This window comes from Bilophila sp. T19-St14 (assembly GCF_059728385.1).
In genome coordinates this window covers 865,074-922,390 of the sequence record NZ_BAAGFT010000001.1, presented here as the reverse complement: position 1 = coordinate 922,390, position 57,317 = coordinate 865,074, and the positions used below count along the sequence as shown (strand labels likewise).

48 protein-coding genes, 1 tRNA gene and 3 pseudogenes (2 of these 52 cut by a window edge) are annotated in these 57,317 nt (G+C 57.5%); 13 read left to right on the top strand and 39 right to left on the bottom strand.

Annotated features, from left to right (window positions below; all coding sequences use genetic code 11):
• The 8 genes and pseudogenes from AC6I1V_RS04045 to AC6I1V_RS04010 all read right to left on the bottom strand — a co-directional run.
• A protein-coding gene (locus AC6I1V_RS04045) for a hypothetical protein (protein ID WP_497736862.1) crosses the window boundary here: on the bottom strand, nt 1–1,335 show its 5' portion. 1,719 nt of this gene lie to the left of the window's left edge; the window shows 1,335 of its 3,054 coding nt (coding positions 1–1,335); the start codon lies at nt 1,333–1,335; its stop codon lies off the left edge, out of view.
• 312 nt (nt 1,336–1,647) lie between these two features.
• Nucleotides 1,648–2,418, bottom strand: coding sequence for a tryptophan synthase subunit alpha (trpA, locus tag AC6I1V_RS04040; protein WP_482333623.1), 771 nt, complete (start codon nt 2,416–2,418; stop codon nt 1,648–1,650).
• 680 nt (nt 2,419–3,098) lie between these two features.
• Nucleotides 3,099–4,271, bottom strand: a complete 1,173-nt coding sequence (gene trpB, locus AC6I1V_RS04035) for a tryptophan synthase subunit beta (protein ID WP_482333625.1) — start codon at nt 4,269–4,271, stop codon at nt 3,099–3,101.
• A gap of 2 nt (nt 4,272–4,273) precedes the next feature.
• Nucleotides 4,274–4,906 (bottom strand): phosphoribosylanthranilate isomerase, encoded by a 633-nt coding sequence (locus AC6I1V_RS04030; protein ID WP_479858450.1) that lies wholly within the window; start codon nt 4,904–4,906, stop codon nt 4,274–4,276.
• 214 nt (nt 4,907–5,120) lie between these two features.
• Nucleotides 5,121–5,906, bottom strand: a complete 786-nt coding sequence (locus AC6I1V_RS04025) for an indole-3-glycerol-phosphate synthase (protein WP_486854720.1) — start codon at nt 5,904–5,906, stop codon at nt 5,121–5,123.
• Nucleotides 5,896–6,867, bottom strand: a pseudogene (gene trpD, locus AC6I1V_RS04020) (anthranilate phosphoribosyltransferase); the annotation flags it as partial. The pseudogene trpD and the gene AC6I1V_RS04025, both read right to left, overlap by 11 nt.
• A gap of 45 nt (nt 6,868–6,912) precedes the next feature.
• Nucleotides 6,913–7,488, bottom strand: a pseudogene (locus AC6I1V_RS04015) (anthranilate synthase component II); the annotation flags it as partial.
• On the bottom strand, nt 7,469–8,911 hold the full coding sequence (locus AC6I1V_RS04010; protein WP_486854719.1) for an anthranilate synthase component I family protein: 1,443 nt from the start codon (nt 8,909–8,911) through the stop codon (nt 7,469–7,471). The gene AC6I1V_RS04010 and the pseudogene AC6I1V_RS04015, both read right to left, overlap by 20 nt.
• 562 nt (nt 8,912–9,473) lie before the next feature.
• Between AC6I1V_RS04010 and AC6I1V_RS04005 the strand changes: the two genes are divergently transcribed.
• From AC6I1V_RS04005 to AC6I1V_RS03975, 7 genes are all read left to right on the top strand, one after another.
• Entirely contained in the window at nt 9,474–10,835 is a 1,362-nt protein-coding gene (locus AC6I1V_RS04005) for an ethanolamine ammonia-lyase subunit EutB (RefSeq protein ID WP_486854718.1), read from the top strand.
• Between the two features lie 9 nt (nt 10,836–10,844).
• A complete protein-coding gene (eutC, locus tag AC6I1V_RS04000; protein WP_486854717.1) occupies nt 10,845–11,819 on the top strand; it encodes an ethanolamine ammonia-lyase subunit EutC in 975 nt (324 codons plus the stop codon).
• 296 nt (nt 11,820–12,115) lie between these two features.
• Nucleotides 12,116–12,775 (top strand): ethanolamine utilization microcompartment protein EutL, encoded by a 660-nt coding sequence (eutL, locus tag AC6I1V_RS03995; RefSeq protein ID WP_308772068.1) that lies wholly within the window; start codon nt 12,116–12,118, stop codon nt 12,773–12,775.
• A gap of 689 nt (nt 12,776–13,464) precedes the next feature.
• Complete coding sequence (locus tag AC6I1V_RS03990; protein ID WP_486854972.1) at nt 13,465–14,223, top strand: cobalamin adenosyltransferase family protein; 759 nt, start codon at nt 13,465–13,467, stop codon at nt 14,221–14,223.
• Nucleotides 14,224–14,226: 3 nt separating this feature from the next.
• Entirely contained in the window at nt 14,227–15,642 is a 1,416-nt protein-coding gene (locus AC6I1V_RS03985; protein WP_486854973.1) for an ethanolamine ammonia-lyase reactivating factor EutA, read from the top strand.
• A gap of 128 nt (nt 15,643–15,770) precedes the next feature.
• Nucleotides 15,771–15,884, top strand: coding sequence for an ethanolamine ammonia-lyase reactivating factor EutA (locus tag AC6I1V_RS03980; protein WP_486851087.1), 114 nt, complete (start codon nt 15,771–15,773; stop codon nt 15,882–15,884).
• Between the two features lie 18 nt (nt 15,885–15,902).
• The gene (locus AC6I1V_RS03975) at nt 15,903–16,250 is read left to right on the top strand and encodes a hypothetical protein (protein ID WP_308771180.1); all 348 of its coding nucleotides are present in this window, start codon (nt 15,903–15,905) and stop codon (nt 16,248–16,250) included.
• Between the two features lie 275 nt (nt 16,251–16,525).
• Here AC6I1V_RS03975 and AC6I1V_RS03970 read toward each other — a convergent pair whose 3' ends face one another.
• The 9 genes from AC6I1V_RS03970 to AC6I1V_RS03930 all read right to left on the bottom strand — a co-directional run bounded on the left by AC6I1V_RS03970 (nt 16,526) and on the right by AC6I1V_RS03930 (nt 26,331).
• Complete coding sequence (locus tag AC6I1V_RS03970; protein WP_302553443.1) at nt 16,526–16,942, bottom strand: MmcQ/YjbR family DNA-binding protein; 417 nt, start codon at nt 16,940–16,942, stop codon at nt 16,526–16,528.
• 200 nt (nt 16,943–17,142) lie between these two features.
• The gene (locus AC6I1V_RS03965; protein ID WP_308771179.1) at nt 17,143–17,388 is read right to left on the bottom strand and encodes a hypothetical protein; all 246 of its coding nucleotides are present in this window, start codon (nt 17,386–17,388) and stop codon (nt 17,143–17,145) included.
• Nucleotides 17,351–18,799 (bottom strand): TolC family protein, encoded by a 1,449-nt coding sequence (locus AC6I1V_RS03960; RefSeq protein WP_497736861.1) that lies wholly within the window; start codon nt 18,797–18,799, stop codon nt 17,351–17,353. The genes AC6I1V_RS03965 and AC6I1V_RS03960 overlap by 38 nt, the downstream gene beginning before the upstream one ends.
• Nucleotides 18,799–20,739 carry a MacB family efflux pump subunit gene (locus tag AC6I1V_RS03955; RefSeq protein WP_302553439.1) on the bottom strand — a complete coding sequence of 647 codons (1,941 nt, stop codon included), beginning with the start codon at nt 20,737–20,739 and terminating at the stop codon, nt 18,799–18,801. The genes AC6I1V_RS03960 and AC6I1V_RS03955 overlap by 1 nt, the downstream gene beginning before the upstream one ends.
• Nucleotides 20,736–21,941, bottom strand: a complete 1,206-nt coding sequence (locus AC6I1V_RS03950; protein WP_302553438.1) for an efflux RND transporter periplasmic adaptor subunit — start codon at nt 21,939–21,941, stop codon at nt 20,736–20,738. Before AC6I1V_RS03950 ends, AC6I1V_RS03955 begins: the two co-directional genes overlap by 4 nt.
• A 105-nt stretch (nt 21,942–22,046) precedes the next feature.
• Nucleotides 22,047–22,439: a type 2 periplasmic-binding domain-containing protein gene (locus AC6I1V_RS03945; RefSeq protein ID WP_302553437.1), complete on the bottom strand. Its 393-nt coding sequence runs from the start codon at nt 22,437–22,439 to the stop codon at nt 22,047–22,049.
• On the bottom strand, nt 22,439–22,792 hold the full coding sequence (locus AC6I1V_RS03940) for a 5'-nucleotidase (RefSeq protein ID WP_486854902.1): 354 nt from the start codon (nt 22,790–22,792) through the stop codon (nt 22,439–22,441). The genes AC6I1V_RS03945 and AC6I1V_RS03940 overlap by 1 nt, the downstream gene beginning before the upstream one ends.
• Complete coding sequence (locus AC6I1V_RS03935; RefSeq protein ID WP_486854903.1) at nt 22,789–23,379, bottom strand: RNA polymerase sigma factor; 591 nt, start codon at nt 23,377–23,379, stop codon at nt 22,789–22,791. Before AC6I1V_RS03935 ends, AC6I1V_RS03940 begins: the two co-directional genes overlap by 4 nt.
• A gap of 1,611 nt (nt 23,380–24,990) precedes the next feature.
• A complete protein-coding gene (locus tag AC6I1V_RS03930; protein WP_479860122.1) occupies nt 24,991–26,331 on the bottom strand; it encodes an alanine/glycine:cation symporter family protein in 1,341 nt (446 codons plus the stop codon).
• A 241-nt stretch (nt 26,332–26,572) separates the two neighbouring features.
• On the opposite strand from AC6I1V_RS03930, the gene AC6I1V_RS03925 reads away from it, so the two are divergent.
• Nucleotides 26,573–27,796 carry an MltA domain-containing protein gene (locus AC6I1V_RS03925; protein ID WP_486854879.1) on the top strand — a complete coding sequence of 408 codons (1,224 nt, stop codon included), beginning with the start codon at nt 26,573–26,575 and terminating at the stop codon, nt 27,794–27,796.
• Nucleotides 27,797–28,114: 318 nt separating this feature from the next.
• On the opposite strand, the gene AC6I1V_RS03920 is transcribed toward AC6I1V_RS03925, so the two are convergent.
• The 3 genes from AC6I1V_RS03920 to AC6I1V_RS03910 form a co-directional block, all read right to left on the bottom strand.
• Nucleotides 28,115–28,573, bottom strand: coding sequence for a periplasmic heavy metal sensor (locus AC6I1V_RS03920; protein ID WP_486854878.1), 459 nt, complete (start codon nt 28,571–28,573; stop codon nt 28,115–28,117).
• A 362-nt stretch (nt 28,574–28,935) separates the two neighbouring features.
• Nucleotides 28,936–29,406: a periplasmic heavy metal sensor gene (locus tag AC6I1V_RS03915; RefSeq protein ID WP_486850993.1), complete on the bottom strand. Its 471-nt coding sequence runs from the start codon at nt 29,404–29,406 to the stop codon at nt 28,936–28,938.
• Nucleotides 29,407–29,614: 208 nt separating this feature from the next.
• A complete protein-coding gene (locus tag AC6I1V_RS03910; RefSeq protein ID WP_486854877.1) occupies nt 29,615–29,863 on the bottom strand; it encodes a hypothetical protein in 249 nt (82 codons plus the stop codon).
• On the opposite strand from AC6I1V_RS03910, the gene AC6I1V_RS03905 reads away from it, so the two are divergent.
• Together AC6I1V_RS03905 and AC6I1V_RS03900 are read left to right on the top strand one after the other, a co-directional pair.
• The gene (locus tag AC6I1V_RS03905; protein WP_486854876.1) at nt 29,854–31,602 is read left to right on the top strand and encodes an ATP-binding protein; all 1,749 of its coding nucleotides are present in this window, start codon (nt 29,854–29,856) and stop codon (nt 31,600–31,602) included. The two genes, AC6I1V_RS03910 and AC6I1V_RS03905, sit on opposite strands and share 10 nt — an antisense overlap.
• A 202-nt stretch (nt 31,603–31,804) precedes the next feature.
• Nucleotides 31,805–33,172 (top strand): sigma 54-interacting transcriptional regulator, encoded by a 1,368-nt coding sequence (locus AC6I1V_RS03900; RefSeq protein ID WP_302554675.1) that lies wholly within the window; start codon nt 31,805–31,807, stop codon nt 33,170–33,172.
• 61 nt (nt 33,173–33,233) lie between these two features.
• Here the strand turns inward: AC6I1V_RS03900 and AC6I1V_RS03895 are convergent, their stop codons facing one another.
• Both AC6I1V_RS03895 and AC6I1V_RS03890 read right to left on the bottom strand, forming a co-directional pair.
• Nucleotides 33,234–33,833, bottom strand: a complete 600-nt coding sequence (locus AC6I1V_RS03895; RefSeq protein WP_302554676.1) for a cytochrome b/b6 domain-containing protein — start codon at nt 33,831–33,833, stop codon at nt 33,234–33,236.
• A gap of 857 nt (nt 33,834–34,690) precedes the next feature.
• Entirely contained in the window at nt 34,691–37,111 is a 2,421-nt protein-coding gene (locus AC6I1V_RS03890) for an acetate--CoA ligase family protein (RefSeq protein ID WP_486854921.1), read from the bottom strand.
• Between the two features lie 1,114 nt (nt 37,112–38,225).
• On the opposite strand from AC6I1V_RS03890, the gene AC6I1V_RS03885 reads away from it, so the two are divergent.
• The 3 genes from AC6I1V_RS03885 to AC6I1V_RS03875 are packed head-to-tail and all read left to right on the top strand — an operon-like array spanning nt 38,226 to nt 40,060.
• Complete coding sequence (locus AC6I1V_RS03885; protein ID WP_497736860.1) at nt 38,226–39,407, top strand: tyrosine-type recombinase/integrase; 1,182 nt, start codon at nt 38,226–38,228, stop codon at nt 39,405–39,407.
• 6 nt (nt 39,408–39,413) lie between these two features.
• Entirely contained in the window at nt 39,414–39,767 is a 354-nt protein-coding gene (locus tag AC6I1V_RS03880) for a type II toxin-antitoxin system RelE/ParE family toxin (protein WP_486854146.1), read from the top strand.
• Nucleotides 39,764–40,060, top strand: coding sequence for an XRE family transcriptional regulator (locus AC6I1V_RS03875; protein ID WP_486854147.1), 297 nt, complete (start codon nt 39,764–39,766; stop codon nt 40,058–40,060). Before AC6I1V_RS03880 ends, AC6I1V_RS03875 begins: the two co-directional genes overlap by 4 nt.
• A gap of 97 nt (nt 40,061–40,157) precedes the next feature.
• On the opposite strand, the gene AC6I1V_RS03870 is transcribed toward AC6I1V_RS03875, so the two are convergent.
• From AC6I1V_RS03870 to AC6I1V_RS03790, 17 genes and pseudogenes are all read right to left on the bottom strand, one after another.
• Nucleotides 40,158–42,944: a site-specific DNA-methyltransferase gene (locus AC6I1V_RS03870; protein ID WP_497736859.1), complete on the bottom strand. Its 2,787-nt coding sequence runs from the start codon at nt 42,942–42,944 to the stop codon at nt 40,158–40,160.
• Nucleotides 42,937–46,041, bottom strand: coding sequence for a BPTD_3080 family restriction endonuclease (locus AC6I1V_RS03865; RefSeq protein ID WP_482333686.1), 3,105 nt, complete (start codon nt 46,039–46,041; stop codon nt 42,937–42,939). Before AC6I1V_RS03865 ends, AC6I1V_RS03870 begins: the two co-directional genes overlap by 8 nt.
• A 228-nt stretch (nt 46,042–46,269) precedes the next feature.
• Complete coding sequence (locus tag AC6I1V_RS03860) at nt 46,270–46,515, bottom strand: hypothetical protein (RefSeq protein WP_482333695.1); 246 nt, start codon at nt 46,513–46,515, stop codon at nt 46,270–46,272.
• Nucleotides 46,516–46,518: 3 nt separating this feature from the next.
• Nucleotides 46,519–47,055, bottom strand: coding sequence for a hypothetical protein (locus AC6I1V_RS03855; protein ID WP_497737107.1), 537 nt, complete (start codon nt 47,053–47,055; stop codon nt 46,519–46,521).
• Between the two features lie 415 nt (nt 47,056–47,470).
• Nucleotides 47,471–47,728, bottom strand: a pseudogene (locus AC6I1V_RS03850) (relaxase/mobilization nuclease domain-containing protein); the annotation flags it as partial.
• A gap of 56 nt (nt 47,729–47,784) precedes the next feature.
• Nucleotides 47,785–48,093, bottom strand: a complete 309-nt coding sequence (locus AC6I1V_RS03845; protein ID WP_456061178.1) for a plasmid mobilization protein — start codon at nt 48,091–48,093, stop codon at nt 47,785–47,787.
• A gap of 252 nt (nt 48,094–48,345) precedes the next feature.
• The gene (locus tag AC6I1V_RS03840; RefSeq protein WP_486854150.1) at nt 48,346–49,830 is read right to left on the bottom strand and encodes a YfjI family protein; all 1,485 of its coding nucleotides are present in this window, start codon (nt 49,828–49,830) and stop codon (nt 48,346–48,348) included.
• Nucleotides 49,823–50,047 carry a helix-turn-helix transcriptional regulator gene (locus AC6I1V_RS03835; protein WP_482333682.1) on the bottom strand — a complete coding sequence of 75 codons (225 nt, stop codon included), beginning with the start codon at nt 50,045–50,047 and terminating at the stop codon, nt 49,823–49,825. The genes AC6I1V_RS03840 and AC6I1V_RS03835 overlap by 8 nt, the downstream gene beginning before the upstream one ends.
• A gap of 53 nt (nt 50,048–50,100) precedes the next feature.
• The gene (locus tag AC6I1V_RS03830) at nt 50,101–50,940 is read right to left on the bottom strand and encodes a hypothetical protein (RefSeq protein ID WP_497736858.1); all 840 of its coding nucleotides are present in this window, start codon (nt 50,938–50,940) and stop codon (nt 50,101–50,103) included.
• 139 nt (nt 50,941–51,079) lie between these two features.
• Nucleotides 51,080–51,155 (bottom strand) — tRNA-Lys (locus AC6I1V_RS03825).
• A gap of 163 nt (nt 51,156–51,318) precedes the next feature.
• Nucleotides 51,319–52,053, bottom strand: coding sequence for an ABC transporter ATP-binding protein (locus tag AC6I1V_RS03820; protein WP_302551643.1), 735 nt, complete (start codon nt 52,051–52,053; stop codon nt 51,319–51,321).
• Nucleotides 52,046–52,843, bottom strand: coding sequence for an ABC transporter ATP-binding protein (locus AC6I1V_RS03815; RefSeq protein ID WP_308771829.1), 798 nt, complete (start codon nt 52,841–52,843; stop codon nt 52,046–52,048). The genes AC6I1V_RS03820 and AC6I1V_RS03815 overlap by 8 nt, the downstream gene beginning before the upstream one ends.
• Nucleotides 52,840–53,883, bottom strand: a complete 1,044-nt coding sequence (locus AC6I1V_RS03810; protein ID WP_486850592.1) for a branched-chain amino acid ABC transporter permease — start codon at nt 53,881–53,883, stop codon at nt 52,840–52,842. The genes AC6I1V_RS03815 and AC6I1V_RS03810 overlap by 4 nt, the downstream gene beginning before the upstream one ends.
• The gene (locus AC6I1V_RS03805) at nt 53,880–54,773 is read right to left on the bottom strand and encodes a branched-chain amino acid ABC transporter permease (RefSeq protein WP_302551640.1); all 894 of its coding nucleotides are present in this window, start codon (nt 54,771–54,773) and stop codon (nt 53,880–53,882) included. Before AC6I1V_RS03805 ends, AC6I1V_RS03810 begins: the two co-directional genes overlap by 4 nt.
• A 132-nt stretch (nt 54,774–54,905) precedes the next feature.
• Nucleotides 54,906–56,045 (bottom strand): ABC transporter substrate-binding protein, encoded by a 1,140-nt coding sequence (locus AC6I1V_RS03800; RefSeq protein ID WP_302551639.1) that lies wholly within the window; start codon nt 56,043–56,045, stop codon nt 54,906–54,908.
• A 254-nt stretch (nt 56,046–56,299) separates the two neighbouring features.
• Nucleotides 56,300–57,100, bottom strand: a complete 801-nt coding sequence (locus tag AC6I1V_RS03795) for an META domain-containing protein (protein WP_486854152.1) — start codon at nt 57,098–57,100, stop codon at nt 56,300–56,302.
• A 95-nt stretch (nt 57,101–57,195) separates the two neighbouring features.
• Nucleotides 57,196–57,317: the final stretch of a symporter gene (locus AC6I1V_RS03790; protein ID WP_482334377.1), read on the bottom strand. It continues 829 nt past the right edge of the window; 122 of the gene's 951 nt are visible here — the last part of the coding sequence; its start codon lies beyond the right edge, outside the window; its stop codon occupies nt 57,196–57,198.

Below are 57,317 nucleotides of genomic sequence, written 5' to 3'. Positions count from 1 at the left end.
GAGGTTGAACAGCTCCAGATGGGTGATCATGCCTTGGCAGTCCCAGAGCAGTTCGAGCACGTCCTCGGCGGCAAGTTCCGCAAGCTGGAGCGTGATGCGGTAGCCGCTGCGCAGGCAAGAAAGCCAGTCAAGCAGCACATGGGGAGGCATCCTGAGCAGCTCCGGCGTGTCCGGCGCGTTGTCCGGCACGTCGGGGGAAGGGAGCTCCGGATTGCGTTCGGGCTTGAGCCACGTTTCCATGATCACTTCGATCGTCAGCATGTCCATGCGCCGGATAAGCTGCGCGATCTGGCTCTGGCGTTCGCTGGTGGCGGTGAGTGCCTCCTCCCGCAATGCCTTGACCCGCTGGGCAAGGTGCTTGAGGAGCGTCTTGTGCACGTATTCGGCAAGGTGGAGGAATGAGGTTTGCCCCGTTCCCACATAGGCGAGGAACGCCTCCGGCTCAAGAAGCGGGACGGGGATTTCGAGCTCAGCGGCCAGCGCCGGGGCGTGCTTGGCGTTCCACAGGTGGAGCGTATCCATGACGTGGCGCTGCATCCAGAGGGATGCCTTGCGCCCTTCGTTCATGAGGGCGACCATAGGCCGCTCGGCGAGGAAGGACAAAAACGCTTCAGGATCGGAGAACCCGCGCGGGGCCCAGACGAAGGAGACGAAGCGATCCCGGAAGGGCGTGCGGAATTCGAGGCCGATGCGGACGTCGACGCCCATGATCTCGGCGGCTTGCAGCAGCTCGCGCGCGGCGGCGGGCTCCACGTAGTTGTAATAGACGACGGTGAGGTAGCGGATGCCCTTGATCCATGCGTCCATGATCAGGTGCGTCGCATTCTTGCGGCCCTTGGTATTGGCATCGTGGACATGGTGATCCAAGGTAAGCTGGTTCCATTCCTCAGGCATTTCCAACAAATGGTATGTATTCAGGAATTGGCGCACGAGGCGGGGGTTCCCGGACGTGACTTTCCTGAAATCATGCACGAGCTCAAGTTGCGTCAGTTCATCCTGCCGAGACCGGACGATCTCCTTCATGATCTGGATGAGGACGCGGCCCGTATTGTACCGGAAGGGCGTACGGGCGCTGTGCAGCACTTCGTCGCGGAGGATGCGCAGGGCCATGAGCCGATCCGGAGCGCCCCCGGCCTCAAGGTTGCCGAGCAGGTTGATGACCGCATGGGCCATCCTGTACTCGTGGGTCGTCGTCAGTTCCAGGATGCCATGCGGATGGAGATTGGCGTCAAAGACCTTGTGTTCAAGATCCTGCGAGGGGCCGTGATCGATCGTTTCGTTGATCATACGCAGGAGTTCTCGATCCTGCTTGTCGAAAAAAAGTGTTCCGAGCATGGGCAATCCTGAAGGCAATAAAGGGAAATAACAAGAGAAATAATGCAAAAGGTGAAACGTCCTTTCTAGTCAAAAAAAGAACAAGCGTCAACGGCCCGCCGTGGGAGACATCCGCGCTTCCAATGAAATTGTATTCAAGTATATGAAATTAAAAATGATTTTTTAGAAAATCATCGAAAAGGTGAATGCCCTCCGTGAAGAGGGCGGGGCTTGCGCCTGATTAGGGGCGGATAGGGAAAAGTGCGGCAGCAAAAATCCCTGCCGGTGGAAGTCCATCCGGCAGGGATTCGGCGGCGGCCTTTTTGTTTGCGGCTAGCGGGCCCATACCTCAAGGAAGGCTTTGGCGGCGTTGCCCTTGTCGAGATGCTTCAACAGGGCGCTGCCGAACACGGCGGCGTCGGGCCGGATGTCCGCGGGGATGGCGGCAAGCTGATCGGGGTGCTGCAAGCCGAAGCCCAGGGCCAGCGGCAGGTTGAAGGCTTTCCGCGCCCGGCGCAGCGTCTCTTCCACTTGCGGAGGCAGCCCCGCGCGCGCCCCGGTAGTGCCGAGGACGGAGACGACGTACACATAGCCCTCTGAAACGGCGGCGTATTCGCGCATCCTTTCTTCCGGCGTGTTCTGGCCGACCAGCGCGATCAGAGCGATGCCGTGCGCTTTCAGCGTGGCCCGGATGGGGGCGCTTTCGTCAAGCGGCAGATCCGGCACGATGCAGCCGGAGACGCCCGCTTGTGCGGCATCGGCGGCGAAGCGTTCCAGCCCGTACTGGAGGAACGGATTGAGGTAGCCCATGAGCACGATGCCCGCCTTGAAGTTTCCGGCGCGCTGCCTGAGGCCGTCCATGATCCAGTTCAGGCTGACGCCCTGTTCCAGCGCGCGGCGGGAAGCGTCCTCAACGACCGGGCCGTCGGCCACGGGATCGGAGAACGGCACGCCGATTTCGATCACGTCCGCGCCGTTGGCGTCCAGTTCTTCAATGATGCCCCAGAACGTGTCGAGCGTGGGGAAGCCTGCGGTGACGAAGGGAATGAGCGCCGTGCGTCCGGCTGTGTGCGCATCCCGTATTTTCTGTTCAAGAAAACTCATGATGGTGCTCCTCGTTATGCCTCCGGCGGCAAGGGTGGCTACCGCCCCCCTTGACCCCCTGTCCGGGGGGAATAATTCCCCCCGGGCCCCCTTGGTTTGGGGGGAGGGTAGGTATTTTGGATGTTTTATTTTTGGCTGTGCCATAGAAAATGGTTGATGCCTTTTTCCTTGAAGTCCCAAGGGAATAACCGATAAAATGCCTCAGCCATGAAGCCCGCCAAGGGGAAAACTGGAGAAAAGGCTGTATTTTCACCGTGCTGTGAAGATGCATGACACAGCTTATTTCTTAGTTATCTGTTTTTAACTTGTTGTAGCATGTTAAGAAGGGCAGTGAACAGGTTCCTGCATAGGATACGGTTGTTTTATCTCCACGGTATGGTGAAAATGCAGCCTTTTTCTCAAGCCGTTCCATTGGCGGACTCCACAGTTGGGGCATTTTATCGGTTATTCCTTTGGAACATCAAGAAAGCATCAACCATTTCCTATGGCACAGCCGTGAACAAGAATTGAATGGGAACGCAAAAGTCTTTGGAACACTTTCTACGTTCTTTTCTGGGCCGTGTCGTCGTTTGACATATAACTGTTTGAAATTATTGAAAACAATATTTTGCAACTTGATAAATAATTCAATAATTTCAATAGATTATATCTGATTGACGACATAATCTAACGCTTTTCCTTTATTCAAAGTTCAGATGCTGTTCTACGATGTCCATGTCCTTGTCGCCGCGCCCGGAGAGGTTGACGACGACATGCCCCCTTGCGGGGAGTTCTTCGTGGTGCTGGAGTACCCATGCCAGCGCGTGCGAGGATTCCAGCGCGGGAAGGATGCCTTCGGTGCGGCAGAGGGTCTGGAAGGCGTCAAGCGCCTCGGCGTCGTTGGCGAGCCCGTAGTGGACGCGCCCGATGGCGTTCAAATAGGCGTGCTCCGGGCCGACGCCGGGATAGTCGAGCCCGGCGGAAACGGAATGCGAAGGCTCGATCTGCCCGTCCTTGGTCTGGAGGAGCATGGTCATCTGCCCGTGCAGGACGCCGGGCGTGCCGAGGTTGATCGGCGCGGAATTGTAGCATCCCGGCTCTCCGGTGCCGGCCGCCTCAACGCCGATGATGCGTACGGATGCGTCACCCACGAACGGATGGAACATGCCGATGGCATTGGAGCCGCCGCCCACGGCCGCAACGACCGCATCGGGAAGCCGCCCGGTTTTCTCCAGCATCTGGGCACGGGTTTCGCGCCCGATGACGCTTTGAAGATCCCGAACCAGCGTGGGGAAGGGGTGCGGGCCCGCCGCCGTACCGAAACAGTAGTGCGTGGTTTCCTGCGCGGCGATCCAGTAACGTAGCGCCTCGTTGATGGCGTCCTTGAGCGTCCGGGTGCCGCTCCGGACGGGCCGGACTTCAGCGCCGAGCAGCTTCATGCGCCGCACGTTGGAGGACTGGCGCTCCACATCCTCGGCACCCATGAAAACGATGCACTCAAGCCCCAGACGGGCGGCGGCAGCGGCCGTCGCCACGCCGTGCTGGCCCGCGCCGGTTTCCGCGACCAGCGCCGTTTTGCCCATGTGCTTGGCGAGCAGCGCCTGACCGAGCGTGTTGTTGACCTTGTGCGCGCCGGTGTGCAGCAGATCTTCGCGTTTCAGCCACAAGGAGAAGCCGAGCCGTTTGGACAGGGTGGGGCAGTAGGTCAGGGGCGTTTCCCGTCCCGCGAAGTTGCGGAGCAGGTCATCCAGCTCCTCCTTGAAGGTGGGGGAAGGCATGATGTCCCGCATGGCCTGTTCCAGTTCCTGAAGCGGAGGCATGAGCAGTTCGGGAACGAAACACCCGCCGAATTCTCCAAAATAACCTTTTTTCATGACTATCCTCTCAGAGCCGCTAGTGCGGCCCGCATACGTGAAGGGTCCTTGCGTCCGGGTTCGGATTCGAGACCGGAATTGAAATCCACCCCGTCAGGGGCACAGGCCGCGACGGTTTCATTGACGTTTTCAGGCGTGAGCCCTCCGGCCAGCAGCCAAGGGAGGGGTGCGTTCAGGCCGCGCAGCCGTCCGGGGCCGATCCGTTTCCCGCTGCCGCCCCCGGACATCCCCGCGTCAAGCAGGAACATTCCGGCTGTTGCCGCGTGCCGGTTCATGGTTTCCTCCAGTGCCGCCAGATCGGGATAACGCTCTGGCCACAGTACCCTGATGAGACGTTCGGCCCCAAACGTGCGGCTCAGGCGATTCGCGCAGGCCATCGACTGATCCCCATGCAGTTGGATGCGATCCAGACGGGTGGCGCGGGCGGTTTCCTCGATAAAACGCATGTCGTCGGTCACGAACACGCCTACGCGGAGCATATCCCCGCTGTCCAACGCGGCGGCCTGTTCCGGCGTCACTGCGCGGGGGCTTTGCGGGGCGAAGATGAACCCGCAGAGGTCAACTCCGAGCGCGGCGGCGCAGTCCAGATCCGCCTGTTCGCGCATCCCGCAGATTTTGATGATCAAGTCGTTCACTGTGGCTCCACTGGAAAATATTGGTGAAAAGGGGCGGCAGGACCACACACTCTCTCTTCTGGCCGCCAATCCCTTTTGAAAATTCAGATAATCCGCACTCCCTCAAACAAGGATTCGATAAACACAAAAGTCTTTGGAAGAGGAGGGATGGGGGTCTGGGGGAAGGGAGGAGAAAGCTTTTCTCCAGAAAAGTTTCTCCTCCCTTCCCCCAGCCTTACCTCTCCAACAGCCCCTTCAACGCCGTGCCGGGCGCGCCGCCGTCCATGAGGCTGGTCCCGACAAGCACGGCCTGATAGCCGACGTCGGCGGCCTGACGGAGATGATCCGAAACGGAGATGCCGCTCGCCGCAATCCATGCTTCGTTGTCCCCGGCCTGATGGAACCGTTCCGCAAGACGGAGGCAGGCGGAACGATCCACTTGCAGCGTATCCAGATCCCGGGCGTTCACCTGAATGATCCGTGCCCCGGACTCGCGGGCAAGGGCGAGGTCGGCCTCATCGAAGATTTCAACCACGGCGTCGATGCCGTGCGCTTCCGCCTGCTCGCGCAGGGAGCGAAGCAGGGCCGCGTCGGGCGTCAGGCGGACGATGAGCAGCAGGGCCGAGGCCGGGGTCGCCGCCGTAGCCGCCACCTGCAATGGATCAAAGATGAAATCCTTCCGCAGCAGGGGCAGTCCGGGCGCGGACATGCGCTTGAGATACCCGAGCGTGCCCTTGAAATAGGTTTCCTCGGTCAGCACGGAGAGGCAGGAAGCTCCGGCTTCGGCGTACTGCTTGGCCGCCTCTTCCGGTGGGAAATCCATCAGGATGTCCCCCCGTGAAGGGGACGCCCGCTTGAACTCCGCGATGACGTGGGGTCGGTTTCCGTTTGGCGCGCGCAGGGCGTCCAGAAAGGACGGACGCTCGATCCGAAGCGGAAGCGGCAGCATATTGATGTATTCGAGCTGGCGGAGTGCCTGTATTTCAGGCTGTTTCGCCGTTTTGAATTTCTCAAGCAGCATGGAGCACCCTCCCCCCCACGCCGGAAGCGAGGGCTTCGCGGGCTTTCGCTATGCAGGTCGCCAGCGGCAGTTTGCCTTCCAGCAGATAGATGCTCATGCCGACGTTGAGGGCGAGCATGTTGCGCATGGCTTCGGGGCCGCGTCCGGCGAGGAGTTCCTTGAGGACGGCCACGGCCTCGTCGCGGCTGGACACGGCGAGGTCTTCGGGCGTGCACGCGGGGATGCCGTAGTCCGCCGGATCGAGGGTGAGCGGTTCAAGCTCGCCGTTGTCGAGGATGATCATTTCGTTCGGGCCGATGGGGGTTATTTCGTCATAGCCGCCCGCCCCGCAAACCACGGCGGCCCGGTGTACGGAAGACTGGGCCAGCGTTTCGGCCATGAGCTTCACGAGGTTGGGCCGGGCCACGCCCAGCAGGATGTGCGTGGGGCGGGACGGGTTGATCAGGGGGCCGAGCAGGTTGAACAGGGTGCGGATGCCGAGCTCGTTGCGGATGGGCGCGATGTTGCGGAAGCAGGGATGGAACCGCTGCGCGAACAGGAACACGAAGTTCCGGTCATGCAGGATTTTGCCCACTTCGGCCGGGTTGACGTCCAGATTGACGCCGAGCCCTTCCAGCGCGTCGGCGCTGCCGCATTTGGAGGATACGGCGCGGTTGCCGTGCTTGACCACCTGATAGCCCATGCCCGCCAGCGTGAGCGCCGTGCCGGTGGAGCAGTTGAAGGACGAGCGCCCGTCGCCTCCGGTGCCCACGACTTCAATATAGGAGCCTTCGATGCCGTCCACGCGCACGGCCCGGGCCAGCGCTGCACGGGTGGCGTGGGCCATTTCGAGCGGGCTTTCGCCCTTCATGCGCAGGCCCATGAGGAAGCTGCCCGCCTGGGAGGGGGTCATGGTGCCGTCCATGAGCGCCGAGAATCCGGCGGAAGCCATGTCGGCGGTCAGATCCTGCCCGTTGGCGAGGGTATCCAGAATGGCGTTGATGGCGTTGGCGTCATTGCCCGCGGGCAGGATCGCCTTGGGGAAATTGCCGAGCAGGCGCAGCCCGTCCGGGGTCAGGATCGATTCCGGGTGGAACTGGACGCCCACCCACGGGCGATCCTTATAGCGCAGGGCCATGATTTCACCTTCGGGGCCGTGCGCCGCGACCGTGAATTTGGCGTGCGCCTCGTCCACGTCGGAACGGACGACCAGCGAATGGTAGCGCCCCACGCGCATGGGGTTCGGGACGCCTGAGAAAAGCCCTGAGCCGTCATGCACGATTTCGGACGCCTTGCCGTGCATGATGCAGGGCCCGACCACGACTTCGGCTCCGGCGGCAAGGCCGAGGGCCTGATGGCCGAGGCAGACGCCGAGCACCGGGATTTTGGGATCGAGGATGCGGAGGACTTCCATGCAGTATCCGGCGTCCTTGGGATGGCCGGGGCCGGGGGAGAGGCACACCATGTTCAGGGAAGGGTCCTGCGCCAGTTCGAGCAGCCGGGGATCGTCGTTCTTGACGACCACGGGATCTTGCCCAAGCGCGTAGAAAGCCTGCACGAGGTTGTAGGTGAACGAGTCGTAGTTATCGATGAGCAGGAACATGGTCTTCTCCGGTGGTGTTGAGCACGGTACGCATGATGGCTGACTTGTTGCAGACTTCATTCCATTCGGCGGCGGGGTCGGAATCAAAGACGATGCCGCCGCCCGCCTGCCAATGGAGTTTCCCATCCTTTACCCACATGCTGCGGATGGTGATGCCGGTATCGAGGCTGACGTTGTCGTCATCGAGCCCAAGCCAGCCGATGCAGCCCGCGTAGGGGCCGCGCGGAAGCTGTTCCGTTTCCGCGATGATTTCCATAGCCCGGACCTTGGGCGCTCCGCTGACCGTGCCCGCCGGGAAGGTCGCCGCCAGCACGTCCAGCGCGTCGAGATCCGGCTGGAGCCGGGCCGTGATCCGCGAGGTCAGGTGCATGACGTGGGAGAAGCGTTCCACTTCCATGAGCCGCTCCACGCTGACCGTGCCGGGGCGGGCAATGCGCCCGAGGTCGTTGCGGCCCAGATCCACCAGCATGACGTGCTCGGCGCGTTCCTTGGGATCTTCCTGCAGCTCGGCGGCGAGGCGGGCGTCTTCGAGATCGTCGGCTCCGCGTTTGCGGGTTCCGGCGATGGGGGAGAGCTGGAGCTTGCCTTCGTCGCACCGGATCATGACTTCGGGGGAAGAGCCGAACAGGGTGATGCCCGGCAGATCCATGAAAAACATATAAGGCGAGGCGTTGCAGCGGCGCATCCGGCGGTACAGGGTGAAGGCGTCTCCCGCGAACGGCGTGCTGAACCGGCAGGAGGGAACGACCTGAATGGCCTCGCCCTGACGAAGCATCTGTTTGATTTTGTTCACGGCATCCATGTAGCCTTCCCGTCCCGGCGTGGCGGTCACGGCATCTTCGCCGATGAAGGGCAGGGCCGCGCCGCATTCCCGCGTCCGTGCGCCGTTCACGTCCCTGTGTTCGCCGAGGCTGATCTGGCACAGCCGGTTGTACAGGTGGTCGAACACGAGCACGGTTCCCGGCAGGACAAGGCTGGCGTCGGCGTCCTTTTGGGGCAGGCAGTTTTCCAGCTTCTTGTTGAAGAAGCTCGCCATGCCGTAGCCGAAATAGCCGTACAGGGCGCGGGTGATGGGCGGCAGCGTGATGCCTTCGGGCTTTTCGAGGTGCAGGCCGCGCATGAGCGCGCGCAGGCCTTCCGTGAAGGGCATCCCGTTGAGCGCGGCAAAGGGGCGCAGGCGGTCGTCGCTGGTGTCGAGTGCCAGCAGCCCGTCCCGGCAGGCGGCCTGAAGCAGGAAGTCGCAGGCCAGAATGCTGTAGCGTCCCCACCGCCCGTCGACCTCCGCGCTTTCCAGCAGAATGCCGTGATGTTCGTGGCACATACCGAGGAAGAGGCTGATGGGGGTGTCCATATCCGCCGGGAGCCACCGCGCGCTCTGGCGCAGGGTGACGTCGGGGGCGGCGGGCGTTTTGGAAGCTGTCATGTCGGTGATCCTTTTGGGGTTGGGGTACAAAAAAAGGCGCCATCCTTGGGAGGATGGCGCCTGTATGAACGGATACAGCAATGCCGGATCGGGCCTTACACAGGCCGCACTCCCCCCCTCACGTCGATGACGCGCCACCACCAGCGATAAGCGGTAAAGGAAAGGGAAGAAGCGTTGGACATGGTTTGATCCTTCAAAAAGGCATTGTTTAATGTGAAAAAGAATACGTGGCTGAAAACTACTGCGAACCCGGCGAGTTGTCAATCCCTCACGGACATACTTTCTTTTTCCCGGAAAGGGCGTTTCCGATCCGGGAAAATGGGATGCGGCATCCTTGCGCGGATACGGCTGGGGCGTCCTTTTGCCGCAGCGCGAAACATGCGGGCTTAAGCCCATGAAGCATCTTCTACCCCGAATTTGTGACGGTTTCGTGTCCTGAAAAGGAAAAAACGGTATGGAATCCGGTCAGGCGGAATGTTTGACATGCCGTAGCCTTGACGCCGATTCCTCCTGCGGCTAGGCTTCTTTTTTCGTATGAGAGATTGTCTGTCTGAGGGGCACCGTGAAACTGAAAACGACTCTTTTTGGCGAAACCTACCGCTTCGATTCGGTTCGGGACGTGCTGAACAAGGCGGGGGAGCTGCGCTCCGGCGATGTGCTGGCGGGCGTCGCCGCCTCCTCCATGCGGGAACGCGTCGCCGCCAAGCAGGTGCTCAGCGAGCTGACGCTTGGCGACCTGCGTGAACATCCCGTAGTCCCTTATGAAGACGACGCCGTGACGCGCATCATTCAGGATGCCGTGCACACGCCGGTCTATGAGAGCATCAAAAATTGGTCGGTCGGGGAATTCCGGGAATTTCTGCTGGACGGGCGTACCTCTTCCGCCGCCATTGAGCGCGTCCGCAAGGGCCTTACTTCGGAAATGGCCGCCGCCGTATCCAAGATCATGTCCAACGCCGATCTCATTTTCGCGGCGAAGAAAATGCCCGTGGTCGTGCGTTCCAACAATACCGTAGGGCTGCCGGGGCATTTCTCCTCACGGCTTCAGCCCAACGACACGCGGGATGAGATCCCGTCCATCGTGGCGCAGGTGTATGAGGGGCTGTCTTACGGCGCGGGGGATGCGGTCATCGGCATCAATCCGGTGACGGATACGGTGGAGAACACCAAGGCCATGCTCAATGCCCTGTGGGAGATCATCGAACGCCACCAGATCCCCACCCAGAACTGCGTGCTGGCCCACGTCACCACGCAGATGGAAGCCATCCGGCAGGGGGCCAACGCGGGCATGATCTTCCAGAGCATCGCGGGCAGCGAAAAGGGGCTGCGCGAATTCGGCGTGACCACCGGCCTGCTTGATGAGGCGTATGATCTCGCGCAGCATTACTGTCAGGCCACCGGCCCCAACGTCATGTATTTCGAGACGGGGCAGGGATCCGCGCTGTCGGCGGACGCGCACTACGGCTGTGATCAGGTGACGATGGAAGCCCGCTGTTACGGGCTGGCCCGCCGCTACCGGCCGTTCATGGTCAATACGGTGGTCGGCTTCATCGGCCCGGAATATCTGTATAACCATCAGCAGATCATCCGGGCCGGGCTTGAAGACCATTTCATGGGCAAGCTGCACGGCCTGCCGATGGGCTGCGACTGCTGCTATACGAACCATGCCGACACCGACCAGAACTCCAACGAGAACCTCATGATCCTGCTGGCGGCCGCGGGCGTGAACTTCATCATCTCCCTGCCGATGGGCGACGACATCATGTTGAATTACCAGACCAACTCCTTCCATGACATCGCCACCGTGCGCCAGTTGCTCAACCTGCGGCCCGCGCCGGAGTTCGAGCAGTGGCTGGAACGGCACGGGATCATGGAAAACGGTTGCCTCACCTCCCGCGCCGGGGATGCCTCCATTTTCTTTTAGGGGAACGCCATGCAGGAACAGGAAATTCGCGCGCTGGTGGCGTCCGTGCTGGATGCCCTGAAAACGAAACAGGCATCCCCTGCGCCTTCCGCTGCTGATGACGGAATGGCTCCCGCAACCCCGGCGGGGGATGGCTCCGCGGGCGGTTCGGGGGCAGCGCCGGAACTTTTGGCGGCAACCGGTGATGCCGACACGGACGCATCGCTGGAGGATTTGGGCGGCCCCGCCTTCCGCAAGCCTTGCGGGGTGAAAGAGCCGCACAATCCCGAAGTGTTGCAGGAGTTCATGCAAAGTACCGGGGCCCGGATTGGGGGCGGCGCGTATGGAACACGGCCTTCGACCACGGCCTACCTGCGTTTCCTCGCGGATCATGCCCGGTCCAAGGGAACGGTTTTCCGTGAAGTCCCGGAGGAATGGCTGCTCCGGCGCGGGATGCTGGCGGTTCAGACGTTGGTGGAAGACAAGGATACCTATCTGACGCGCCCGGATTTGGGGCGCGTACTCTCGGAGGCGTCCCTGCAAACGGTGCGGGAGCATTACCGGCCCGCTCCGCAGGTGCTGATCGTGCTGTCCGACGGCTTGAGCACGGACGCCGTGCTCGCCAATGCGGATGAAATCGTGCCCCCGCTGACCAATGGCCTGAGGCAGGCCGGGTTCACGGTGGGCGATCCGCTGTTCCTGCGTTACGGGCGGGTCAAGGCCGAGGATCGGCTTGGTGAGGCGGTAGGATGCGACGTGGTGCTGATGCTCGTGGGCGAGCGGCCCGGTTTGGGGCAGTCGGAAAGCATGAGCTGTTACGCCGTGTACCGCCCCACGGCGGCGACGCTGGAGTCGGATCGCTCGGTCATTTCCAACATCCACCGCGAAGGCACGCCGCCTGTGGAGGCCGCCGCGGTTATCGTTGACCTTGTACGCCAGATGATGCGGCACAAGGCCAGCGGCATAGCGCTGAATAGGGCTCTTAACCCCGGTTTTTCCGGTTAAATGTCACGCCGGAAGCCTGCATGGGAAAGCTGCGGCGAGGATTCGTGCCTCGGCGGATTCCGCAAGAACCGGTGATATGCTGATAAAATAGGTTTTTTGATGGCTCTGTTGTATTTATGGTTGTTTCATCTCCACAGTGCATTGAAAATACAGCCTTTTTCTCCAGTTTTCCTCTTGGCGGGAGCTACGGATAAGGCACTTTGCCGGTTATCCCTTTGGAGCTTCAAGGAAAAAAGCATCAACCATTTTCTATGACACAGCCTTTTTGATACACAAGACGTGAGAAGAGAACGCCGATGAAAGTGTTGCAACCCGTTCCAGTCCGAGTGCTCGCCAGCCGGATCATCCCTTCGGTCGATCCGGGGTTGGCCGCGGCCCTCAAGCTTGAGCCGCGCCACCGTGCGCTCGCCCTGTTCACCGCCGACAGCGATGATGTAAGTTACATAGCCATCGACGAAGCGACCAAAAAGGCCGCCGTGGATGTCGTCTACGCCAGTTCCTTTTATGGCGGGGCGGCCCATGCCTCCGGGCCTTATTCCGGTGAATTCATAGGGATCCTTGCTGCGGAGACGCCCGGTGATGCCGAAGAGGGGCTGCGCATCGCCGTGGATTACGCTCAGAACCGCGTTTCGTTCCTGACGGCCGATCCGGAAGGGAAGCTGATCTTTTTGTCGCATCTGGTTTCCTCTTGCGGCACGTATGTTGCGGGGCAGGCCGGGATTCCGGTCGGCACGGCGCTGGCATGGCTCATTGCGCCGCCGCTGGAGGCTACCTTTGGCTTGGATGCGGCTCTGAAGGCTGCGGATGTCCGTCTGGTGAAGCATTTCCCGCCGCCGTCTGAGACCAACTTTTCCGGCGGCTGGCTTGCCGGGGATCAGGCGGCGTGTCAGGCGGCGTGTCAGGCGTTCACCGAAGCCGTGCTCGGCGTTGCCGCCAGTCCATTGGAAAGAATTTGATTTTTGAGATTGGGGAGGGGAAGGGAACCCTTTGGGGAAGGCTGTGTCATAGAAAATGGTTGATGCTTTTTTCCTTGAAGTTCCAAAGGGATAACCGACAAAATGCCTTAGCCGTGGATCCCGCCAAGGGGAAAACCGGAGAAAAAGGCTCTATTTTTCACCGCACTGTGGAGATGAAACAACCACAAACTCTAACAGAGCCTTTGGAAAAGGGTTCCCTTCCCCTCCCCAAAACCCACCCCTTCCCTCCCAAAACTTTCGGCTGGTGGGGAGGCTGCGCGGCGGGAGTTCCGCCGTTTCGTTGAGCCGTAGGCGTGGCTGGCGTCCGTGGGGAAGGTGGTTTTGTAGTACATGCGTATTATTGAGAAAAAACGCCTGGCTGGATGAGCTTGCAGGCGGCTTTAGAGTTTTTTCACGTTGAAAAGGCTCTTCCGGCTGCGTGAAGCAGGCGGCCGCTGTGAAGGCATAAGTGCAATGTATTTGTGCTGTTCAATGCCGGAGCGGGCGTGCCTTACACTTTACGATTATGCAATGTTAAAGTGGAGTTGCTCTAAAGTGCGGGCAGGGTATCCGAAGGATGCGGCAACTGGATTGCCGCGCAGGGTGTTTCTGGGGGATTGGAAAAAGGCAATGATCGTATCCCGCTTTGGGGGAAAGAGCGGGATTCGTCTGTAACACATGGAAACGACATGCGGTATTTGACGGAACAGGATTTGGTGGCCCGTTGCGGCCTGGGGCAGGGCGTGGAACTGCATCTTTCCCCGGAGGAGCGTCTGACGCCTTCCGCGCAGGAGCTGGTGAACAACAGGAAGATACGGATTCTCATCGTATCCGGCGACGGCCGCGTCGCCCGTGACGACGGGAAGGCCGTGCATCCCTTGGCGACCGAGGAGCGTCCCTTCGCCAAGGTCGAAAAGACGGAAGCGCAGACCCATCTGAACGGCACGGAAATGGTGACCAAGGATCATCCCCGGATTTGGTTCCGGGGCAAGGTGGATTCCGCCATTGCCGCCGCCATCCTTGTCCAGACGCAGTTGCAGCCCGTGCTGGCGCCGGAGTTGCAGGGCTTACTGGCGGATCTGCGCTCGTGGCTCGGATGGGCCATGCGCTGCGAAGTGTTGGACGAAGCCGTACCCGAATTGAGCATGGGGCCGTTTTCGCGGGAAGCTGCGCGGCGGTTGGCTTGCCGCCCTGAAGAGCTCGGACTGGCGCCTTTGTGCCCCGATGCGGCGGAAGGTTCCGTTTTTACCCTACTCAACTGGCTGCGGGCGATCATCCGTGAAACGGAAGTGGCGGCTGCGTTTGCTTTCCGCAAGCAGGACGGCACGTTGGAACGCCCGGACATTTTGGAGCTTTTGGACGGGCTGAGCAGCGCGGTTTACGCGTTCATGCTGCTGGTGAAGGCGGGCGACGGGGGCTTGAGGGCCATACGAGCCGCGCGGGGATAGGCAATGGACGGCAAGCAAATCCTCAGCGTCGGCATTGATATTGGGACGAGCACGTCGCAGCTTGTGTTTTCCCGTCTGGAACTGCGCAACCGGGCGGCGGCCTGTCAGGTTCCGCGTTTTGAAATTACGGATCGCCGGATCATCTGGCAGAGCCCGGTGGCCTTCACGCCGCTCACGGACGTGGAGACGCTCGATGAGGCGGCGCTCGACGTCCTTATCCGGGGCTGGTATGCGGAGGCGGGGGTACGCCCGGAAGAGGTGGAGACGGGCGCGGTCATTGTGACGGGCGAGAGCCTCAAGACCGTGAACGCCCGGCGCACGGTCATGCGTCTGGCGGACAGCCTCGGAGATTTTGTCGTGGCCTCGGCGGGCCCGCATCTGGAATCCGTCATTGCGGGGCGGGGCGCGGGTGCGGCGGCGCTTTCCGAGGCGCGGCGCGGTACGGTCTTGAACATCGACATCGGCGGCGGGACTTCCAACTATGCGGTATTCCGTGCCGGCCGGGTCGTTGATACGGCTTGCCTCAACATGGGCGGGCGTCTGGCGGAAACCGACGGGCACGGCTGGATCACCCGCGTCCGCAAGCCGCTTCTTCCCGTTCTGGAAGGGTTGTATGGTTCCCGTGCGCCCGAAACCCTTGGCCCTGACGATATTCCCGCTATAGCGGATCGCATGGCCGGGTTGATCTGGCAGGTTCTGGCTGATGAGCGTTCCCCGCTGGCGGATCGGCTGCTCCAGACGCCGCCTCTGAAGCCGTGGCGCTATGATGCGGTGACGCTGTCGGGCGGGGTCGGGGCCTGTTGCGCCGAACCGGACGCCGATCCGTTCCGGTTCCGGGATTTGGGGCCGTCGCTGGCCCGCGCCATCGTGCGCCACCCCGGTTTTGCGGCGTTGCCCCTCCTGCCGCCATCCCAGACGGTGAGGGCTACGGTGATCGGTGCAGGATCATGGATGCTCTCGCTTTCCGGCGCGACGGTCTGGGCCGACGAGTCCCTGTTGCCGATGCGCAACCTTCCCGTGGTGTCCCCGTGGCTGGACTGGCACGCCGGGTTGACCCCCGCCGCAGTGGAAACGGCAATCGGGGATGCCATGCGGCGTATGGATCTTGACGATGCGGATCGTTTTGTCGTGGGGCTTCCCGCTGGGATGCCCGTGACCTATGCGACGGTTTGCCTGTTGGTCGAGGCGTTCGCTGGTTTTTGGAGCCGCCGCCCGGAAGGTCAGCCCGCATTGGTGGCGCTCGCGGAGGATATGGGCAAGGTGCTCGGCATGGAGCTGCGCCCCCGCCTGAACGGGCGGCCTTTGGTGGTGCTTGATGAATTGAAGCTGGCCGACGGGGACTATCTGGACATGGGCAAGCCGCTGTATGAGGGCGGCGTCGTGCCCGTCACCATCAAATCATTGGCCTTTTCCGGCTGATCCGCAAATCCCTATGCCATGAACGACAACGGGTTTTTGTTTAATCTCGAACGGGCGCAGGCAGGCCCGGTGGATGAGGAGGCGCTTGCCCGCAAGATGGCTGCCCGTGCCTGAACGGGCGGCCTTTGGTGGTGCTTGATGAATTGAAGCTGGCCGACGGGGACTATCTGGACATGGGCAAGCCGCTGTATGAGGGCGGCGTCGTGCCTGTCACCATCAAATCATTGGCTTTTTCCGGCTGATCCGCAAATCTTTATGCCATGAACGACAACGGGTTTTTGTTTAATCTCGAACGGGCGCAGGCAGGCCCGGTGGATGAGGAGGCGCTTGCCCGCAAGATGGCTGCCCGTGCCGTCCGTGTGGCCCGCGCGCACGAATCCGTATTCACCGAGGCGAACGGCTGGGCCGGGCAATTTCCGGGGATGCCGGGATATTACTACTTTGTGGACAGCGACGAAGACCAGTATGTCATTGTTGAGGCGATCGGCGTGGACGATGGCTTCGAGCTTTATTACAGCGGCAGTGAAATAGCCTTTCCGCCTGAGGGGATGGACGGCAAATGGAAGCCCGTTCCCGTGCCGTGCGAGTGTTTGCGGGAGAGGGGCTGATATGGCTCTGTCAGAGCCTGTGTTCGTTTTATCTCTATAATATGGTGAAAATACAGCCTTTTTATCAAGTTTTTCATCGGCGGAATCCATGGCTGGGGCATTTCGCCGATTATTCTTTTGGAACTTCAAAGAAAAAAGCATCAACCATTTCCTGTGGCACAGCCAAAAATATTGGAAGGGGAGCACGCTGCCGCTGCGGGCCCGGAATGCCCGCAATTGGCGTTTGGCGATGAAGGGGGTTCCGCCCGTTAGGGGCTCTTCCTCCCCTTTTCCCCTCATTTTTCCAACGGTGCTGTGCGGTTGGGAAGCTGTCCGCTGGGAACCCGCTTCCTGCGGCTTTGTGTCAGGCGATAGCTTTCCATGAGCAGGGCCCGGAGTTCCTTTTCGGCAAAGCCGCTTTCCAGAAGGATTGTGATCCAGTGCTTCTTGTTCATATGGTACGCGGGCAGGATCCCCGGATCGCCGTACAGCAGCATGTCCAGCACTTGGGTACTCTTCACATTGATGATTTCGGCGTTGCCTTTCCCCGGCAGCCCCAGCTTGGACTGGGGCACGCTCATCACGATGCCGTACCATTTCCCATTATCCGCATGTCTCAATACGGCGTATTCCGGCTCTTGCGGCCACGGGTAGTCCGGTTCCGTGCCGAATGTGGCCTTTACGTACGCGAACAGTTCATTTCGGGTAGGCATAGACGCTCCCATGTGCGGGTTCGTGTTTTGGGTTTGCGCATGTTGGTTACGGGGAAAACCGTCAACGAGGATTCGACAGGCGCGGACGTTTTTGGAGAGGGAGAGATGGACGCAAGCCGACTCTATAAATGGGGGAAGGGGAATTTCTTTCAGAAAAATTCCCTTTCCCCCGTTTTTATGCCCGGTTAACAGTATGGGCTTTATTCTCCCACCGACGCCTCGGCCTTTTCGATTTCCTGTTGGATGAATGCCGCGAGATCGGCGGGCTTCCCGCCCTCGAACCAGGCGACCCAGAGGGAGGCGTTTTCGTTATAGTCCTTCAGCGACTCGTAAAAGCCCACGGCCCGTTGCGAAGCCACGGCATAGCGCAGTTCGGGGTGGCTGGTCTCGAAGACCCGTTCGGCATCCTCAAACGGTGCCTTGTTGATTTCTTTGACTTGGAACATGCTTTTCTCCATTGGTGGACGTGTGCCCCTGTGTAGCCTTTCCGTCAGACGGCGGCAAGATGCGTTCGTAACGTCCGCCCATCGCCTTGTAGATCTGGTTCTCGTACCGGATGACCCGGTATTTCGCTTCCAGCGCCGAAAGCATGGAGTTGTCCGCCGTATTCAGGGCATCCAGATAATCCTTGAGCTCGGCGGCGCCGAGATCGTAGCGGGTCTGGTAGTATTCCCCGATGCGCACGTCCTTCTGGTGTTTCGACAGGGTGTTTTCCAACGAGCGCCGTGCGTTGGCGTAACTGAAATAGGCGGCGTCCACCTCATTGAGCGCCGACGTCACGGCCTGCGTGAAGTCCAGTTTCGCCGACTCAAAGTCCGCTTCGGAAATCTTGATGTTCCAGCGGATGGTGTTCCATTGCAGGAACGGGAAGCTGACGCGCACCGTGCCCGCGAGCAGGGGCAGGTCAAAGACCTTGCTTGAGGTCGAGGACGAGGTGCCGAGCGTCGAGCCGATGGAGATCGCCGGGTACCAGCTTGCGCGATCCGACTCCAGCGTCTTGAAGGCGCTTTGCAGGCGGGCTTCCGAGGCCCGGATGTCCGGGCGCGCGGCGAGGGCCGCCACGGGAACGTCGAGATCGACCCCGACCGTGGGGTAGGACATCAGGTCGGCATTGCCGATGGCCGGGTTCTCACCGGGGCGGATATTGAGCAGATCCCGGAGCGTCTGGCGGGCCACGTTCTGCCGATCATGCAGATCAAGCAGGCTGTTGCGGGCAGAAAGCAGGGATTGCTGCGCCTGAAGGGGCTCCACGGAAGCCACCTTGCCCAATTCGTACTTGGTTTCGATGAGGCGGAGCAGCTCCTGATAGCGCTTGACGCCGGCTTCCATGACCTTGATGGATTCATCAAGGTATTTCAGCTCGAAATAGGTGTCCGCCACGCTGTTGACGAGGGCCAGCCGCGCGGTTTCCCGGTCTTCCATCGTGGCCTTGTATTCCCATTCCTGCGCGTTGGCGGCGTTGCGGAGCTTCTGCCACAGGTCTACCTCGTAGCTCACCCCGAACTCGGTCTGGTACGATCGCGCGGCGTTGCCGTTGTCGATGTTGTGGGATGCGGAGGCGGAAGCGTCCGCCGAAAAGGAGGGCACGAGATCCGCGGAGAGCAGGCGTGCCTGATACAGCGCCCGGTTCACCTTGATGGCGCTCAGGGCAAGATCCACGTTCCGCTCCAGCGCCAAGGCCACGATCCGGTTCAGATCCGCGTCGTGGTAGCCTTTCCACCATGCGGTGTTCAGGCTGTAGCTGGCGGCGACGTCCTCCGCCGGGAGCAGATCCGTTTTCAGGCTGCCCATCGGGTAGTTGGCGCAGCCGCCGAGCCCAAGGACGAGCAGGGCGGCGATCAGTCGTATGGCGTTCATCATTCCCTCGAAAGCGCGTCGATAGGGTTGAGGCGGGAGGCGTTCCGCGCGGGCATGAATCCGAAGACGATGCCGATGGCCGACGAGCAGGCCAGCGCCAGCAGCATGGAACCGGCGGAATAGGACATGGTGAAGTTGGAGACGAGCAGATCGAAGACCACGCCGATGAGGTAGGACGCCACGATGCCGAGCACGCCGCCGATGACGCAGATAAGCACGGCCTCGATGAGGAACTGCTCCATGATGTTGCCCTGTTTCGCGCCGATGGCCATGCGGAGCCCGATTTCCCGCGTGCGTTCCGTGACCGACACCAGCATGATGTTCATGACCCCGATGCCGCCCACGACCAGCGAGATGAGCGCGATGCCCGAAATGAGCAGGGCCATGGTCCCGGTGGTGCTCTCAATGGTCTTTTTGATGCTGTCCGTGTTCACGGTGAAGAAGTCCGTCTTGCCGTGGCGGGCCGTGAGCAGGGCGGTCAGGTTCTTTTCCGCCATGAGCGGCATGACGTTGTCCTTCACCTTAACGATGACCGAGGAAATGTGCCGCTGCCCGGTGATCTTGTTCATGACCGTAGTGTAGGGGGCCCACAGGTTGAGGGCGTCGGTGGGGCCGAATACGGAATCCTGCTTTTCGGCCACGGCGATGATCTCCAGCGGCTGGCGGTTGAACAGGATGACCTGCCCCACCGGCTCGCCCCCGTTCGGGAACAGCTTTTTCCGGGTATTGTCGTCGATGACCACGTAGGAATGGTTCGCCCGCACGTCGTCCTTGTTGAAGAACCGGCCTTCGGCGGGCTTGAGCCCCTTGACGTCGAAATACTGCTCGCCTACGCCGCTGAGCTGGGCGTTCACCGTGATGTTGCGGTAGACGAGCGTGCCCGTCGCCGTGGTGTTGGGCGTGGCGCTGTCGATGTAGCTCTGCTTGCCGAGGACGTCGGAGTCCGCGACGGTGAGCGTCTTGACTTTGTCCGATTTCCGGTCGCCGAAGCCGTGTCCGGGATAGACGTTGATGGTGTTCGTGCCCATCGAACTGATGTTGGCGATGATCTTTTCCTGCGACCCGCGCCCCAGCGCGACTACGGACACCACCGAGGCGATGCCGATGATGATGCCGAGCATGGTCAGCACGGATCGCATCTTGTGGGCGAGGATGGCCTGCACCGACATTTTGAACGCCTCGACGAACTGATCCTTGCGGAACATGAGGGAGGCGCGGGGCGAACGGGGGAGTTCGCGTTCCGGTGCGGGGACGAGTTCCCGGCTCCGGGTGTCGGAAATGATCGAGCCGTCCTTGATTTCGATGACCCGGCTGGCGAAGCCCGCAATGTGGTGGTCATGGGTCACGACGATGATGGTGTGCCCCCGCCGGTTCAGTTCGGTGAGGATGTCCATGACGTTCTCGCCGCTTTTGGAGTCGAGGGCGCCGGTGGGCTCGTCGGCAAGGATGATGCTGCCGCCGTTCATGAGCGCCCGGGCGATGGAAACGCGCTGCTGTTGGCCGCCGGAAAGCTCATTGGGCTTGTTTTCCAGCTTGTTCGGCAGGCCCAGATCCGCAAGCAGGGACTTGGCCCGATCAAGGCGCGTCTTTTTGTCCACCCCGGAGTAAACGGCGGGCAGGGCCACGTTTTCCGTGGCGGACAGCGTGGAGAGCAGGTTATAGCGCTGGAAGATGAATCCGATGCGCCTCCCGCGCAGCTCCGCGAGCTCGTCGCTGCCGAGCGTGCCGATGTCCACGCCGCCGATGCGGCAGACGCCGGAGGATTGGGTGTCGAGGCAGCCCAGGATGTTCATGAGCGTCGACTTGCCTGAGCCGGACTGTCCGATGATGGCGACGAAGTCGCCTTCTTCGATGGCAAAGGACATGTCCTTCAGCACATGGACGCGGTTTTGCCCGGCCCCGAAGAATTTGTTGATGCCTTCGGCTTCGATGATGTTCATAGCCGCGGTCCCCGGTGGCGCTGCTGGCCTTGGGCGTCCTGTTCCTGCTGGGTGACTTGGGCGGTGATCACGGCGTCGCCTTCCTTGAGCCCGGAAAGGATCTGGATATGGATGCCGTCGGCGATGCCGGTGGTCACTTCCCGGCGCTCAGGCTTGTCGCCGGGGCCGAGCACGCGCACGAACTTTTTGCCGTTGCCGGACTGGACGGCGATCACAGGGACGAGCAGGGCATCCTTGACGTCCGCCACGGTGATCACGTTCTGGGTGGTCATGCCGATGCGCAGCGGGCCCTGCTTGTTGTCGATAAGCGCCTTGCCGTAATAGTACACGGCGTTGTTCGAGGATGTGGAGGATGAGGAAGAGGAACTGCCCGTCGATGAGGTGGTCTTGTAGCTCCCGTCCGTGAGCGTGGTCAGGCCGGGGTCGATGGAGGTCAGGACGGCCTTGTATTCCGTTTCGGGGTTGGAAAGGATGGTGTAGGTGATGGGCATGCCCGGCTTGACCGCCGTAATGTCGCCCTCGGAGATTTCGATTTTGATTTCCATCTTGTCCAGATCCGCGATCTGGACGATGGTGGGCGTGGTCTGGTTGGCGTTGACGGTCTGGCCTTCGTCCACGGGCACGGAAACGATGGTTCCGTCGAGCGGCGCGGTGATGCGGGTGTAGCCGAGGTTGACCTCGTCCGTGTTTACGGCGATCTGGGTCTGCCGGATCTGCGATTCGAGCTCGGTCACTTCGGCCTTGGCGAGGGCATAGGCGTTCTCGGCGTCCTCAAGGCTTTCCTTGGAGGCTGCGTCGCGTTTCTTGAGCTGCCTTTCGCGGTCATACTTCGTTTTGGCGATTTTCAGGGCCACTTTTTTGGCGGCAAGCTGCGATTCGTAGGACTGGAGCCGGGCCTTGTCCGTCTCAAGCTGGTTAAGCTGCGGCACGGAGTCGATTTCGGCAATCAGATCGCCTTTCTTCACATCCTGCCCAAGGACGACATGCAGCCTTTTGATCTGCCCGCCGACCTGTGCGCCCACGCTGACGAGCTGGACTGCGCCGACTTCGCCGGTGGCGTTGACGGTTTTAGTAATGTCTCCGATCGTCACGGGTTCCGTCAGATAGGCCATCCCGTCGCCTTGATCCATACGGAACACATACCACGCGGCGACCGCTGCGGCGATGACAAGCGCCGCGATGAGGAACGGTTTCTTTTTCATCAATACAAATCCACTGTACGGCATTCCCGAAAGGGAAAGCCCGTTTTGTCGCCCGGCGGAGCCGATGCGGTGAGCGTTTTGGGGAATCGCCCCACAAGGGGCGCGCTAGTCCGCCTTGCCCTCTTTGGGCGGATGCTGCATTTTCCTCGACAGTTGCTTTTCCAGAAACTCTTGGGCCACGGCCTTCTGGCGTTCATCAAGCAGCGGGGCCATTTCGTTGAAATGCTTGATGATGAATGCCCTGCGGAAAGCTTTTGCCCGTTCCGATTCTTGAAGGAACTCAGGGTGGAGACGGATAAAGATTTCCCGAACCTGTTCCTGCTGTTTCGGGGTGAGATCCAGCACTTCCGCCAGATGTTCGACCGCCCGGTCGGGGCCCGGAGGCTGCCGGAACAGCTTGAACATGCGCGGGTTGCTGCTGCCGATGGCGATACCGATGAGGCACCCTGCCGCAAAGGTCAGGCCGAGTGCCAGCAAACTTTTGAAGCGGGTTCGCATCAGAAAAACACCTCATATCCGGCAAGGGCCGCCTGCGCGTATTCGGCGAGGGCGGTGCCGGGATCGCCCGCGTGCCAGAAGAGCATCAACGCGCAGAGGATAATGGCGGCATTCGCCAACGCAAGGGGCCGGAAGCGCTGCGCCAGCCAGTCAGGGACATCGGGATCGTCCATCGGGCTGAGCCGGACGGCGAACATCACGCGCTCCTCCCATGTCTCGTCGAGCAGGGAAGCCCGGCCCGTACGCCCTTCGTTCCAGCGGCGCCGTGCCTCTTCCAGCAACCCGTCATCGGGGGATTGAAAGCCGATAAGGGCGGACAGCACGCCGCGCAATGACTGCAAAAGGTTGTTCATGATTGCCTCCCGAGGTTTTCCAAAGGGGGGGTGAGCGCTTCGCGCAGCTTTGCCTTGCTGCGGTGAACCCTGACCCGGACGTTGATCGGCGTCATGTCCATCATGGCCGCCGTCTCCGCAATGGAATAGCCTTCCAGAAAGGTGAGCGTCAGGAGCATGCGATCGCGGGGCTCCAACCGCTGCAGGGCCGATTCGAGCTCTTCCCGTAAGCCGCGGCGTTCGTTTTCTTCCTCATAGAGCCGAAACGAGGCCTGCTCGGTCAAGCCTTCCGTTTCATCTTCTTCGCCTTGGGCCAGAGAGCTGAATGGCGCTTCGGGCCTGTAGCGTTCACGCAGCCGCTCGTAGCAGCAGCGCAGGGCAATGGTCGCCAGCCAGCGCTCGAAGGAACCTTGGCCTTGGTAGGAGCGCAGGCTCCTGTACGCCCTGACGAAGGTTTCCTGTGCCACTTCGGGCACCTCGTGCGGCAGGACATGCGCGGAAACGAGGCGCTCCACGCGCGGCCCATAGGTTCGCAGGATGGAGCGGAATGCTTCCGCGTCGCCGTTCAGCACGGCCTGAAGGGTTTCTTCTCCCGCCTCCGGGATCATGGTCTGTTCCTTTTCTGTCGTTCAACCCTGCGCCTTTCGGACGGAGAGAGCACGGGAAAGATGCCCTGTACAAGAAGAGTGTGCCGTTCCGTGTGGAATTGTTACACCGGGCGGGAAAATTTTTTGGGAGGAAATTGGGGGAGGGGAGAAGGGCCCCTTTCCAAAGGGGCCCTTCTCCCCTCCCCCAAACCCCCGCCCCTCATCCCCCTAAACGTTTCGACTGATGGGGAGGCCGCGCGCCAGGAGTTCCGCTGGGTGAACATATTATGGAAGGTGAAAAATGTTGGGAAGAGGTAAGGGGCCCATAAAAGAAGGGGAATCCTTTTTACGTTTTTTGTAAGGCTGGCGGCTTTGGTGCAGTATATGTGAAAGAATCCTGTTCGCGTATTGTTTTTTGTCATATTTTTAAAAAAGGCTGTGTCATAGAAAATGGTTGATGCTTTTTTCCTTGAAGTTCCACAGGGATAACCGACAAAATGCCTTAGCCCTGTATTCCGCCAAGAGAAAAACCGAAGAGAAAAGGCTGTATTTTTCACCGCACTATTGAGATGAAGCAACCACATCCTATGACAGAGCCTTAAAAAACTCAGGGAGCTGGGGAAACAAACAGCCCTTTCAGTATATGAAGGAGCGGCATTATAACAAACTGTAAGGTTGTGTACTAGGACGTGTCGTTATTTTACATGTGATTATTTGAGATTATTAAAATAATTTTTTGCGACTTTAAAATAATTAAATAATTTCAATATATTATATATAATTAATGTCATAATCTAGGGTAAGCAGTTGATACTTTTATATTTAGCTGTGCCATAGGAACTGGTTGATGTTTTTTTGAAGTTCCAAAGAAATAACCAGTAAAAGGTTTCGGTCATAAAGTCCGCCAACGGAAAAATTGGAGAGAAAGGATATTTTTTACCATACTGTGAAGAGCAAACAACCACATTCTGCGGCAGGCCTATAGTAATTGATGTCATCACATTCGGTTAAGGTATCTGCTGGCGGGCCCAACGATGCAAGATGCTTTCTCCAGCATCTATCTTGAATGGCCCCGTCATAGTATAAAATTGGGCTCTGGCATAGTATAGTTGCTTTATCTCCATAGTGCGGTGAAAATACAGTCTTTTTCTCCAAATTTCCCCTTGGGGGAGTCTACGATTAAGGTATTTGGCTGACTATTCCTTTGGAATTTCAAGAAAGCATTAACCGTTTTTTATGGCACAGCCTCTTGAATAACATGAAGCAAAAGGCTGTGTCATAGAAAATGGTTGACGCTTTTTTCCTTGAAGTTCCAAAGGGATAACCGGAAAAATGTCTTAGCCGTAATCCCGCCAAAGGGAAACCGGAAAAAGGCTGTATTTTCCACCGTACTGTGGAGATGAAACAACCACATACTATAACAGAGCCAAGCAAAAAATAACCTATTGTTACAATAAACTAAACCGCTAAACCATCCACAGATCCACTCACACAGGGAATGCCGTGAACAGGGATTCGATAAACGCGAAAATCTTTGAAGAGGGAGGGGTGGGGTTCGGGGAGGGGAGGGAGAAACTTTCTTAGAAAGTTTCTCCCTCCCCTCCCCGAATAAACCAACACTGATACACCCTTTCAAGGGCGATTGTTTTCACGTACGGTTTTGAATACCACAGGGCTCAGCAGAAGCACGCCGATGAGGTTGGGAAAGGCCATCAGCGCGTTGAAGGTGTCGGCAAGAATCCAGACCAGATCAAGCTGGGCTAGGGCGCCGATGGGCACGACGATGGTATAGAGGACGCGGAAGGGCTTCAGCGCCCGATCCCCAAACAGGAATATCGCGGAGCGCTCCCCGTACACGCACCAGCCGAGGATGGTGGTAAAGGCGAACATGACCAGCGAAATAGCTACGATGGACGAGCCTGCGCCCGGCAGGGCGGTTTCAAAAGCCCGCGCGGTCAGCGAAGCGCCCTGAGCGCCGAGGGCTGTCCATTCCCCGGTGACGAGGATGGCGAAGCCGGTCATGCTGCACACGATCATAGTCGTGATGAACACGTCGAGCATCCCAATGGTGGCCTGCCTGATCGGGGTGGAGGTCGCGGTGGCGTGGGCGATGGGCCCGCTGCCGAGCCCGGCTTCGTTGGCGAAGATGCCCCGTGCCATGCCGAACCTGACGGCCATCATGACCGTGGCCCCGGCAAAGCCCCCTTGCGCCGCCGTGGGCGTGAAGGCTTCCTCAATGACGTGCAGGAACATCGCGGGCACTTCCTTGATGTGCAAAATGATGATGAGCAGCGAGGCGAGCGTGTACAGGGCCGCCATGAAAGGCACTATTTTCCCGGCGACGCTGCCGATGCGCCGCAGTCCGCCCAGCAGGACGGAAGCGATCAGCAGGAACAGGATCAGTGCCGTGATCCATGTCGGGATGCCGAAGGTTCCCCAGAGCACGCCGGAAATGGCGTTGGTCTGCACGGCATTGCCGGTTCCGAAGCAGGTTATCGCCGCAAAAATGGCGAACAGCCCGCCGAGCCATTTCCATTTTTCACCGAGGCCGTTCTTGATGAAGTACATGGCCCCGCCCACGAAATTCCCCGCCGGGGTCACTTCCCGGTAGTGGACGGCAAGCAGGATTTCGGAAAACTTGGTCGCCATGCCCACCATGGCGGTACACCACATCCAGAACAGCGCGCCCGGGCCGCCCGAAAGGATGGCCGTGGCCACGCCGACGATGCTCCCCGTGCCGATAGTCCCCGCGAGGGCCGTCATCAGGGCATTGAACGGCGTCAGCTCGCCCTTGTCGCCCGCCGAGGAGCTCCTGCCCTTCCAGAGCATGGAAAACGCTGAAAAAATGTTGCGGAACGTATAGAAACGCAACCCTACGGTAAGGTAGAGGCCCGTTCCGATCAGCAAGATCAGCATGCCCGGTCCCCAGATCACGTCGTTGATCGCCTTCAAAGCCTGCATCAGCGTTTCCATCGTTGTCTTCCTGCGTTGCGTATTCGGGAGCTTGGTTCTATGGTGGCCGCGCACCGTTCAGCGGCGGTGCGGGACGTCCCTTTTTCAAGGGGACCCTCTGGCATGTACCGTATTGCAGGGGAAAATTTCATTATTATCACACCCGGTGAATCCGGTTCCGGACGTATGCGTACCGGTGCGCCGCCGTTCCCTTTGAGGGGAATAGGCCAGAGGGCGCGCCCCTTCACGCAATGAGGAATCCATGTTGAAAACATTCGTGTTGTGCCTTGCCGTCCTGTTGGCCGCATGCGGGGCCAAACCCGCCCCCAAGCCTTTCCCCGCCCCTGCCCCAACCGCCTCTTCCGAGATCCGGCGGCTGCCCCATCCCGCCGTCGAAGCGCTGGATGCCCCGGCCCCGCTGTTCCGGCAGGCCTCGGCGGAACAGGCGCGTGCGCAGATCGCCCGTATGGATAAGGCGTCTATGGGGCTGCGTTCGTGGATGGAATTGGCCCCCGCGCTGGAGCGGAGCCTTGCGTATGCCCGGAGTTGGGAACCGGACGAGCGGGCCGCCGAGCACAGCGGAATCAGGATCACATGGGGAGAGGTGGTTGCGTCGCTGGAAAAGCTGAAGGCGATACTGCCGCGGCTCGACGCCCAGCCCGAACTGCTGGAAAAGGGGTTCCGGTGGCTGGGAGTCACCCCTGAAGTCAAATTTACGGGATACTATTCGCCGGTGCTGCAGGCCAGCCGGACGCGCAAGCCGGGATACGAATATCCGATCTACCGCCTTCCGGAAGAGCTCGCCCCGGATTTGGCGTGGTGCCTGCCTACGCACAGTTGCCCTGAGGAAGCCTTTTTGCAGGTGATCAAACCGGAAGATCCGTATTACAGCCGGGCGGCCATCGATCTGGACGGAGCACTCAAAAACCGGAATCTGGAAATGGCATGGCTGGGGCATCCGGTGGAGACGTATGATCTGATGTTGGAAGGTTCCGGCATTTTGGCTTTTGACGACGGGACGCAGCAGGCCGCCCTGTTTGCGGGGCTGAATGGGCATTCGGGCCAGAGCATGGCGGGCTACCTGATCCGTTCGGGGGAACTTCCGCGCAGCAAGGCCTCGATGAAGGGGATCCGCCGGTGGTGGGACAGCCATCCCCAAAAGCGCAGGGCCTTTTTGAACGCTTCCAGCGGCTACGTCTTTTTCCGGTTCGGTGCCGAGCATCCGAAAGGGACGGCTGGCTGCGAACTGACGCCGTGGGTCAGCATGGCGGTCGATCCGCGCGTCCTGCCGCTTGGCGGCATCGTTTCCTACGCGCTTCCGGGGCGGCAGGGCATCAGGAGAGGGCTCGGCTTCGCGCATGATACCGGCGGAGCGATCCGTTTGCGGCGCATCGACATGTACACCGGGGAGGGTGAAGAAGCCCGCCGCCAGGCCATGGCTATTTACAATCAGGGGCAGGTCTGGCTGTTGTTGGCGAAACGGTGAGCTTTGCCGAAAAAGTGAGTCTTCCCCTCCGGGGGATAAAAGCCGTTGCCGTGGCGTTTCGCGCCCGGCTCCATGCGTTCATGCCTTTTCCTTACCGCAACGAACCGTGCGTAAAACGCCAAGGCCGAGGGAGGCAGTCCCCCTTGGCCTTGGTGCGGAAGTGAGGTTGTTGAAGAAATATTCGGGACGATGATGAACGGCCTGCCGCATACATCCTTGGTTGGGGCGGGAGGCGGAAACCGCCCTCATGCGGCCCCCGCGCCTGATGGCGTATCAGACGCGCCGTTCCGGGGGGAAGGTTCCCCGGAACCCGGAGGTCTAGTAGTTGCAGTTGGAACCGTAGCCGCCGTGTCCGCCATGACCGCCATGACGCCCGCCGTGGTGGTAGCTCCTGCCGTTGCCCATCATGCCGTAGCCCGCCATGCCGCGGTCGTTTTCCATCCTGTCGCCGAGGGCCATGCGTTCGGCACGGAGTTGGGAACGGAGTTCCGCCACTTCGTTGGCGAGCTTGGAGATGGCTTCCGGCTTAGCGTTGGGGTTGCGGGACAAGGCTTCCAGCTCAATGTCCTTGGCGTCCAGCTTGTCCTGAATCGGGGATACGCGGCTGTAATACTCCTTCATCATGGCATCATAGGCGCTTTGGTTTTCGGGAGAGGACGCGGGCATCCCGGCGTGGCTGCCATAGCTGTGATATCCGTTGTAGGCGAAAGCGGACACGCCGGAGCCAAGGACAATGGCGGAAAGGGCGAAAGCGGCAATAAGGGCGCGGGTCTTCATAATATATGCTCCTGTGCTGGTGTTTGAGAGGTTGTGTGGGAAAACATAAGGCTCTGTTATAGTTTGTGGTTGTTTCATCTCCGCAGTACATTGAAAATACAGGTTTTTTCTCCGGGTTTCCTCTTGGCGGGAGCTACAGATAAGGCATTTTGCCGGTTATCCCTTTGGAGCTTCAAGGAAAAAAGCATCAACCATTTTTTATAACACAGCCAAACATAAATTCGTTGCGATGATGCCGAATATATGGTGAAGCGGTTGGCCGCAAATGTTCCGGTTGGGGTGGAAGGCGGAAACCGACCCCTGCGCCTGTAAGGTATCGGGGGAGCCGCTCCGGGGAGGAAGCCTCCCCGGGAGCTTGGAGGCTAGTAGCTGTAGCTGGAACCGTAACCGCAGCCGTGTCCGCCATGACCACCGCCGTGATGTCCGCCGTGGCGGTAGCCCATCATGCCGCAACCCATCATGCCGCGGCTGGGCTGGACCCCGAGTTCCTTTTCCATCTTGTCGCCGAGGGCCATGCGTTCGGCACGGAGCTGGGAGTGGAGTTCCGCCACTTCATTGGCGAGCTTGGAGATGGCTTCGGGCTTGGCGTTGGGGTTGCGGGACAGGGCGTCAAGCTCAATGCCCTTGGCGTTCAGCTTGTCCTGAATCGGGGACACGCGGCTGTAATAGTCCTTCATCATGGCATCATAGGCGTTCTGGTTTTCGGGAGAGAGCGCGGACATCCCGGCGTGGTTGCCATAGTGGTGGTACCCGTTGTAGGCGAAAGCGGATACGCCGGAACCGAGGACGAGGGCGGAAAGGGCAAAAGCGGCGATAAGGGCGCGAGTCTTCATAATGTGTACTCCAGTAATGGTGTGTTGATTGAAAGGTTGAAGCCAAACGGCTTGCCAAGAGTATAGCAACAGGCGTGCCAAAGTACATTGTGTTTTGTAATATATGGATTTTATTTGTTAAAATAAAAATACGATCTTCGGCGCTTCACGGGCGGCCCCGTGAGTGGGTAGAATGGAACCACAACGCGTTTCCGAGTGTGTAAAAACGTCACACTTCCCAGCCGGAGGCAGGGGAGGTACGCTTCATCAACTTCGGCGCCTTCAGCATGGATGCCTTCCCAGCCGGAGGCGGGATGGGTACGCCGGGGAACCTGCGGAGCATGGGGCCGAAAGCGGCTTCAATCCGGGAATGGTTTTTGCTGTACCTCAAAAAAATTCGGATCCCAAGATCCGGCAGCCGGGTATCGTCAGCCGGATGCCGCTCCGCAAAAGGATATTCATGTGTATATGTCGTCATTAAAGAAAATGCCCCGGTGGCTCACGCTGTTCCCGTGGTTCGTCATGCTCTGTGCCTTGCTGTTTTCAGCGGGGATTGTGGTGTTCGGGCTGCACAACGCCAAACGCGAATCGGATTTCACGTCCCAACTGACCCTTGAAAAAGGGGCGGCGCTCATCAGTGCGCTGGAAGGTGCGCTGCGGACTGGCATGGGGTACCACTGGTCTGATGAAGTGCTGAGCGATCTGCTCAATAAGGTTGGGGAGCAGCCGGACATCATTTCACTGGTGATCACCAACCGCAACGGGACGGTACTGATGGCGGCGGATACCAGGCTCATCGGCACGAGCTTCCTGCCTCCGGAAGTGTTGGCAAAGCTCGATCCGGCCCGGCAGGTCAAATGGAATACGACGGAATTGCCCGGTGGGATGCCCGTATTCCAAGTGTACAAGCAGTTTTCCGTCCCTCTGGGCGAACGCCGCAGGCATGGCGGCGGGCACGGGATGATGAGGCGCGGGATGGGCGGCTCGTGCGGCATGTTGGAAGAGAGCATTGCCGAGGGCACATCGCTGGTTATTTTCGTCGAGTACGACCTCACCCCCCTTGAGGAGGCGCAGGCTGCCGATGAAAAGCATATGGCGGTCATGTTTGGCATCCTCGTCTTCGTGGGCTTGGTAGGGGGGATTACGCTGTTCCTGATCCAGAGCTATCGGCGTTCGCGCAAGCTCGTGCAGGAAACGACGGCCTTTTCTTCGGAAATCCTGCGGACGCTGCCGGTGGGCATCATTTCCACGGACATGGACGACCGCATTACATCCATCAACCCCGCCGCACAGGATATTACCGGGCTGCACCGGACGGCGGCGACGGGGCGGGGCCTCCATGACCTGCTGCCCGGCGTATGGGCCGTGCTTGAAGGGCGGACGGCTCAGGAAGCCGCGAGGGAGCAGGAGGCTTGGTGTACGATCGGTGAACGCCGGATTCCGTTGGCGATCAGCGCCTCGCATATTGTGACCGAGGAAGGCGAAGCCATCGGCACGGCTTTGATCATGCGCGATCTTGGGGAAATCCGGCGCCTCCAGAGTGAACTGCGGCGGCGGGATCGTCTGGTGGCCCTCGGCAATATGGCGGCGGGCATCGCCCACGAAGTCCGCAACCCCCTCAGCGCCATCAAGGGGCTGGCCCGTTTCTTCATGGAAGCGAGCCCCGAAGGAAGCGACGAAAGCCGTATGGCCGACATCATGACGAAAGAAGTGCTCCGTCTGGACAAGGTGGTGGGCGACCTCCTCGATTTTGCGCGCCCCGATGTGCTGAACCTGACCGATGTCGCGCTGAACGAGCTTGTGGAGCGGGCCCGTGATATGGTGCGGTCGGATATGGACGCCCACAAGATCCGGTTTGAGGCCGAACTGCCGGAGCCTCCGCTTTCCGTGCGGCTGGATCGGGATCGCATGACGCAGGTGCTGCTCAATTTGTTTCTCAATGCTGTACAGGCCATGCCCGATGGCGGTAAGCTGCGGGTGTGGGCCCGGATGGAAGGCACCGAGTTGGCGCTGGACGTTGCGGATACGGGGTGCGGCATTGCCCCCGAACGCCTTGCGGATATTTTCAGCCCTTATTTCACCACCAAGGCCAGCGGCACGGGGCTGGGGCTTTCCATCGTGCACAAGATTGTGGAAGCGCACGACGGCACGATTGAGGTCGCCAGCACGCCCGGCGAGGGTACGGTGTTCAAGCTCCGTTTTCCGTTTGTGGCGTAGGCGGGGATGGGGAAAAACGGGGGAGGGGAGCTCCCTTCAGAAAGATTTCCCTCCCCGGCCCCGACCCTCCTTTCCCAAGCGTTTTGATGTTGTTGAATCCCCTCCGTTTTTCCGGTTTTTTATGAAGTTCATAATGTGGCGGAAGGGAAGGTTTTGTTGGGATTGTATATACCGATTGATCGAGAATCATTTGAGGAGTGGCATGGCTGAGAAAGGTTCACATACGGTTCTTGTGGTGGATGACGATCCGGGGCATCGCGGGATGCTTGAGGCGCTCCTTGGCCGCTGGGGGCTGGCCGTCACGTCTGCGGGGGATGGAAAGGAGGCTGTGGCGCGGGTATGCGAACGGCCTTTTGACGTGGTCTTGATGGATATCCGTATGCCTGACATGGACGGCATCACGGCTTTGAAGGAAATCCGCAAGTACAACCCGGCTGTGCCGGTCGTGCTCATGACGGCGTATTCCGCCGTGGAATCCGCTGTGGAGGCCATGAAGTCCGGGGCCGTGGATTATCTCATCAAACCCCTCGACTTCGATCTGCTCAAGTCCACCTTGTTCAAAACGCTGGAACACAGCGAGGCCGTCCGGCCCGGCGAGCGTTTCCCCGTCCCGGTGGAGGGGATTGTGGGAAACAGCCCTGCCGTCCGCAGGATGCTGGAGATGATCCATACGGTGGCCCCTTCGGAGGCGACGGTATTGATCAACGGCAAGTCCGGGACGGGCAAGGAGCTGGTGGCGCGGGCCATCCACAACCAGAGCCAGCGCAAGGACGGCCCGTGGGTGGCGGTGAACTGTGCGGCCCTGACCGAAAGCCTTCTGGAGTCCGAATTGTTCGGGCACGAGAAAGGCGCTTTCACGGGCGCGGACAAGCGCCGGGACGGGCGTTTCCTGCAGGCGGACGGCGGAACGCTGTTTCTGGATGAAATCGGTGAAATTTCCCTGCTCATGCAGGTCAAGCTCCTGCGGGCCATCCAGCAGCGGGAGATCCAGCGCGTGGGAGGCGACGCCACCCTCAAGGTGGATGTGCGCATCGTGGCGGCGACGAACCGCAACCTGCTGGATGAGGTCGCGGCCGGGCGTTTCCGCGAGGATTTGTATTATCGGCTCAATGTCGTCAGCATACAGGTTCCGTCCCTTCAGGAGCGGAGCGAGGACATCCCCCTTTTGGCGGAGCACTTCCTCAAGGTTTTCGGCGAGCGGAACCGCAAGGATGTGAAGGGGTTTACCCCCAAGGCGATGGACATGCTGGTCAAATACCCGTGGCCGGGGAATGTCCGCGAGCTGGAGAACGCGGTGGAGCGGGCCGTGGTGCTGCTGTTCGGCAGCTACGTTTCGGAACGCGAACTGCCGCTTGCCGTAACGCAGGCGTACGGGCAAGAGGAGGGCACGGAACCGTCAGCGCTGTCCGTCCCTCTGGAGGGGGCGACGCTGGAGGACGTGGAGCGCGAAGCCATCCTCCGTATGCTGGACAGTGTTGGCGACAACAAGAGCGAAGCGGCGAAGCGGCTGGGCATCTCCCGCAAGACCCTGCACACCAAGCTCAAACGGTACGGGCAGGAGCAGGACTGATCACATTTGGGCAGGGAGAAGCGGCCCGTCCCCACCCGGTACGGGCGGGAAACAGGGCTGATCACATTTGGCGCGCCCTCTTGCGCTGCCAGACGAAGAAGTGGAGCAGGGCCATGCAGCCGTGCCCGATCAAATAGAGTTCGATGAGGAATGACAGGTTCTTATGGGTTTCCAGCGCCGGCCCCGCGAACGATGAGCCGTTCAGCCAGAGGATGAACCAGATCAGGCCGCTCAGCACGACGAGCAGCAGGGCGCCGAGCCCAAGCCCCTGCACGGTGGTTGCCAACCCCTTCGGGCGCGGCGGAACCATCTTGAAGCGCAAGCTGGCCTGAACGTCTTTTTTGAGTTGTTCCGTATCGCCCCAGAGGTAGGGGAAGAAGTAATGAAAGCCGCGCTTCGTGAGGCTGTCCGCCGCAAGCAGCAGGCTGACGATGACAACGAGCAGGCCTGACAGGATATGATACCACGAGGCCAGCCAACTGCTGAGGGCGGGATTGATCTGCCCGGACGGAAGCATATGCATGGCGAAGCTGCTCAGGATTTGCAGGATAACCAAGGCGGCGATGATTGCGTGCAGGAACCGCATGTAGGGTTTCTGGAAGAAACCAAGGAACTGCCAGAGCAGTTTCGCCTGATTGCCGAGTGCGGATGTGACGGGCATGGGATTCTCCTTTTTCCGCCATCATACGCGAACGGTTCAGGGAAACGCCATGATAGAAAAGAGGGGAGGTTAGAGGAATATTGGGGAGGGGGAGGAGAAACTTTCTAGAGAAAGTTTCTCCTCCCCCTCCCCAAACCCCACCCCTTCCTCTTCAAAGATTTTTGACTTTATCGAATCCTTTTTGACAGGTTTTCCAGTGCACCGGGGGAGTAGTGTCGCGGACGCAGGAGGCGTACAAGACGGTCGGGGGCCTGTGTACAGGGGAGTAGTGAGCACAGTACGTTCCTTGCCCGTTTCGGAACGTTTTTTTCCTGCGCACCGGGGAAAAGTGCCCATTTTATCCCCCACCCGATCTGGCTCTGGTAGTTTTTCTGTGCACAGGGGAGCAGAGTTTGGGTTGTGTCGTTGTGTTACATATAATTGTTTGAAATTATTTAAAACAACTTCTGCAACTTGAAAAATGGTTAAATAGTTTCAATAGATTATATCTGGTTGACGACACGACCTAGGTTCCGAGGCGGATCTGCCCGCGCATGGGATTTCCCTGTACGCAGTGGCAATGCGTGAGGGGGATGGACGTGCCGTTAGCCACATATATTTCCCTGTGTACATGGGGAGCGATGTCCCTGAATCTTTTTTGGGGTTCTGCCTATTTATCGGTTTTTCTGTAGCAATGCGGCCTGAAAAGGTTCTGCAATCACAACGGTTGGGTTTTCTTGTACGCAGGGGGAAACAGTGGCTCCACGGCTAAGGCATTTTTCCGTTATCCCTTTGGAGCTTCAAGGAAAAAAGCATCAACCATTTTATAACACAGCCTCTGCAAAAGGTTTCCCCCTCCCTTTCCGTCGGTTTTTCATCTACCTCAACAAACAATACGAAGCATGCTTGAGGCCCTCGGCGGCCAAACGGGACTCCAGATAAAGGGAAAGTGCGGCGACGGCCCTGTCGCATACGGGGAAGACGGGGATGCCCCGCTCACGGAGGGCCTTGCGGAGCGGTTCAAACTTCTCGCCGCCGTCCATAACCGCGACCATAGGCTTGGAAGTACGGGAACGGACATCGGAAAGCAGCGTCAAAATGCCGTCCGGGGCATCCATGTGGAAGGCGTCGATGTCCGTTTCGGCAAGCGAATGCGTGACCGGTGAAAGGGGATCAAGGCCGATGACGACGGCGTCGATGTTTTCGTCGTTGAGCAGCAGCTCGGCCATGTAGGCATGGACTTCGTCGTCCGCGCCGGGGTTGATGTCGAGGGGGTTCTTGATCGGAACCAGCTTTTCCAGCCCTTTTGAGGCGATGAGCCGTTTCATGGCCAGCCGGGTGGTTTCGGAATACGTACCGAGGGACATGCTGTACTCGTCGGATTGGAGCGAATCCGCCATGCCCACGGCCTCGAACCCCGCGCCGCTGACCGCGCCGAGCCGTTTGCCCCGGATGGTCGCGTTGGTGAAGGTTTCCGCCAGAAGAATCAGATCTTGGAATTCCGTGAAGCTGCGGGCCATGATTGCGCCCGCCTGCCGGATGCAGCTTTCGCAGACCATGTAGTCCCCGGCGAGGGATGCCGTGTGTCCGCTGGTCGCCGTCTTGCCTTCGGGCGTCCGCCCGGCCTTGTAGAAAATCACTTGCTTGTCGCGCCGTATGGCCTCGCGCACGGCTTCCGCAAACTGGAGCCCGTCGAGATCCTTAAAGCCTTCCGCGTAGACGGCGATGACGTCCACCTCTTGGGAGTCCATGAAGTGGCGCATCATGTCCCCAAGTGTGAGATCTGTCTGGTTGCCCATTGAAATGAGGTAGGACGGGCTCATTTCCGGCGTCTGGCTGAACCGGTTCAGAAGGAAGGCCCCGCTCTGGCTGACGATGGCGGTGCGGCGGCGGGGGTATTGCCTGTAATCCGGCATCTTGGCGGCAGGGATGAACCATGTGTCGAATTTGCCCGGACGGGAAATCACGCCCATGCAGTTCGCCCCAAGGAAGGCCGGGCCGCCGTCCCCTCCGGTTGCGAGGCTTTTATGGGCTTCGGTGATGCGGGCGATCATGCGCTCGGTCATTTCCCGGCTTTCTTCGGTTTCGCCAAGGCCGCCGGGGATGAGCATGACGCTGTGCGCGGCGTTGGTTTCAATGATTTCATCCACCAGAGGCGGAACCTGTTCCGCTCCGATGGCGACGATGAACAGATCCAGCGGTTCAGGAAGCGCACGGAGGTTCGGCACGCAGCGCACCCCGCTGGCGTCGTTTTCCCCGTCACGGATGATGACGAGCTTGTCGCGGTCAAAGCCGGAGCCGATGATGTTTTCAAGGATGATCCGCCCAAAATTCCGGCGTTTGGCGGAAACGCCGATGATGCCGATGGATTTGGGGTGCAGCAGGTTGTCGATTTTGGGGATGGGGCGGGGGGTGGCCCGTTCGCCGGGAGTCGAAAAGCGGCACATGCCGTCCAGCGGAACCATGAGGTAATCCGTGAACGTGAAGGGGTTGATTTCCAGCTCTTCGATAATGAACGGCGCATCGGGGTTGCAGGGGGAGAAGTAGTTCCCCATGCGGATGAACGACTCGAAGCATTCGATAAGCTGGTCGTCGGTCACGATGCGGCGTTGCCCGCGGGTCAGCCCGGCGAGTTTCCGGTAGGAGACGGTCTTGCGGAAAAGCTCGAAGAAGGCATCGCCGTCGGTCAGCTCAGTCAGTGCGGCGACGATGGCCTGCCCCTTGCGGAAACGCTCGGCGTAAAGCTCGGTGTCCGTACCGCCGAGGCCCGCGCTGATGACCATGCCGAACTCGCGGGTGCGGCGCAGGCCGACGATCAGCTCGTTGCCGAACGATGCGGAGTCCGGCGGCATGAACTGCACTTGCAGGACGCCCTTGAGGTCGGCGGCGATGGCGTTCTGGAGCGCGGTTCCGGCCAGCCCCTTATAGCTTTCTGGCGCGGAGGCGGGGCGGCGCTCGATCCATTCGGCATAGCGTTCCGGCACCTCGGAGAGCATGCGGCGTACGGCGGAACGCACTTTGTCGGGCGTTTTGGGGACGATGCGTACGCCGCCCACTTCGGTCTTGTGGACAATGGTGGGGGAGACGATTTTCAGCACGGCCTTTTCGCCGGGCAGGGACATGATCTCCTCTTCCATCGGTTTGGCGTTCCGTGGGATGAAGGAGCATTTGGGGGGCGTTTCCGAACCGGAAAGGCTCAGTAGGTTATACACTTCAAATTCATAGAGGAAATGCCGCCCCTCGGCGTGGGCGTTGCGGAACAGCTCGGTAATGGGCTGATATTCGACAGTCAGATTCATGCGGGTCTCCAGCGGGTTGTGCGGTCGGAAAGGGAATCGTCGCTCCGGGGCATTTTATCCCTTTTTGCTTGGGGAGGGAATCTCGTTGTAGGCGGGAGATATTCACGTCTTCAATGAAAGTTGAATTTCAACTAGATGAAATTCAAAACTAATTTTTTATAAAATCATCGAAAAGGCGAATGTCTCGTAGGCGGAGGCATTGCAATGGGGGAGGAGCCTTTTCTTATGGCCTGTGCAGTATCTGATTCATGCTGTTTTCGTATTGATTTCATTGCGCTTTGAAAGGGGGTTGCGGGCGTGCCAGCGACGACAAACGCTTTTCTCAGTATCTACCTTGAATTACATGAAAGGAAAGGCCGCGCCATAGGAAACTTGATGCCCCATTTTGGGGCTCTGTCATAGTACATGGTTGTTTTATTTTTGTAATATACTGAAAATATATGCTTTTTAAAAGTTTTCTGCTGGTGGGCTCTGTGATTGGGGGATTTTATTGGTTATTTCTTTGGAATTTCAAGGAAATAAAGCATCAACCGTTTTCTATGACACAGCCTATTTTTTAATTGGCTCTGTTATAGTTTGTGGTTGTTTCATCTCCACAGTGCGGTGAAAATACGGCCTTTTTATCCGGTTTTCCCCTTGGCGGGAGCCACGGCTAAGGCCTTTTTCCGGTTACCCCTTTGGAACTTCAAGGAAAAAAGCATCAACCATTTTCTAGGACACAGTCTATTTTTTTAATTCCAAAGGGGTGGCCAGTGAAAAGCCCCCAATCATGGAGCCCCTCAGCGCAAGACTTGAGAAAAACTGTATTTTCAGCGTATGTTAGATATAAAACAACCGTATTGTTTATCCCTTTTTTATCCAAAAGAGAAAGCCCTTACAGACTGTCATCTGTAAGGGCTTGAAAAAATTGGTGGGACGTGCGGGGATCGAACCTTCGACTCTCTGCTTAAAAGGCAGATACTCTGAGTTTAATAGAACCCGATTGAACCATACTGAATTTTATATATACAATTAATTAATTAAGTTTTGTTTGTTGACACCTCGTCTTGTTTTACCTAACCTGATGTCGAAGGTTGGAAATAGGGTTGGAAATAGAAAACGAGGTTGGAAAATTATGTCCGATATGAGACGAGAAAAAACCCAGTATCCCGGCGTGTTCTATCGTATGGCAGAGCGTATCGGGGGGCCGGGGATGGAAAAAGTTTTCTATATCCTATTCAAGCGTGACGGGAAAACCGTCGAAACCAAAGCAGGTAGGCAGTATAAGGACAACATGACAGCAGCCAGTGCCGCGAGACTTCGTGCCGCCATACTTGAAGGCAAAGAGTCTACCAGAAAAGAAAAACGACAAGCCCGCGAAGCCGCCAAAGTCGCAGAAGCAATGCGCCCGACATTATCAAGACTCCTTGAAGCGTACAAAGAAAGCAAGCCAGATCGAAACTGGGCTACGGATATCAGCCTTTTTAATAAGTACCTTGCCGTATTTTCAGAGAAAACACCATGCGAGCTGCTAACCACAGACATGGACGCTATACGTACAAGCATGTTCAAGGCCGGAAAGTCCGCTCAAACCGTCAAGCACGCCTTGGCGTTGGTTAAGCGTATCATCCGGTTTGGCGTCAAGCGCGGCATGACTCCCATGCCTGATCCCTCGCGCCTCTGTATCGAGTTGCCCAAGGTCGATAATGTGAAAACGGAAGTGCTGACCCCCGCCCAATTGGCGGCTCTTCTGCGTGCATTGAATGAGGAAGACGATCCCCTTCTGACCGGGCTTGTACGGTTGGCGATGTGTACGGGGATGCGGCGCGGTTCTTTGCTTGGTCTGCAATGGAAAGACATTGATTTTGAACGGGGCTTCATCACTCTGGAAGGGGCGCACGCCAAAAAGAAACAGACAAGCGTCATTCCGATGAACGCGCAAGCGCGCCATATTCTGGAGAATGTGCCTCACACTTCAAGTCCTTTCGTTTTTCCGGGTAAAAACGATGATCGTCCCCGTGTAGACATCAACCGCTTTATGCGTCGTCTCAAGGTCAAGGCAGGGCTTCCGGAGGACTTCCGCCCACTGCACTCTCTGCGGCATACCTTCGCTTCCTATCTTGCCAGCTCCGGGCAGGTAAGCATGTACGAATTGCAAAAATTGCTCACCCATGAATCGCCGCAAATGACGCAACGCTACGCCCATCTCCATGATGAGGCTCTTCAGCGGGCCTCTGGCGCGATAGAGGTCATGTTTGACAAGGCCAGACGAGCGGACGCTGAGACGGCGAGCCTTGACAATATAACTCAAAGGTAATATTTTATGGCATGGCAAGTTATTTTATGCGACGAATTCGAGCCGGAGTTTGATGCTCTGCCATCACCGCTTCAAGACGAACTCCTTGCTCATCTGAAGGTGCTTGAGGCAAAGGGACCGATGCTCGGCAGGCCGCTGGTGGATACGCTCAAAGGTTGCACTTTGACCAACCTGAAAGAACTCCGTTTTTCGTGGAATAACCAGCCATTTCGATATCTGTTCGCCTTTGATCCCAAACGCTCCGCCATTGTGCTCGTGGGCGGCAGCAAGGCGGGCGACAAGCGATTTTATGAGAAAATGATTCCCGTAGCTGAACAACGTTTTGCACGTCACCTCAAACGGGAAGGAGAAAAGCAATGAGTCGTACCCTGAACGACATTATAACAGGATTGCCGGAAGAACGCCGCCAGAGCATCGAAGCCCGTGCCGCAACACTTCTGGAGCAGGAAATCCTGCGCCAGTTGCGCAAGGCTCTGGGACTTTCTCAGAAGGATTTAGCTGGACTTATGCACATTACACAGCCCGCTGTCTCCAAGCTCGAACGTCAAACGGATATGCAACTCAGTACGCTTGCAGGTATTGTTGAGGCGATGGGCGGAACACTAGAAATAACCGCACGGTTTCCAGATAGAGGACCCGTGCGGCTAGCGTAGTGTTATCTTAACATATTATATACAAATGTTCTCACCGCACCTTACTCTTTTTTGATTCTTTATAATCGTTCAGTATATATTCAATTACGTCCATTTTTTATACCCTAAATACCTTCATGACTTCATCACCCAAGTGGTTGATGACCTTCACGGCGATGCGTCCGCTTTCCGGTTTATCGAAAGCGCGTGAAGTATCACCGTAGAGGGTTTCCCAAGTATCCTTATCGATTTCGGTTTTAAGCGTATTTTTGAGGGCTTTGTACGGATCGTTTGCGCCGAGGAAGTAGGCTTGGCGGACAAAGAAGCTTTCCTCGTTGTAGTCGGTATCAACAAACCAGCAAGCGATGCCGTCGGCGTTGTCCGAGCGGATTTCACCGGTATTGGGGTAGAACACATCTACGCCATTGACCTTGACGCGGATTTTGCCGGTTTCTTTCCCCTTGGCGTCGGTTTCAGCCAGGATGGAAATATCCGGCTCGCCGAAGACGACAAACAGGTTTCCCTTGCCGGTATTCTTGAGGTCTTCGCCCATGTGCAGGTCGGCATTCATCCGGGCCTTGAGTACGGGGATACGGCCCAGCTTGTGGAATTCCGAGGCGTGAGCTTCGTAGTTGAAGGCACACGCAATGAGAATATCAAAGGCGGCGTCCCCGGCTTCACGGGCGGCTTGCACCAAGTCCTGACGGCTGACGGTGCCGAATTCCGGGCCGATGAAGATCCCAGCGCGACGTTCGGTTTCGCCTTCCATGTAACGGCCTTCGGCGCAGATCATTTCTCCGGGCCACGGGTTCAGGCTGGTGAAGTCAATCTTGTCTTTCTTACTAGCCTGTTGGACTCCCGACATTTTGAGGTTATCCAGAATCATGGTCACAAAGTCGCGGCTGTCCTCACCGGCACGGGATGCTGCCGGATCAAGCAGTTCGCCGTCCGCGCCGATGCCCAGCACGCGATGCGGAGAGAGGCTTTCCACGGTGAAAGGGCCTGCTACACGGACTTTTTTCTTGTCCTCATAGGGCTTATCATACAGATATTCGTAGTCCGCCTTGGCTGCGATGGAGGCATCAATTTCCTGCTGGCGGGCGATACGCGCCTTCCACCAGTCGGCGTGCAGCTTCAGTGCCTCCTTGTTCCATGCCGCATCAGGTTCGCGGGGGATTTCCCACTCTTTCCATTGTTTGCCGAGAAGTTCATTCAGCTTTACACGCAAGGGTTCCATTGCCTGTTGCCACTTGTCGTAAATAACATCAATTTCGGCATTGTTGGCGATAGATTTCAGCGTGATATGTGGCACGCGCTCGTAGACGAACCCCAGATTGATATTATTGAAGGTGGGAGCCGTGGAAGCCGGACGGTTGTTCAGTTCCGCTTCTTTGGTCTGCCCGTCCTTGCTGTCGGCCATGAGATAATAGGGATAGCGTGCGCCCATAATGCGAGCACGAGCCAACGCCAACGCCACGCGGGAGGTATCTATAGTGATCCAGCGGCGGCCCCACTGTTCGGCAACGTAAGCTGTCGTGCCGGAACCACAGGTGGGGTCAAGCACGAGGTCGCCGGGGTCGGTAGACATTAAGATACACCGTTGGATGACATCTGGCAAAGTTTGCACAACATAAACTTTATCGGAGGAAAACCCAGAAACACCTGTATCCATCCAGATAGTGTTAAGGGGTTTTACAGAAAAATCATTAAAATATCGCTTATAGCTAAGGGTTTTTCCTCCTCCTATAACTCTATTAGATTTACATAATCTATCAATTCCTATTGGATAATTGGCTTTCCAATGAGTATTCTTTGGGGGAACATACTTTATACCCTTAAAATTAACAGGAGAATCTTCTTGAACTCCTCCTTGACCAGTGAGGTTATCAATTCTCCATAATTGTGTAATGTCTATTTTTATAGATTTATTCTGCTCATCTGGGGTCAGAGCACGCGATGAGAATAAATCAACATTAATCATTCTGTAGTTATTATCTTCTGAATAGTCTTTTTTTATAAATATATTATTATATTTTATTTGTGTGTATTTTTTTGAATACCAGACAATATAATCCCCAATTCTACTTATATTATTTGATGAAAATCCACCTGTAGTTCTATATAATATAGTTCCAATATAATTGTCTTCCCCAAACACTTCATCCATCACAGCTCGTACACGGTGTACATTCTCATCACCGATTTGCACGAAAATACTGCCAGAATCCGTCAGTAAGTCACGGGCAAGGAGGAAGCGGTCGCGCAGATAGCTCAGGTACGAATGGATACCGTCTTTCCATGTGTCACGGAATGCCTTCACCTGCTCCGGTTCACGAGTCATGTTGTCGAGCTTACCGTCCTTTACGTCTCGGCTAGTGGTCGACCACTGAAAATTACTATTGAATTTGATGCCATAGGGCGGATCAAGATAGATGCACTGCACCTTCCCGCGCAGACCTTCCCGCTCGGACAGGCTCGCCATGACCTGCAACGAATCCCCCAGAATCATGCGGTTCGTCCAGTTCTGGTCATGCTGATAAAAATCAGTCTTGTCTGCGCCTTCAGGGATGCCATTGAAATCGGAAAACAGGCTGAACTGCGTTTGAAGCGGTTTCTGTCCGGCCTTGCTCTCTTTCAGGAGGTCTTCAATGAGTGCCTTGGGATGTACCTTTTCCTGAATGTAAAGCGGCGGAGCCTGTACGGTCAGCGTATCATCGCCGTCATATTTGCCTCGCCAGATGAGCTGAGGATCGAGGTCGGGATTCCGTTTTTCATAGCTGACGCGCACAGGCGCCTGTTCTTCCTGCTTCATTACAGACTGATACTCCGCTGTCGGGATATTGGTACGCCGGGCTTCATGGGTAATGGTTTCAATCTGTTTCGGATATGTCGCTTTCTTAGCCATTGAAGAGACTCCCGACGGTTTGGATCTTGGAATCGAAGGCTTGAGCCACTTTCTCTGCAAATTCGGATTCTATACGATATACTTCTTTTAGTTCAACAAAGGCCCAGCGGCCAAACGTCCCCAGACGATTGACACCGGGAACCCAATAGGTTTCCATCGTGGACTTCTTTTCCTTGGCGTTTTCATTGCGATACCCTTTTATCTCCACGACAAGATGCAGTAAATCGTCTTCACCATGCCCGTCATCCACCAGAACAATAAAGTCCGGAACATAGTCGTGTGACTCTCCACCAAGGGTATATGGCACGGTAAAGCCCATGTTATTATTTTTTACGTAGGCTTTGACGCGTGGATGCGTTTCCACAACACGGCATAATTCTGCTTCCCAATCACTATTATCCAGTATTGCCCAATTGATATGGCACTTGCGCGGATCTGTCTTCCAACGCGATTTTTTGGATGTCGTGAAATTGACGTGTCGGGTAGAGCCTTGTGGGTTATAGGGATCAAGCATGACCTTGATCGGGCGCTTGTCTGAACATGAACGGGTGATGGCGCTGGCTATGCGCTCGCAGGCCATATCAGCGAGCGTTTTATACAGCAATTGAGCCGGAAAGGTACCGCCTGCACAGGAAAAACAGGAATGGAACCATTCCCCGGCAATGCGCTTGAGCTGTCCGAACAGATGCAGCTTGGGCGCTTCACCGGCATCACGGAATTTGTTCATCAGCAGATGCTGCGTCAGGTGCATGAGTATCGTATTTTCTCTAACCTGCTCCAGGTGCTTAAGGCTCAGGTCTACCTCTTCGCCGATAATGCCCGCGTTCTGCGTAACGGAAGCTCCAACCATCTCCGGCGTCAGCGTAAAACATGACTCATCGTTGAATTCGGCGGAAAGCTGTTCTTCCGGCAACTCGATACGATACCCAGTGACCCGGGGAAAGACGATTTCCAGCGCATCCCGATCCGGGCGGACAGCCTTGACTTGTACCGTTTCATGGGGAGGCGCAGGTTTGCTGATAACGGGCTTTGCCGTAAAATCAAAAGGAATGCCCAATACGTCCGAATATTCGACATTGAACAGTCCTTCCTCATTCAGATCGTAGGACTGCCGGCGAAGCGCACGGCCAATGATCTGTTCGCACAGCAACTGCGTACCGAAAGCGCGGACACCAAGGACATGCGTTACGGTATTGGCGTCCCAGCCTTCGGTGAGCATGGAAACGGACACGACGCAGCGGATGCTCTCCCCAAGCTGTCCCTGTTTGCCGACCGTATTCATGACTTCGCGCAAGACGGTCGCTTCCGACAATGCGCCGCCACGCAGCAGTTCCGCCGCAAGCGGCCCGCCACGCTGCATGATCTCACGCTTGAAACGGGCAAGTTCGTCCTTGGCGGCTTCAGCGAATCCCGAATCAAGGGCATCGCCGGATTCCAGCTGTTGTGAATCAATTAGCAACGTATGCGGACGCGCCAGCGGTTCGCCGTTGTCGTCAAAATTGCGGAACAGCGGCAAACGTCCGTTTTCCAGCATCCGCGTACCGTCCGCATTCTCTCTGTAAAAACCGGAGATGTAGTCGTAAACAAGCTTCGATGTGGACGTGTTGTTGCAGACGACGATAAAACAGGGCGGTACGGAAATGTCTTCTTTTTTCCATAGGTCAAAGACCATTTCATAATGCCCGTAAAGGGCATCAAGTGCCGTGAGCAGTCGCGTAGGAAGCGAGAGTGGATCCAGTGAGCTGTTTTTCCCTTTTTTGGGCATGTCCTTCCGGATATGTTCCCAAAGGTTCCGGAACATGGGCAGCTCGTTGCCGGGGATGTTGTCCGCCACAGGCACCCGCGGCAGTTTTACAATACCGCATTCAATCGCATCCATCAGCGAGAAGTCGCTCATTGTCCACGGAAACAGCGTACCTTCAACATAACCGGAACCGCTCAAAAAGAACGGCGTCGCCGATAAATCGAAGATGCGCAGGATATTCAGCTTACGCTGGAGAATTTCCAGACCCGAAATCCACAGCCGGGCAGCTTCGCGGTTTTCCTTGGCCGCATTCCGGGCTTCGGTCTTCTCCGTTCCTGTCAAAGTTCCGAGCTCGGTTTCCAACACTTCATCCGCATTGGGCTTTTCCCTGTAGCAATGGTGAGCCTCATCATTGATGACCATCACGCGCTTCAGATTCATCAGCTCCGGCATAACCCGCTGGAGCATTTCTCCTTCCGTTTCCAGCGTGGAGAGAGCCTCTCCGCGCCAACCCTCGAGAGCGGAACGTGTCCCTTTGGATAAATCCAACTTTTCGCGTATCTTAAACGCGTGATAGTTTGTAATGACAATGCGCGCCTGCTGGAGGTCTTGCAGCATGTCCGGGGGAACGAGTTCTCGGCTGGCATAGTATGCATCGGGATCATTGGGTTTCAGAACCCGCAGTCGATCTTTGATGGTGATGCCCGGGGCGACGACCAGAAAGCCCTTGGTAAAACTTTGCTTGAGCGGGCTGCGGACAGCGTTCAATGTCTGCCATGCGATAAGCATCGCCATAATAGTTGTCTTGCCCGCACCAGTGGCCAGCTTGAGCGCCAGCCGTGAAAGCCCGGGATTGGCATCCTCGTTGGCATCTTCGAGATGTTCGAGATACTTTTTATACTTGGGCTGACCCGGTGCTACTTCCGTCAGCCAGATAGCTGTTTCAACGGCTTCGACCTGACAGAAGAAAGGGCGGATACCGCTGAACTTGTGATTACGCCAATGGTTCAGCAAGCGAGCGGTTTCAGGAGTGACCTTCCATTGTGATTGAGGCAAGACACGCCAATCCGCGACGTGATGACGGATTTCGTTGATCAATGCCTTATGGTACTCCTGCGTCTTCGTGGTAATGGACTGTGCCGTTACGTCAACAAGCAGATTCCCTTGTTTGGCTTTATTTTTTTGCTTCTTGGGTGTGGGAATAGGCGTAATGAAATCCGCTATTCTCCGGGAATGTATTATTTTTTGTGTCGGCTGCCCGTCGGCGGCAAGCTCCCAGTGCCGAGATGGACATTCGTAGGGCGAATTGAGTATCGGATGCTCAAAAAAGGCGTTCACGGCTGAAGTCGGCATACTGTGTCCTTCTCTGGAAATGGATTTCTGCTTTACTGTATAACCTTGTTTTTAACGAAAATAAAGAGAGTAAAAAAAGATTAATCTCCTTTGAATCATTCATTTTTTTCTTGCAATCAGAAAGCCCCCTTGCACAACAGGATACCTCTCCTACCACACAAGAGGGCTTTACTTTGGCAGGAGGAGGTTCCGTATATTACCTCCCCCAACCTTGGCTTGCTTCGCGCATCAGCCTTTCAAGCGTGCGTTCAGCTGCTGCAACAGCCGCTCCAGTTTCTCGCAAACGCTGCTCAAGTGCGTGACTTGCCTGTTCAAGTCTTCTTGCTGCGCTTGCAGGGTCTGGAGCGTTGTCTCTTGCGCGCACGATCTCGCATCCAGTTCTGTAATGGCTCCGACCTGCGCCTCCTGCTCCCAGCGTATGCCGTTCTCCATCCGCTCCAAACGTTCCTGCAACAGTTTCACTACTTCGTTCATGATTTACTCCAGTTTGAGGGCCGGGGAATCTCCCCAAGTCCAGTTGTTCTTGATAGTGCTGCCCTTCGGCAGGACGATGAACCGTCCGTTCTTGTCTTCCAGCAGACGAATTCCCCACGTTTTGCTTTGCAACATGTTGACTGTGTTCGTTAATTCGGTTCGTTGTTCCTTCAGTTCGCCGATTTCGTTCCAGAGGCTCTCCAGACGGTGGTTGATGAAGAACATCAGCCCCCACGAGGTCGCAATCATCCCCACGAACAGACACATTCCCAGCAGGCCGTGTCCCAAGAGTGTTCGGGAGAAGACGCTTGCCCATTGTCTGTGCCGCTTGTCCAAATGGGTGATTTCCGCGTTCAGGGAAGCTGCAAAGGTCGTACTCTGGCTGCGGATAGCGTCTTCCGTTGTACGCAGCACGTCGTTCACGCACGCGTTCAAGTTCTGCTGAAAGAGCTGTAATTCGAGCTTCGCGGCTTCCTCCCACTGCTTCCTGTCCTGCTCCAGTCTGGAGCTGATTTTGTTGTCCAGCTCGCCAAGCTTCACAGTAAATACCTCCTTTAAGTCGGACACGCTGGCCGTCTTCGTCTTCAATGGTTAGATACTGTTTTCCCTTTCGCGGGACTTTGAGGCCCAATCCTTCGATTTCTTCTATGAGATTGGCACGATTGATTACGGTTCCTTCTTCAATGCGCTGCAGAAGGAAAGCTGTAAGCTGTTCGCGGGATTTGGTACGTTCATCCGGCGTGACAGCCTGCCCCCAACGCTTGAGGCGTGCCACATGGATATCCGCATGTTCTGGGGTGCGAACCCGGAAACGAGCCGGATCATCCGGTCGTGTCCAGCCTTCCCGCCAGTTGTACATATCACGCAGAGGGTCAAAGTCTTTTTGCCATCCGGGAGGAAAGGGGTTGAGGGCCTTGCCCGTGGAAAGTTCCATCCGTGGAATGACAAAGTGCAGCTCGTGATGCCCTGCATGACTGTGACGTACCCAAAGAATGGCGTACTGGTCTGGAGCAAGGCCGGCGAAGGCGGTCTGCTCGAAGTCGTCCATGAGCCGCTGTTCCTGTTCTGGCGTCACATGGTCTTCTGGCCCCCATGACAACACCCCCGCACAGAATTTCCACTGCCGGTCTTGTGAGGCAATGAGTGCCTTTGTCAGCTCTGGCTCACCACGCAGGACAACGGGAGGATTTTCAGTCCGACCGGGGTAATCCATGCGAGTGAGGTAGTTGACGGCGGCTTGCCCGGTTCCCTTGCCGTGTGGAAAAATTTTTATGTACATTGGCCACCTTCCCCAGCTACCAAGACCCTGCGGAGGCTTTCAAGAGCCACAAGGAGGCGTACAGCCTCTATATCGCTCTTGTAAGTGTTGGCCCAGCGGGCAAGCTGATTCAGATTATTCCCGGCTCGCGCGAGCAAACGGAGATGCTCCCGTTCCGCTTGTGTTTGCCGTGTACGACTCCTCGCAACAGTTCGCCGGATAAAATCAGAAAGAGTCAACCCGGCGAGTTGCGCCTTGTGTTCAATCTCAGTCTTTTCCGACTCTGAGACGCGCACCTTGATCATGGCGGTTCGCTTCATGCTTTTGCCTTTTGTCTTTCAGGGTTCGAAGGGGGTTCCCCTCGCCAGCCCCGGCAGGGGACACGCGGCAGCGTGGCCACAACGGGTAGGCTGGCTTTCAGAAAAGACAGAAAGCCTATTGAACGCCAGCGAGAGGACAGTTCTTTGGCGTTATCCTGTTTTGTTACCATAGGAACACTATTCGCAAAAAGCTCAAAAATCGTTTTTGCGAAGGTTTCCCGAAGCGTTTTTGTGGATATTGCGAATAGTGCGCTATGGAGTGCATTTGAGTCCCCTCCATTGTGGATTGACCATATATACGCGTGTTGGTCGTCCCCTCTTGCCTGTTTCCGGCTCTAGCGGGGCGATGTAGGCCCAATCCTCCAGCACATGAAGCCCTGCATTGACTTTATCCACTCGAGGCCAACGACCTTTGACTTTTTCCAATGCGGAACGAGCCGTGAAAGATGTAAGTCCATCATGCTCTACCCAGCGCAGAATGGCCTTGGCGCACTCCATTCCTTCGTCCGCACCCATCAGGCTATACGCGGCTCGTGCGTGTTCCATAAGTCCATCCGCCAGCTGCAATACGGCGGACATGGTAAGGGTATTTATAGGGCATGTTTCTGGGGATGCGTGCTGTGCCACATGGCATAATCCCGCCAAGCGCAATACTTGCCCCGGTAATTTCCCGCCCCAATCCCGTATGGCTGAAAGCCGTCCTCCTTCTGCAAGATTCCGTTCCACATGGGCAGCAAAATCCAGCCATAAGGATTTACTTTCGTGTTCCAAGCGTAAGGGCTGACCGGAACCGAGAGGATTCCACGGCAGAGCCAGCAGGTGGCGTAAAGTTTGCCTCCAGCGCAAGCGCAGAGATTCCGGGACGGGAAAGGTCTCGACATGGCGCAATCCCACGCGACTTTGTGGGATGAAGAACAACAGACGCCCCATAAGTCCCCGTCCCCGAAAAGACGGTGTCTGAGCCATACGGGATAAGACATCCGGCTGTGCCGTGAGAATAAGAGTCAGGGTTGGATTATCGAGCATGATAGGATCGGCATGTCTGCGATCAATACGGATCGCTTCCCCGTTCCATGCTTTTAGAACCACATCCAGATTGGGAACTCCGCTGCTATACCGTCCCGAGAGGATGTCAAAAAAACCGCCTTCGGCTTCGAGTAAGGCAATACGTTGCTGTTGGGCAGCCATGACCATAGCCAACGCTTCCGGGGTGGCATCATCCACCAGCAATCTGGGGGCAACGGGTGTTTTGGCCTCTTCTTCGCTTAAGGCGACAAGCTGCTCTACCAACTCATGGCGATCTTCCAGCGTCTTACAGCGTCGGGCAGATGAAAGCAGAGCGCGGTGCAGTTCTTCACGTACCTGTCGTTGGGCAATGGCTACCCGATGAGCAGAGAGCAAGGCTGTCTGCTGTTCCAGTTCCCATTCTACCAACGGAAAGCGACAGGCGTCCTTGACCGCACTCTTACGTTCTCCGGGAGGCAGGACAGCAAGAGCATACAGGTTCAGAGGTTCGGAATAGCCGTCATGGGCGACTACTCGGAATTTTCGCTGTACGCTTGCTGCCACAGCACCGAAGGCGTTGATCAGTGGAAGTTCGAAGGGCACCTGCACCGATTCGGTCACGGCAGCGGCATATTCGCCGATGATCCCTGGCAAAACGTTCGGGGGGATAGCCGGAGGCAGATGTGATTCAAAAGGTACGGGCGGGCCGGGGAATACGGGGATGTCAGACATGACGTCCTCGCATTTTGGCACTCTCGCTGGTTTCTACAGCATGTGCCTTTGCATAAGCATCAATATCTGCCAGCTCATAGACCACCCGTCGCCCGATTTTCAGGTAGCGAGGGCCTTTGCCCAGCGAACGCCATATTTCCAGAGTTCCGGGCCGTAAACCAAGGTACTTGGCAGCTTCCGGGGTATTGAGTTTAGGTGAGGTAAAAGCTTGTACCATAGGGGCCTCCTATACTTTTTTCAGGTATAAGAGACCATACTGGGGTTAATATGTCACCAATAATTGGAATTATTGGTGAACTTTTGAAAGTCGCATTGCAAGAATTTACTGTACTTGTGCAGAACGAGAATAAAATTTTCAGGATCAAGGATAGATTGATCTTTGCGCCCGCTGGAGCGTGTATACAGGGATGCACGAACGAGGTAGTTATCTGCAGAGCGCAAAAAACCTCTAAAACCATCCTCTTTTCCTAAAAGTCTTAACTTAGGAGAATCAAAATGTTGATCAATAAGTGGCCGATTTTTATCTGGTTCATCTGTCTTTAGATGATAAAAATCAACCCAAGATGCCCAAAGGTGCGATACTTTTTTGTAATGCGGCCACACATTATTAAAAAAAGAATCCTTTTTAAAAGTTTCTGGCATCAAATCAAATTCTAATACAGTATATTCATAAGTTTCTTCCGATATCAAATCAAATGTTTTTTGAGGTGATAATCTTTTCTCTATAGATAATTTTAAAATTAGTCCTGAAAAATATCCTTTACATAGTATATTTTTAAATTCATGCACAGTTGATTTTTCATTATTTTGATTTAGTATATAATATGCGTCATTTATATTGTCAAAACTGTCAAAAAAAGTTGTAGTATCTCTCATAAATTCATTTTTTGTATATGGCCCACGTTCATGGTATTCGTTTCTATATTTAAATTTATTTCTTATCGATTCTCTGAAGACAAAATTTTTTCTTTTTATAGTGTTTGTAGGATATGTCATTAATCCTAATATATTAATATATGCATTTGGATCTGGTTGAAGTATAATATCGTAAAAGTATTTTATTTCTGAAAGAATTTTTATAATATCCGACATAGGTAGATGGATCGTCATAGTACCTTCCTTTTATGCATATGTGGGATAATTTTAGTATGAATTATAGATTCTAGTAAAGAGGTTGGAAATAGGGTTGGAAAAAATATTGCCTACGAAAAAAGCCCTCACAGTTTTACCTGCAAGGGCTTGAAAAAATTGGTGGGACGTGCGGGGATCGAACCTGCGACTCTCTGCTTAAAAGGCAGATACTCTACCTACTGAGTTAACGTCCCGTTCCGAATTTGAGTTAATACGCTTTAGAGTGTTTTCTGTCAAGGTTTAATCCGCTTTTTACGGAAAAAAACAACTTCCTTTGTACGGGGATGCATCTCGCTGGCGGCCGTTATTGAGCTATCCCCCTTTGAGGGCGGATTATCTCCCGGCATGTAAGGCAGATCACCCTCCGAGATAGGCTTCCTTGACCTTAGGATCCTTGAGCAGTTCCTGTCCGGGGGCTTCGGCGACGACGCGGCCGACTTCGAGCACATAGGCATAATGCGCGATGGACAGGGCCGCGAGGGCGTTCTGTTCCACGAGCAGTACGGTTTTGCCCTCGGCGTTGATTTTCAGGATGATGTCGAAGATTTCCTTCACCAGAAGCGGGGCGAGGCCGAGCGAGGGCTCGTCGAGCATCACCAAATCCGGGCGGCTCATGAGTGCGCGCCCCACGGCGAGCATCTGCTGTTCGCCGCCGGAGAGCGTGCCGCCCTTCTGCCAACTGCGTTCTTTGAGCCGCGGGAACAGGTTGTAGACCCAATCGATGTCCTGCTCGATCCCTTCCTTGTCGTTGCGGATGTACGCGCCGAGCATCAGGTTTTCCTCAACCGTGAGGTGGGGGAGGATGCGGCGGCCCTCCGGGCTTACCGAGATGCCCCGTCGGATGATGTCCTCAGGGGATTTGCCGAGGATCTGTTCCGTTTTGGGCCCACTGCCGCCCCGGACGACCGGGGTGAACAGCACTTCGCCCTTCGTATCCTTCACGAGGCCGGAGATGGAGCGGATGACGCTGCTTTTCCCCGCGCCGTTCGCGCCGATAAGCGTGACTATCTGGCCCTGCGGGATGCGCATGCTGACGCCCTGCACCGCATGGATGCCGCCGTAGTGGACGTGGAGATCCTTGATTTCAAGCATGGTTGCTGACGTCCTCTCCGAGGTAGGCTTCGATGACCCTCGGGTTGTTGCGGATGGCGTCCGGGTCGCCCTCGGCGATGAGCTGGCCGTATTCCAGCACCCAGATGTACTGGCACACGCCCATGACCACTTTCATGTCGTGCTCGATGAGCAGGATGGTCAGGTCGAATTCGTCGCGGATATGCCGGATGAAACGCATGAGCTCGGTGCTTTCCTGCGGGTTCATCCCCGCCGCGGGTTCGTCGAGGAGCAGGAAATCCGGGCTGGTCGCCAACGCGCGGGCGATTTCAAGGCGCCGCTGAGCCCCGTAGGGCAGGCTCGACGCTTTTTCATTTATGTAGGAATCGAGCGCGAGGCGGTGGATGAGGGCCTTCGCCTTTTCGCGGATTTCCTCTTCCTCGCGCCGGGCGTTGGGCAGGCTGAGGATGGGCATCCACCACTGGCTTTTGCGGCGGACTTGGCAGCCGACCATGACGTTTTCCAGCGCGGTTTCGCTGCCGAAGAGCCGGATATTCTGGAAAGTCCGGGCCATGCCCGCCCTGCAGATCCGGTGCGGGGGGAAGCCCTTCACGCTGTGGCCCTTGAACAGGATGTCGCCTTCCTGCGGGTTGTAGAAGCCGCTGATGACGTTAAAGGCCGTGGTCTTGCCCGCGCCGTTGGGCCCGATGAGCCCGGTGATGGAACCCGTGGGGATCTGCATGGACAAATCGTTGACCGCCGTGATCCCGCCGAAGCGCATGGTCACATGCTGCACGTCGAGCAGCAGTCCGTTCTGTGCGAAGGAGGTCATGCGCGTTTCCTCCGGGAGAAGAAGTCAAAGATGGCATCCCAAGTGATTTCACGCATACCCATGATACCCTCGCGGCGATACAGGATGATGCACAAAAGAACCAGCGAGAACACGACCATGCGCATGCCGGGGATGCCGGGGATTTCAAAGCTGCCGAGGGTGATGGGGTCTTCCACGGCGCGCAGCCATTCGAGCAGGACGGTGATGACCGCGCTGCCGAGGATGCTGCCCGTGAGGGAGCCGAGGCCGCCTGCCACAACGATCATGAGCACGTTGAAGGTCAGGAGGAAAGTGAACATCTTCGGGTCGATGGTGGTCAGGAGGTTGCCGAGCAGCGCCCCGCCTACGCCCGCGAAGAACGCGCCGAGGCAGAAGGAGAGCACCTTGGCCTTGAACGTGTCGATGCCCATGACCTTCGCGGCGATTTCATCGTCGCGTATTGCCTTGAAGATGTTGCCGAAGTTGCTGCTCAAGAGCTTGACCATGCAATACAGGGTGATGAGCAGCCACCCGTAGTTGACCAGCAGCGAGGCATGGAACGGGATGCCCTTGATGCCGAGGGAACCGTTGGTGATGGGCGTCAGGTTCACGATGAGCACGCGGATGATTTCCGCGAACCCGAGCGTGGCGATGCCGAGGTAGTCGCCGCCGAGCCGCAGCACCGGGATGGCGATGAACAGCCCGAAGATCGCGGCGACGAGGCCGCCGGCGACGACGGAGAACCAGAACGGCGTGTGGATGACCGAGAAGGGCCAGATGATGTCTTCAAGGATCCACATCATTTCCTTCTGGGCGGCGGGGAGCACGCACAGGGCGGAAACGTAGGCCCCGATAGCCATGAACCCGGCGTGCCCGAGCGAGAACATCCCGGTGAAGCCGTAGATAAGGTTCAGGGACAGCGCGAGGATGGCGTTTACGGCGATAAGGTTGAGGATCTGGACTTTGTAGCCGTCGAGGTTGGTTTCGGCCCAGACGAGGAACAGGGCCAGCAGGCCGATGGCAAGCAGGTTGAGCAACAGATTGCGCATGGAGGTCTTCATATCTTTTCCTCCGAACGCTGCCCGAAGAGGCCGGTAGGTTTGACGAGGAGCACGAGCACCAGCACCACGAAGGCGAACGCGTCACGGTAACCGGACAGGCTGGGCATGAAAGCCACGGTCATGATTTCGATGAAGCCGAGCAGCAGGCCGCCGATCATGGCGCCCTGGATGGAGCCGATGCCGCCGAGCACCGCCGCGATGAAGGCCTTGAAACCGGGGAAGATGCCCATGTAAGGATTGATCTGCGGATAGCGCAGGGCCCACATGATGCCCGATGCCGCCGCCAGAGCGGAGCCGAGCCCAAAGGCCAGCGCGATGATGCGGTCTACCCGCACGCCGAGCAGGCGCGTGGTTTCGATGTCCTTGGAGATGGCCCGCATGGCCAGCCCCGGCTTGGTGCGGTAGATGATCCACAAAAGACCGAGCACGAGCACGAAGCTGACCACAGGCACGACCAGCGTGATCGGCAGGAGCTTCAGTTGCCCGAAGTTGATGGGCGTCATGAGCCATTCCGGTTGGAACACCGGGCGCGGGAGGCCGGAAAAGAGCACCACGGAAAGGCTTTCAATGAAGAAGGACACGGCGATGGCACTGATGAGCGCCGAAATGCGCGGCGCATCGCGCAGGGGCCGATAGGCGATGCGATCCACGAGGATGCCGACGGCGCTGGCTGCGAGGATAGCCACCACCACGGCCACCCCCCAGGGCAGGAAGAACGTCGTGGTGCCGTAAAAGACGAAGTAGGCCCCCAACATGAGAATGTCGCCGTGGGCGAAGTTGATCAGCCGCAATATCCCGTACACCATCGTATACCCGATGGCTATCAGGCCATACAGGGAACCCAGTGTCAGGGCATTGAAGAAGTGCTGGAGAAACATATCCAGACTCATAGTGCCTGCCTTATCCGAAAGTTTCGACAAGACCCGCGGGGAACAGCCGCAGGACGGCGACAGCAGCCTGTGCCGCTGTCGCCGAACATCCGCAGGCGGGAGAGGGTTCCCCTCCCGCATTCCGAGGCAGAGCTATTCAGCGATGGCGTCGCCGATGTACTTGCGCTTGCCGTCCATGTACTTGATGATGCCCACGGGCATTTCGGCGTCGTGGGTTTCATTGATGCTCAGCACGCCAAGGGCGGTGGGCAGGTTCTTGGTGGCGGCGAGGGCGGCGGTCAGGGCTTCGGTGTCGGCCTTGCCCGCGCGGGCGAGGGCATCCATGATGATGTTGTAGCAGTTATAGCCGAGCGCGGAGTTCACGTTGGGATCCTTGTTGGGGAAGGTCTGCTTCCACGCATCGGTGAAGGTCTTGGCTTCGGCGCTCATGCTTTCCATGTTGACGTCATAGGGGAAGGTGGTGTGGAGGAAGCCTTCCACAGCCTTGCCGCCGATCTTGAGGGTATCGGGGTTGTCCATGGCGTCGGCGCCCATGAGCACGAAGGTCGCGCCGAGTTCGCGGGCCTGCTTCATGATGATGGCGCCTTCGGCGAAGTAGGCGGGCATGAAGACGATGTCGGGCTTCTTGCTGATGAGCTCGGTGAGCTGGGCGGTGAAGTCCTGGTCGCCGGAGCTGTACTTCATGTCGGCAACGAGCTCGCCGCCGATTTTCTTGAAGGTCTTTTTGAAGAAGTTGGAGAGGCCCACGGCGTAGTCGTTGGCGACGTCGGTGAGGACGGCGGCCTTCTTGTAGCCGAGGTTCTTGTAGGCGTAGGTCGCGGCGGCGGCACCCTGATAGGGGTCGATGAAGCAGGCGCGGAAGTAGTACTTCTTGCCCTGCGTCACGAGGGGGTTGGTGCAGGACGTGCCGATGACGGGCACCTTGGCGCGTTCTGCGACTTCGCCGCCGGCCATGGCGAGGGAGGATCCGTAGGTGCCGATGATGGCGAGCACCTTTTCATGTTCGGTGAGGCGTTTTACGGCGTTGGCGGCTTCGACCTTGTCGGACTTGTTGTCAACGATGACCAGTTCGACAGGGCGGTCGAGGGCGGTCGGTTTGAGCTTGTGGGCGAGCTGGATGCCTTCGAGCTCAAGCTGTCCGCCGAAAGCGTTCTGGCCGGTCAGGGGCAGATAGACGCCGATTTTGATGGGATCGGCGGCCTGCGCAGGAAGGGCGAGGGCCATGCCCATGACGGCCATTGCGGCCATGCTCAGAAGTGTGCCGAGTTTCATGTCTTCCATCCTCCAGAAAAGGTTGTTGCGCCGGAAACGGGTTCCGGCTCGGGATGATCGGCTGCCTTACCGAAAAAGTGCTCCGGTAACAGATTGTTTTTGAGTATAGGAAAAATCACGTTTTCGCAACCAAAGGGAGTTTTTTTGCGGGGACCATGACCCTCGCGGCCTTTCCATCCGAACAGTCCGAGGGCCGGAAGTCCCCCTTGTGCGTCAGTCTTGTTTAGGATTTGTTTCTTTTTCCAAAAATTTCGCTAGAGCGCCGTGGCCTTGAAGCGCGCCAGCCGCGTCTTGCCGTCCCACAGGTCGAGCGTATCCCCGGAACGCGAAACGGATGTGGCCCCGGCGAGCGCCTGGGCGAGGGCCCGCGCCTGCGCGTCCCCCTTCGGGCAAAGCATCATGGTCGAACCGAGCTGTGAGAAACCGATGCGGCCGCCTTGGAGCGTATAACTGCCGATGAGCCTGTTGCAGCCGTCGGAACCGGAGATCCGGCCCTGTGCGCCTTCAGGATCAAAGAGCAGGTACGGTTCCGGCTGGTTGTCATAGGCCTCGGCAGGTTTGCCGTTCAGTTCCACCAGTTTCCAGCGGGCGCCCGCAAGTCCGTCGGCTGGCGCGGCGTCCATGACCCGGTGCGTCAGGATCATGATGTCGGCGTCTCCGGGGTGCACCATGAGGGGCCTCGTGGTGGCGAACAAGGCCGTTCCGCCGCTTGATATGGCGGCTTCCAGTTCATAGCTCATGTTGGAGGAGTCCGCGGTGGGGCAGGCGATGCTGAAGGGCAGGGGGACATTGCGGCCTTCCGTGGACGCGCGTTCCTCAGCGACCAGCATACGCCCGCCGCTCGTTTTGCGGTGCAGGGTGACGGTCAGCTCCGCATCCGGCGGCAGGGCCATGCGTTCACGGTAGGTCACCATGCCCGTCAGCGGAACCGTCGGTTCGGGCTGGGGAGCCGCTTTCTGATGGGGGGAGCAGCCCCCGAAGGCGACGGACGCAAGGACGGCCAGCAGTATGTGCGAAAAGCGCGGCATGCGTGAAAGCAACGGAATGTTTTTCATGAATAGCCTCATTAATGGATAAAGTGGATAATGAAAGGCGGCGTACGATGTGCCCCGGCTTTTTGTACGGGGCAAAAAGAGCGGTGACAAGCCGTTTATCCGGCGGCTTGCTCCAGACCCCATGAGCGGCTCAAGGCGCGGTAGCAGACAAGGAGGGCATTCAGCGGTAGCAGATACAGGGCGGCCATGATGGATTCGGAGGCTGAGAAAAATTCGA

Bases quoted from the DNA above. Each gene is read 5' to 3' on its own strand.
- trpA (WP_482333623.1), bottom strand. From the start codon at position 2,418: ATGAGTTTTCTTGAACAGAAAATACGGGATGCGCACACAGCCGGACGC.
- trpB (WP_482333625.1), bottom strand. From the start codon at position 4,271: ATGAAAAAAGGTTATTTTGGAGAATTCGGCGGGTGTTTCGTTCCCGAA.
- AC6I1V_RS04025 (WP_486854720.1), bottom strand. From the start codon at position 5,906: ATGCTGCTTGAGAAATTCAAAACGGCGAAACAGCCTGAAATACAGGCA.
- AC6I1V_RS04010 (WP_486854719.1), bottom strand. From the start codon at position 8,911: ATGACAGCTTCCAAAACGCCCGCCGCCCCCGACGTCACCCTGCGCCAG.
- eutC (WP_486854717.1), top strand. From the start codon at position 10,845: ATGCAGGAACAGGAAATTCGCGCGCTGGTGGCGTCCGTGCTGGATGCC.
- eutL (WP_308772068.1), top strand. From the start codon at position 12,116: ATGAAAGTGTTGCAACCCGTTCCAGTCCGAGTGCTCGCCAGCCGGATC.
- AC6I1V_RS03990 (WP_486854972.1), top strand. From the start codon at position 13,465: ATGCGGTATTTGACGGAACAGGATTTGGTGGCCCGTTGCGGCCTGGGG.
- AC6I1V_RS03985 (WP_486854973.1), top strand. From the start codon at position 14,227: ATGGACGGCAAGCAAATCCTCAGCGTCGGCATTGATATTGGGACGAGC.
- AC6I1V_RS03975 (WP_308771180.1), top strand. From the start codon at position 15,903: ATGAACGACAACGGGTTTTTGTTTAATCTCGAACGGGCGCAGGCAGGC.
- AC6I1V_RS03970 (WP_302553443.1), bottom strand. From the start codon at position 16,942: ATGCCTACCCGAAATGAACTGTTCGCGTACGTAAAGGCCACATTCGGC.
- AC6I1V_RS03965 (WP_308771179.1), bottom strand. From the start codon at position 17,388: ATGTTCCAAGTCAAAGAAATCAACAAGGCACCGTTTGAGGATGCCGAA.
- AC6I1V_RS03960 (WP_497736861.1), bottom strand. From the start codon at position 18,799: ATGAACGCCATACGACTGATCGCCGCCCTGCTCGTCCTTGGGCTCGGC.
- AC6I1V_RS03955 (WP_302553439.1), bottom strand. From the start codon at position 20,739: ATGAACATCATCGAAGCCGAAGGCATCAACAAATTCTTCGGGGCCGGG.
- AC6I1V_RS03950 (WP_302553438.1), bottom strand. From the start codon at position 21,941: ATGAAAAAGAAACCGTTCCTCATCGCGGCGCTTGTCATCGCCGCAGCG.
- AC6I1V_RS03945 (WP_302553437.1), bottom strand. From the start codon at position 22,439: ATGCGAACCCGCTTCAAAAGTTTGCTGGCACTCGGCCTGACCTTTGCG.
- AC6I1V_RS03940 (WP_486854902.1), bottom strand. From the start codon at position 22,792: ATGAACAACCTTTTGCAGTCATTGCGCGGCGTGCTGTCCGCCCTTATC.
- AC6I1V_RS03935 (WP_486854903.1), bottom strand. From the start codon at position 23,379: ATGATCCCGGAGGCGGGAGAAGAAACCCTTCAGGCCGTGCTGAACGGC.
- AC6I1V_RS03930 (WP_479860122.1), bottom strand. From the start codon at position 26,331: ATGGAAACGCTGATGCAGGCTTTGAAGGCGATCAACGACGTGATCTGG.
- AC6I1V_RS03925 (WP_486854879.1), top strand. From the start codon at position 26,573: ATGTTGAAAACATTCGTGTTGTGCCTTGCCGTCCTGTTGGCCGCATGC.
- AC6I1V_RS03920 (WP_486854878.1), bottom strand. From the start codon at position 28,573: ATGAAGACCCGCGCCCTTATTGCCGCTTTCGCCCTTTCCGCCATTGTC.
- AC6I1V_RS03915 (WP_486850993.1), bottom strand. From the start codon at position 29,406: ATGAAGACTCGCGCCCTTATCGCCGCTTTTGCCCTTTCCGCCCTCGTC.
- AC6I1V_RS03905 (WP_486854876.1), top strand. From the start codon at position 29,854: ATGTCGTCATTAAAGAAAATGCCCCGGTGGCTCACGCTGTTCCCGTGG.
- AC6I1V_RS03910 (WP_486854877.1), bottom strand. From the start codon at position 29,863: ATGACGACATATACACATGAATATCCTTTTGCGGAGCGGCATCCGGCT.
- AC6I1V_RS03900 (WP_302554675.1), top strand. From the start codon at position 31,805: ATGGCTGAGAAAGGTTCACATACGGTTCTTGTGGTGGATGACGATCCG.
- AC6I1V_RS03895 (WP_302554676.1), bottom strand. From the start codon at position 33,833: ATGCCCGTCACATCCGCACTCGGCAATCAGGCGAAACTGCTCTGGCAG.
- AC6I1V_RS03890 (WP_486854921.1), bottom strand. From the start codon at position 37,111: ATGAATCTGACTGTCGAATATCAGCCCATTACCGAGCTGTTCCGCAAC.
- AC6I1V_RS03885 (WP_497736860.1), top strand. From the start codon at position 38,226: ATGTCCGATATGAGACGAGAAAAAACCCAGTATCCCGGCGTGTTCTAT.
- AC6I1V_RS03880 (WP_486854146.1), top strand. From the start codon at position 39,414: ATGGCATGGCAAGTTATTTTATGCGACGAATTCGAGCCGGAGTTTGAT.
- AC6I1V_RS03875 (WP_486854147.1), top strand. From the start codon at position 39,764: ATGAGTCGTACCCTGAACGACATTATAACAGGATTGCCGGAAGAACGC.
- AC6I1V_RS03870 (WP_497736859.1), bottom strand. From the start codon at position 42,944: ATGGCTAAGAAAGCGACATATCCGAAACAGATTGAAACCATTACCCAT.
- AC6I1V_RS03865 (WP_482333686.1), bottom strand. From the start codon at position 46,041: ATGCCGACTTCAGCCGTGAACGCCTTTTTTGAGCATCCGATACTCAAT.
- AC6I1V_RS03860 (WP_482333695.1), bottom strand. From the start codon at position 46,515: ATGAACGAAGTAGTGAAACTGTTGCAGGAACGTTTGGAGCGGATGGAG.
- AC6I1V_RS03845 (WP_456061178.1), bottom strand. From the start codon at position 48,093: ATGAAGCGAACCGCCATGATCAAGGTGCGCGTCTCAGAGTCGGAAAAG.
- AC6I1V_RS03840 (WP_486854150.1), bottom strand. From the start codon at position 49,830: ATGTCTGACATCCCCGTATTCCCCGGCCCGCCCGTACCTTTTGAATCA.
- AC6I1V_RS03835 (WP_482333682.1), bottom strand. From the start codon at position 50,047: ATGGTACAAGCTTTTACCTCACCTAAACTCAATACCCCGGAAGCTGCC.
- AC6I1V_RS03830 (WP_497736858.1), bottom strand. From the start codon at position 50,940: ATGACGATCCATCTACCTATGTCGGATATTATAAAAATTCTTTCAGAA.
- AC6I1V_RS03820 (WP_302551643.1), bottom strand. From the start codon at position 52,053: ATGCTTGAAATCAAGGATCTCCACGTCCACTACGGCGGCATCCATGCG.
- AC6I1V_RS03815 (WP_308771829.1), bottom strand. From the start codon at position 52,843: ATGACCTCCTTCGCACAGAACGGACTGCTGCTCGACGTGCAGCATGTG.
- AC6I1V_RS03810 (WP_486850592.1), bottom strand. From the start codon at position 53,883: ATGAAGACCTCCATGCGCAATCTGTTGCTCAACCTGCTTGCCATCGGC.
- AC6I1V_RS03805 (WP_302551640.1), bottom strand. From the start codon at position 54,773: ATGAGTCTGGATATGTTTCTCCAGCACTTCTTCAATGCCCTGACACTG.
- AC6I1V_RS03800 (WP_302551639.1), bottom strand. From the start codon at position 56,045: ATGAAACTCGGCACACTTCTGAGCATGGCCGCAATGGCCGTCATGGGC.
- AC6I1V_RS03795 (WP_486854152.1), bottom strand. From the start codon at position 57,100: ATGAAAAACATTCCGTTGCTTTCACGCATGCCGCGCTTTTCGCACATA.